General features: G+C 72.9%; 55 protein-coding genes, 1 pseudogene and 1 riboswitch (2 of these 57 running past the window's edge). Of the genes and pseudogenes, 25 read left to right on the plus strand and 31 right to left on the minus strand.

Translation table 11 applies throughout. The annotated features are described in order from the left end of the window. The 4 genes in view from ACM9LD_RS18895 to ACM9LD_RS18910 are tightly spaced (at most 41 nt apart) and all read right to left on the minus strand, a layout consistent with a single transcriptional unit that may run on beyond the window. A protein-coding gene (locus ACM9LD_RS18895; protein ID WP_415678097.1) for a malate synthase G crosses the window boundary here: on the minus strand, positions 1 to 75 show its 5' portion. Its footprint begins 2,127 nt before the window's first position; 75 of the gene's 2,202 nt are visible here — the first part of the coding sequence; the start codon lies at positions 73 to 75; its stop codon lies off the left edge, out of view. A 41-nt stretch (positions 76 to 116) separates the two neighbouring features. After that, the gene (locus ACM9LD_RS18900; protein ID WP_415678098.1) at positions 117 to 1,856 is read right to left on the minus strand and encodes an ATP-binding cassette domain-containing protein; all 1,740 of its coding nucleotides are present in this window, start codon (positions 1,854 to 1,856) and stop codon (positions 117 to 119) included. A gap of 7 nt (positions 1,857 to 1,863) precedes the next feature. Next, positions 1,864 to 3,105 carry a type III polyketide synthase gene (locus tag ACM9LD_RS18905; protein ID WP_415678099.1) on the minus strand — a complete coding sequence of 414 codons (1,242 nt, stop codon included), beginning with the start codon at positions 3,103 to 3,105 and terminating at the stop codon, positions 1,864 to 1,866. Positions 3,106 to 3,115: 10 nt separating this feature from the next. Then, entirely contained in the window at positions 3,116 to 4,546 is a 1,431-nt protein-coding gene (locus tag ACM9LD_RS18910; RefSeq protein ID WP_415678157.1) for a fatty acid desaturase, read from the minus strand. Between the two features lie 453 nt (positions 4,547 to 4,999). Here ACM9LD_RS18910 and ACM9LD_RS18915 point away from each other — a divergent pair, with 453 nt between their 5' ends. Further along, positions 5,000 to 5,821 (plus strand): LppX_LprAFG lipoprotein, encoded by an 822-nt coding sequence (locus ACM9LD_RS18915; RefSeq protein ID WP_415678100.1) that lies wholly within the window; start codon positions 5,000 to 5,002, stop codon positions 5,819 to 5,821. 51 nt (positions 5,822 to 5,872) lie between these two features. Here ACM9LD_RS18915 and ACM9LD_RS18920 read toward each other — a convergent pair whose 3' ends face one another. From ACM9LD_RS18920 to ACM9LD_RS18970, 11 genes are all read right to left on the minus strand, one after another. Then, positions 5,873 to 6,874, minus strand: a complete 1,002-nt coding sequence (locus ACM9LD_RS18920) for an ABC transporter substrate-binding protein (RefSeq protein ID WP_415678101.1) — start codon at positions 6,872 to 6,874, stop codon at positions 5,873 to 5,875. A 1-nt stretch (position 6,875) separates the two neighbouring features. Continuing rightward, a complete protein-coding gene (locus ACM9LD_RS18925) occupies positions 6,876 to 7,640 on the minus strand; it encodes an ABC transporter ATP-binding protein (RefSeq protein WP_415678102.1) in 765 nt (254 codons plus the stop codon). Next, a complete protein-coding gene (locus tag ACM9LD_RS18930) occupies positions 7,640 to 8,656 on the minus strand; it encodes a FecCD family ABC transporter permease (protein ID WP_462933954.1) in 1,017 nt (338 codons plus the stop codon). Before ACM9LD_RS18930 ends, ACM9LD_RS18925 begins: the two co-directional genes overlap by 1 nt. A 60-nt stretch (positions 8,657 to 8,716) precedes the next feature. Continuing rightward, positions 8,717 to 8,853: riboswitch (cobalamin riboswitch) on the minus strand. Then, a complete protein-coding gene (locus tag ACM9LD_RS18935) occupies positions 8,853 to 9,758 on the minus strand; it encodes a 3-methyladenine DNA glycosylase (RefSeq protein WP_415678103.1) in 906 nt (301 codons plus the stop codon). Its footprint overlaps the riboswitch before it by 1 nt. Continuing rightward, positions 9,755 to 10,828 (minus strand): hemolysin family protein, encoded by a 1,074-nt coding sequence (locus ACM9LD_RS18940; RefSeq protein ID WP_415678104.1) that lies wholly within the window; start codon positions 10,826 to 10,828, stop codon positions 9,755 to 9,757. Before ACM9LD_RS18940 ends, ACM9LD_RS18935 begins: the two co-directional genes overlap by 4 nt. Next, positions 10,821 to 12,164 (minus strand): hemolysin family protein, encoded by a 1,344-nt coding sequence (locus ACM9LD_RS18945; protein WP_415678105.1) that lies wholly within the window; start codon positions 12,162 to 12,164, stop codon positions 10,821 to 10,823. The genes ACM9LD_RS18940 and ACM9LD_RS18945 overlap by 8 nt, the downstream gene beginning before the upstream one ends. A 137-nt stretch (positions 12,165 to 12,301) precedes the next feature. Next, a complete protein-coding gene (gene guaB1 / locus ACM9LD_RS18950; RefSeq protein ID WP_415678106.1) occupies positions 12,302 to 13,741 on the minus strand; it encodes a GMP reductase in 1,440 nt (479 codons plus the stop codon). A 75-nt stretch (positions 13,742 to 13,816) separates the two neighbouring features. Next, positions 13,817 to 14,311, minus strand: a complete 495-nt coding sequence (locus tag ACM9LD_RS18955; protein ID WP_415678107.1) for a TM2 domain-containing protein — start codon at positions 14,309 to 14,311, stop codon at positions 13,817 to 13,819. A gap of 47 nt (positions 14,312 to 14,358) precedes the next feature. Then, complete coding sequence (locus ACM9LD_RS18960) at positions 14,359 to 15,300, minus strand: M56 family metallopeptidase (RefSeq protein ID WP_415678108.1); 942 nt, start codon at positions 15,298 to 15,300, stop codon at positions 14,359 to 14,361. 21 nt (positions 15,301 to 15,321) lie between these two features. Next, positions 15,322 to 15,708, minus strand: a complete 387-nt coding sequence (locus ACM9LD_RS18965) for a BlaI/MecI/CopY family transcriptional regulator (protein WP_415678109.1) — start codon at positions 15,706 to 15,708, stop codon at positions 15,322 to 15,324. Between the two features lie 257 nt (positions 15,709 to 15,965). Beyond that, positions 15,966 to 16,199 carry a PspC domain-containing protein gene (locus ACM9LD_RS18970; protein WP_415678110.1) on the minus strand — a complete coding sequence of 78 codons (234 nt, stop codon included), beginning with the start codon at positions 16,197 to 16,199 and terminating at the stop codon, positions 15,966 to 15,968. A gap of 112 nt (positions 16,200 to 16,311) precedes the next feature. On the opposite strand from ACM9LD_RS18970, the gene ACM9LD_RS18975 reads away from it, so the two are divergent. Then, a complete protein-coding gene (locus tag ACM9LD_RS18975; protein WP_415678111.1) occupies positions 16,312 to 16,737 on the plus strand; it encodes a PaaI family thioesterase in 426 nt (141 codons plus the stop codon). A 78-nt stretch (positions 16,738 to 16,815) separates the two neighbouring features. On the opposite strand, the gene ACM9LD_RS18980 is transcribed toward ACM9LD_RS18975, so the two are convergent. Both ACM9LD_RS18980 and ACM9LD_RS18985 read right to left on the minus strand, forming a co-directional pair. Further along, positions 16,816 to 18,276: an NAD(P)/FAD-dependent oxidoreductase gene (locus ACM9LD_RS18980; RefSeq protein WP_415678112.1), complete on the minus strand. Its 1,461-nt coding sequence runs from the start codon at positions 18,274 to 18,276 to the stop codon at positions 16,816 to 16,818. A gap of 71 nt (positions 18,277 to 18,347) precedes the next feature. Then, positions 18,348 to 18,917, minus strand: coding sequence for a CGNR zinc finger domain-containing protein (locus ACM9LD_RS18985; RefSeq protein WP_415678113.1), 570 nt, complete (start codon positions 18,915 to 18,917; stop codon positions 18,348 to 18,350). 84 nt (positions 18,918 to 19,001) lie between these two features. On the opposite strand from ACM9LD_RS18985, the gene ACM9LD_RS18990 reads away from it, so the two are divergent. Continuing rightward, positions 19,002 to 20,021, plus strand: coding sequence for an EamA family transporter (locus ACM9LD_RS18990; protein WP_415678114.1), 1,020 nt, complete (start codon positions 19,002 to 19,004; stop codon positions 20,019 to 20,021). Here ACM9LD_RS18990 and ACM9LD_RS18995 read toward each other — a convergent pair. Beyond that, complete coding sequence (locus ACM9LD_RS18995; RefSeq protein ID WP_415678115.1) at positions 19,921 to 20,439, minus strand: GNAT family N-acetyltransferase; 519 nt, start codon at positions 20,437 to 20,439, stop codon at positions 19,921 to 19,923. The genes ACM9LD_RS18990 and ACM9LD_RS18995 overlap by 101 nt on opposite strands. 92 nt (positions 20,440 to 20,531) lie before the next feature. Between ACM9LD_RS18995 and ACM9LD_RS19000 the strand changes: the two genes are divergently transcribed. Both ACM9LD_RS19000 and ACM9LD_RS19005 read left to right on the plus strand, forming a co-directional pair. Beyond that, on the plus strand, positions 20,532 to 21,404 hold the full coding sequence (locus ACM9LD_RS19000) for an ATP-grasp domain-containing protein (RefSeq protein ID WP_415678116.1): 873 nt from the start codon (positions 20,532 to 20,534) through the stop codon (positions 21,402 to 21,404). A 147-nt stretch (positions 21,405 to 21,551) separates the two neighbouring features. Next, on the plus strand, positions 21,552 to 22,256 hold the full coding sequence (locus tag ACM9LD_RS19005) for a PadR family transcriptional regulator (RefSeq protein WP_415678117.1): 705 nt from the start codon (positions 21,552 to 21,554) through the stop codon (positions 22,254 to 22,256). Here the strand turns inward: ACM9LD_RS19005 and ACM9LD_RS19010 are convergent. From ACM9LD_RS19010 to modA, 3 genes are read right to left on the minus strand one after another with little or no spacing between them, the layout of a single operon-like run. Continuing rightward, positions 22,222 to 23,223, minus strand: coding sequence for a sulfate/molybdate ABC transporter ATP-binding protein (locus ACM9LD_RS19010; protein WP_415678159.1), 1,002 nt, complete (start codon positions 23,221 to 23,223; stop codon positions 22,222 to 22,224). The genes ACM9LD_RS19005 and ACM9LD_RS19010 overlap by 35 nt on opposite strands. Then, entirely contained in the window at positions 23,220 to 24,011 is a 792-nt protein-coding gene (locus ACM9LD_RS19015; RefSeq protein WP_415678160.1) for an ABC transporter permease, read from the minus strand. Before ACM9LD_RS19015 ends, ACM9LD_RS19010 begins: the two co-directional genes overlap by 4 nt. Beyond that, entirely contained in the window at positions 24,008 to 24,790 is a 783-nt protein-coding gene (gene modA / locus ACM9LD_RS19020; RefSeq protein WP_415678118.1) for a molybdate ABC transporter substrate-binding protein, read from the minus strand. The genes ACM9LD_RS19015 and modA overlap by 4 nt, the downstream gene beginning before the upstream one ends. Positions 24,791 to 24,839: 49 nt before the next feature. Between modA and ACM9LD_RS19025 the strand changes: the two genes are divergently transcribed. Beyond that, positions 24,840 to 25,274, plus strand: coding sequence for an acyl-CoA thioesterase (locus ACM9LD_RS19025; protein WP_415678119.1), 435 nt, complete (start codon positions 24,840 to 24,842; stop codon positions 25,272 to 25,274). On the opposite strand, the gene ACM9LD_RS19030 is transcribed toward ACM9LD_RS19025, so the two are convergent. Together ACM9LD_RS19030 and ACM9LD_RS19035 are read right to left on the minus strand one after the other, a co-directional pair. Continuing rightward, positions 25,271 to 25,783: a DUF1990 family protein gene (locus ACM9LD_RS19030; RefSeq protein ID WP_415678120.1), complete on the minus strand. Its 513-nt coding sequence runs from the start codon at positions 25,781 to 25,783 to the stop codon at positions 25,271 to 25,273. The genes ACM9LD_RS19025 and ACM9LD_RS19030 overlap by 4 nt on opposite strands. 19 nt (positions 25,784 to 25,802) lie before the next feature. After that, positions 25,803 to 26,651 carry a DMT family transporter gene (locus tag ACM9LD_RS19035; protein WP_415678121.1) on the minus strand — a complete coding sequence of 283 codons (849 nt, stop codon included), beginning with the start codon at positions 26,649 to 26,651 and terminating at the stop codon, positions 25,803 to 25,805. 79 nt (positions 26,652 to 26,730) lie between these two features. Here ACM9LD_RS19035 and ACM9LD_RS19040 point away from each other — a divergent pair, with 79 nt between their 5' ends. The 7 genes and pseudogenes from ACM9LD_RS19040 (at position 26,731) to ACM9LD_RS19070 (ending at position 37,379) form a co-directional block, all read left to right on the plus strand. Next, complete coding sequence (locus tag ACM9LD_RS19040; protein WP_415678122.1) at positions 26,731 to 27,162, plus strand: type II toxin-antitoxin system Rv0910 family toxin; 432 nt, start codon at positions 26,731 to 26,733, stop codon at positions 27,160 to 27,162. Between the two features lie 22 nt (positions 27,163 to 27,184). Further along, a complete protein-coding gene (locus ACM9LD_RS19045) occupies positions 27,185 to 27,991 on the plus strand; it encodes an HAD family hydrolase (protein ID WP_415678123.1) in 807 nt (268 codons plus the stop codon). A gap of 31 nt (positions 27,992 to 28,022) precedes the next feature. After that, positions 28,023 to 28,796, plus strand: a 774-nt coding sequence (locus ACM9LD_RS19050; RefSeq protein WP_415678124.1) for an exodeoxyribonuclease V subunit gamma, incomplete at its 3' end; no start/stop codon positions are given. Between the two features lies 1 nt (position 28,797). Further along, positions 28,798 to 31,337 (plus strand): annotated as a pseudogene (gene recC, locus ACM9LD_RS19055) (exodeoxyribonuclease V subunit gamma); the annotation flags it as partial. Then, positions 31,337 to 34,690, plus strand: coding sequence for a UvrD-helicase domain-containing protein (locus ACM9LD_RS19060; RefSeq protein ID WP_415678125.1), 3,354 nt, complete (start codon positions 31,337 to 31,339; stop codon positions 34,688 to 34,690). The pseudogene recC and the gene ACM9LD_RS19060, both read left to right, overlap by 1 nt. Further along, positions 34,687 to 36,504, plus strand: a complete 1,818-nt coding sequence (gene recD / locus ACM9LD_RS19065) for an exodeoxyribonuclease V subunit alpha (protein WP_415678126.1) — start codon at positions 34,687 to 34,689, stop codon at positions 36,502 to 36,504. Before ACM9LD_RS19060 ends, recD begins: the two co-directional genes overlap by 4 nt. Then, complete coding sequence (locus ACM9LD_RS19070; RefSeq protein ID WP_415678127.1) at positions 36,501 to 37,379, plus strand: hypothetical protein; 879 nt, start codon at positions 36,501 to 36,503, stop codon at positions 37,377 to 37,379. Before recD ends, ACM9LD_RS19070 begins: the two co-directional genes overlap by 4 nt. A gap of 19 nt (positions 37,380 to 37,398) precedes the next feature. Here the strand turns inward: ACM9LD_RS19070 and ACM9LD_RS19075 are convergent, their stop codons facing one another. Further along, a complete protein-coding gene (locus ACM9LD_RS19075; RefSeq protein WP_415678128.1) occupies positions 37,399 to 38,442 on the minus strand; it encodes a zinc-binding dehydrogenase in 1,044 nt (347 codons plus the stop codon). A 107-nt stretch (positions 38,443 to 38,549) separates the two neighbouring features. After that, entirely contained in the window at positions 38,550 to 38,837 is a 288-nt protein-coding gene (locus ACM9LD_RS19080; protein ID WP_415678129.1) for a YiaA/YiaB family inner membrane protein, read from the minus strand. A 169-nt stretch (positions 38,838 to 39,006) separates the two neighbouring features. On the opposite strand from ACM9LD_RS19080, the gene ACM9LD_RS19085 reads away from it, so the two are divergent. Then, positions 39,007 to 40,563, plus strand: coding sequence for a DUF4407 domain-containing protein (locus tag ACM9LD_RS19085; RefSeq protein ID WP_415678130.1), 1,557 nt, complete (start codon positions 39,007 to 39,009; stop codon positions 40,561 to 40,563). Here the strand turns inward: ACM9LD_RS19085 and ACM9LD_RS19090 are convergent. Together ACM9LD_RS19090 and ACM9LD_RS19095 are read right to left on the minus strand one after the other, a co-directional pair. Further along, positions 40,504 to 40,920 (minus strand): MarR family winged helix-turn-helix transcriptional regulator, encoded by a 417-nt coding sequence (locus ACM9LD_RS19090; protein WP_415678131.1) that lies wholly within the window; start codon positions 40,918 to 40,920, stop codon positions 40,504 to 40,506. The genes ACM9LD_RS19085 and ACM9LD_RS19090 overlap by 60 nt on opposite strands. Next, complete coding sequence (locus ACM9LD_RS19095; RefSeq protein ID WP_415678132.1) at positions 40,910 to 42,286, minus strand: MFS transporter; 1,377 nt, start codon at positions 42,284 to 42,286, stop codon at positions 40,910 to 40,912. The genes ACM9LD_RS19090 and ACM9LD_RS19095 overlap by 11 nt, the downstream gene beginning before the upstream one ends. A 114-nt stretch (positions 42,287 to 42,400) precedes the next feature. On the opposite strand from ACM9LD_RS19095, the gene ACM9LD_RS19100 reads away from it, so the two are divergent. From ACM9LD_RS19100 to ACM9LD_RS19115, 4 genes are read left to right on the plus strand one after another with little or no spacing between them, the layout of a single operon-like run. Then, positions 42,401 to 42,928, plus strand: coding sequence for a hypothetical protein (locus ACM9LD_RS19100; RefSeq protein WP_415678133.1), 528 nt, complete (start codon positions 42,401 to 42,403; stop codon positions 42,926 to 42,928). Positions 42,929 to 42,971: 43 nt separating this feature from the next. Further along, the gene (locus ACM9LD_RS19105) at positions 42,972 to 44,363 is read left to right on the plus strand and encodes a flotillin family protein (protein ID WP_415678134.1); all 1,392 of its coding nucleotides are present in this window, start codon (positions 42,972 to 42,974) and stop codon (positions 44,361 to 44,363) included. A gap of 6 nt (positions 44,364 to 44,369) precedes the next feature. After that, entirely contained in the window at positions 44,370 to 44,798 is a 429-nt protein-coding gene (locus ACM9LD_RS19110) for a MarR family winged helix-turn-helix transcriptional regulator (RefSeq protein WP_415678135.1), read from the plus strand. 57 nt (positions 44,799 to 44,855) lie between these two features. Further along, positions 44,856 to 45,353, plus strand: a complete 498-nt coding sequence (locus tag ACM9LD_RS19115) for a DUF4395 domain-containing protein (protein WP_415678136.1) — start codon at positions 44,856 to 44,858, stop codon at positions 45,351 to 45,353. Positions 45,354 to 45,434: 81 nt separating this feature from the next. Here ACM9LD_RS19115 and ACM9LD_RS19120 read toward each other — a convergent pair whose 3' ends face one another. After that, positions 45,435 to 45,878, minus strand: coding sequence for a flavodoxin domain-containing protein (locus tag ACM9LD_RS19120; RefSeq protein WP_415678137.1), 444 nt, complete (start codon positions 45,876 to 45,878; stop codon positions 45,435 to 45,437). Positions 45,879 to 45,954: 76 nt separating this feature from the next. Here ACM9LD_RS19120 and ACM9LD_RS19125 point away from each other — a divergent pair, with 76 nt between their 5' ends. From ACM9LD_RS19125 to ACM9LD_RS19140, 4 genes are read left to right on the plus strand one after another with little or no spacing between them, the layout of a single operon-like run. Then, positions 45,955 to 46,752, plus strand: coding sequence for an alpha/beta fold hydrolase (locus ACM9LD_RS19125; protein ID WP_415678138.1), 798 nt, complete (start codon positions 45,955 to 45,957; stop codon positions 46,750 to 46,752). 23 nt (positions 46,753 to 46,775) lie between these two features. Next, positions 46,776 to 47,915 carry an alpha-hydroxy-acid oxidizing protein gene (locus tag ACM9LD_RS19130; protein WP_415678139.1) on the plus strand — a complete coding sequence of 380 codons (1,140 nt, stop codon included), beginning with the start codon at positions 46,776 to 46,778 and terminating at the stop codon, positions 47,913 to 47,915. Next, complete coding sequence (locus tag ACM9LD_RS19135; RefSeq protein ID WP_415678140.1) at positions 47,912 to 48,418, plus strand: hypothetical protein; 507 nt, start codon at positions 47,912 to 47,914, stop codon at positions 48,416 to 48,418. Before ACM9LD_RS19130 ends, ACM9LD_RS19135 begins: the two co-directional genes overlap by 4 nt. A gap of 10 nt (positions 48,419 to 48,428) precedes the next feature. Continuing rightward, positions 48,429 to 49,607, plus strand: coding sequence for a cation:proton antiporter (locus ACM9LD_RS19140; protein ID WP_415678141.1), 1,179 nt, complete (start codon positions 48,429 to 48,431; stop codon positions 49,605 to 49,607). On the opposite strand, the gene ACM9LD_RS19145 is transcribed toward ACM9LD_RS19140, so the two are convergent. The 3 genes from ACM9LD_RS19145 to ACM9LD_RS19155 form a co-directional block, all read right to left on the minus strand. Further along, positions 49,540 to 50,409 (minus strand): MetQ/NlpA family ABC transporter substrate-binding protein, encoded by an 870-nt coding sequence (locus tag ACM9LD_RS19145; RefSeq protein WP_415678142.1) that lies wholly within the window; start codon positions 50,407 to 50,409, stop codon positions 49,540 to 49,542. The two genes, ACM9LD_RS19140 and ACM9LD_RS19145, sit on opposite strands and share 68 nt — an antisense overlap. Positions 50,410 to 50,476: 67 nt before the next feature. Then, positions 50,477 to 51,328, minus strand: a complete 852-nt coding sequence (locus ACM9LD_RS19150) for an exodeoxyribonuclease III (RefSeq protein ID WP_415678161.1) — start codon at positions 51,326 to 51,328, stop codon at positions 50,477 to 50,479. A 14-nt stretch (positions 51,329 to 51,342) separates the two neighbouring features. Next, a complete protein-coding gene (locus ACM9LD_RS19155) occupies positions 51,343 to 52,509 on the minus strand; it encodes a zinc-binding dehydrogenase (protein ID WP_415678143.1) in 1,167 nt (388 codons plus the stop codon). A 116-nt stretch (positions 52,510 to 52,625) separates the two neighbouring features. Here ACM9LD_RS19155 and ACM9LD_RS19160 point away from each other — a divergent pair, with 116 nt between their 5' ends. The 3 genes in view from ACM9LD_RS19160 to ACM9LD_RS19170 are tightly spaced (at most 46 nt apart) and all read left to right on the plus strand, a layout consistent with a single transcriptional unit that may run on beyond the window. Beyond that, complete coding sequence (locus ACM9LD_RS19160) at positions 52,626 to 53,363, plus strand: esterase/lipase family protein (RefSeq protein ID WP_415678144.1); 738 nt, start codon at positions 52,626 to 52,628, stop codon at positions 53,361 to 53,363. A gap of 46 nt (positions 53,364 to 53,409) precedes the next feature. Further along, positions 53,410 to 53,865, plus strand: coding sequence for an SRPBCC family protein (locus tag ACM9LD_RS19165; protein ID WP_415678145.1), 456 nt, complete (start codon positions 53,410 to 53,412; stop codon positions 53,863 to 53,865). Next, positions 53,862 to 54,933: the 5' portion of an APC family permease gene (locus tag ACM9LD_RS19170; protein ID WP_415678146.1), read on the plus strand. Its footprint extends 164 nt past the window's final position; only the first 1,072 of its 1,236 coding nucleotides appear in the window; it begins with the start codon at positions 53,862 to 53,864; the stop codon falls past the right edge of the window. The genes ACM9LD_RS19165 and ACM9LD_RS19170 overlap by 4 nt, the downstream gene beginning before the upstream one ends.

Genomic DNA, 54,933 nt, shown 5'->3' on the forward strand with positions numbered 1-54,933 from the left:
CTCGTTGTTGATGAAGTCGTAGAGGACCGTTGCGACCTCGAGGCCGGCGACGGATGTCCGGGCGGTGTCAACCATGGTTGTACTTCAACCCCTTCGTAGCTACTGATAGGTAGGGATCAGGTTACTCCGCGCGCGATCGCCGCCGACGCCGGGACCACCTGGCCGAAGTCCAGTTTCACGAGCTGGTCCGCGCGGTCGAAGTACCGGTCGTCGTGGGTGATCACGACCACCGTCTTCCCGCGCGACTTCAAGTCCGCCACGATCCGGTCGTAGAAGACGGCGCGGAACCGCGGGTCCTGATCGGCGGCCCACTCGTCGAACAGGTACACCGGCCGGTCCTCGAGCAGCGCGGTCAGCAGCGCGAGCCGCTTGCGCTGCCCCGTCGAGAGGGCGAGCGTCGAGAGCTTCCCGTCCTGCACCGTGACCGCGTGCGCCAGCTCCAGGTCGTGCAGCAAGCCCCGCACCCGGTCGTCCAGGTCGTCGGCCGCCAGGCCCAGGTAGTCGTCGAACAGGTGGAAGTCCGAGAACACCGCCGTGGTGTGCTGCCGGAACCACTCCAGGTTCTGCGGGCCGATCGGCTCGCCGCCGGCGCGGATCTCGCCGATCCGCGGCGCGTACAGCCCGCAGATCAGCTTCGCCAGCGTCGACTTGCCGCTGCCGTTGCCGCCGACCACGAAGGTCACCTCGCCGGGGCGCAGCGTCAGGTCGACGGGGCCCAGGCGGAAGCCGTGCGGGACCCCGGGCGGCGGTCCCTGGGGCGGGTGCGGCGGCGGACCCCCGGGGCCGCCCGGGCCACCGGGGCCGCCGTGCGGCGGGTGCTGGCCGGGGCCGTGCTGCGGCGGTTCGGGCAGGTACTCGTAGCCGACGCCCCGCAGTTCGACGGTGCCGTCGCCGACGGGCCGCCCGTCGTAGGGGAGCACCGACTCGTCGCGCGGGGTCTCCAGTGAGAGGTCGAGGCCGCGGATCTTCGCCAGCGCGACGTCGCCGCGCAGCAGGTCGGGGATGCGGTGCATCAGGCTCTGCATGGGCATCGACAGGAACGTCGTGACCAGCACGTAGCCGATCATCGTCTCGCGCGGCAGCTCCATCGCCCGGGCGAGGACGAACAGGATGAGCACCATCGTGCCCAGCTGCAGCACCTGGCCCAGGGCCTGGCCGCCGGCGAACCGGGTGCCCGCTGCGACGTGCTTGCGGCGCAGGTCCTCGGCGGTGCCCAGCAGCTTGCGGTCCAGGAAGTCGGTGCGCCGCGCGCGGTGCAGCTTGAGCTCCTTGACCCCGTGCGTGACCTCCTGGAACGAGCCGATCAGGGCGTCGTCGAGCTCGCGGGCCCGCCGGTAGGTCTCCCGGACCCGGCGTAGCACCGTCTCCACGCAGGCGATGCCGATGAGCGTGCCGGCCACGGAGACCGCGAACAGCGTGCCCGAGACCGTCGCGAGGTAGGTCAGCGCGCCGATGATCGTCGCCAGGTCGATGCACAGTCCGGGGATGCCGGAGACCGCCATCGACAGGGAGCGGACGTCCTCGGTAAGGGTCGCCAGCAACCGGTGATCGCCGAGCCGCTCGATGTGCTCGAGCGGCGCCGCCAGTACGCGCTGCGAGAGCCGCGCCCGCAGCCGGTAGACCGCGGCCTGCGCGAGGTGCAGCAGGATCAGCTGGGAGGCGACGCCCGCCACCACCACGACGACGGCGGTCAGCACGAACTGGGTGACCGTCACCGTCGGCATCGGGCCCGGCGCGACCAGACCGTTGATGAGGGTGAGCAGGTACGCGTTCGCGCCGCCGGCCACCAGGCCCGCGACCACCGCAGCGGCGATCGCGGCCGGCGAGATCGAGAGGAGGAACTTGAAGAGCTTCATGGTGCGCTCATTCGCCGGACGGTGCGGTCGGGTCGTCGCGCACGACGTCGAAGAGGAAGCCCTCCACTGTCACGCCGGGTGCGAAGGAGAAGGCCATGCCGGTCGACGGGGCTCCCGGGGTGGGGGCGGCACCGTCGGAGCCGACCTGTGCCAGGAGGCGCTCGAGGACGAACAGCAGCGAGACGCTGAGCATGTTGCCGTGCTCGGCGAGCACGTCCCAACTCGTGCGGGAGGCCTCGTCGGGCAGGCCGAGCGCCGCGGACGCGGACTCGATGATCTTCGGGCCGCCGGGGTGGATCGCCCAGTGCGCGATGGCCTCCCGGCCCAGGCCGTTGCGGTCCAGCACCTCGTCGATCACCGGCGCCACGCCGTTCACGATGTACTGCGGCAGGGATTCCGCGAGCTCGCACGTGATGCCGTTGGCGTTGACCCCCAGGACGATCCCGTCCTCGGCACCGTCGAGCAGGTGGGTGAAGGTGTCGCGCACGACGATCCGGCCGCCGGGCAGGGGGTGCCCGACCTCGCTGGCGCCGATGACGGCGGCGCCGCAGCCGTCGGCGAAGAGACTGGAGATCACCACGTCGTTGGGATCGCCGGAGAAGACGGCGTTCACCGAGCTCAGCTCCAGGCAGATCATGAGCGACTTGCGGTCCGGGTGGGCTCGCACGTAGTCGGTGGAGACGCGCAGCGCGTTCATCGCGGCGGCGCAGCCCATGAAGTTGATGACCACGCGGCTGGTCTGCGGGGCGAGGCCGAGCGCGCGGATCACCGCGACGTCGACGCCGGGCGCGAGGAAGCCGGTGCTGGTGACGAAGACCAGCTGGCCGACGTCCTCGGGGGCGACCGCGTGCTCGGTGCCGACGCCGAGGGCCCGGCGGGCGGTGTCGATGGCGAGCGGCGCGGCGTGCTCGTAGAACAGGTCCATGCGCTCGCGGACGGTGTCCGGGCGGGTGCTGAACTCCGCGAACTCCGGGGTGAGCGGGTCGATCACCAGGTGCCGCTCCGCGACTCTGGTCTTGGCGTAGACGCGGCGGATCCGCTCGGCCTGCTTCGGATCGTCGAACCGTGCGGCCACCCGGTCCGCGGACTCGGCCTGGCCGTAGGTCTGCGCGGGCGAGCCGGTCGCGAGCGACTCGATCACCGCGACCGAGGTCGGCGGCGCGGGCGGCGCGCCCAACCAGGTCCCGGGGGCGGGAAGGGCGGTTGCTGCGACGTCGAGGGCGGGGGCGCCCTGTGTGCCGGCGTTCATGGTCATCTCCTTAAACCGTGCCGATGCCGGTGAAACCCGCGACGACGTACGAACCCGACGTCTTGAGGGCCTCCGGCGAGAAGTGCTCGCGGAAGAAGCCGTGGCCCTGCTCCTGAGCGGGCCGGGCCTTGCTGCCGAGGAAGGTACGGACCTGGTCCGGCAGGCGGTCGAAGAAGAAGCTGCGCCGGGGCAGCCACTCGACGCCGAACTTCGCGGCCTCCTCGGCCATCAGCGCCTCGGTCGCGATGTTCGCGAAGCCGCTGCGCTGGTAGGGCAGGACGTGGTGCACGCGGTGGCTGGACAGGCCGGCCGAGAGGAAGCAGTCGACGTACCGGTTGCCCGAGATCCACAGGTCGTAGGCCTGGTTGAGCTGGTTCACCGCCCAGTCCTCGGTCTCGACCTCGGGGAGTTCGTCGACGTCCGTCTCGAAGTCGTGGCTCGCGACCACCAGGAAGGTGCTCACCCACAGCACGGCCACGAACTGCGCCACCCAGGCCCACACGTCGCCCAGGAACAGGAACAGGAAGAACTCGCCGATGAGCAGTGCGCGCATCGCGAAGGCGCCGAGGAAGTGGGGGAGCGCCCCGCGCAGCGAGCCGTACATGTCCGCCACACCCACCTGGCGGGTGAGCTTGACGATCTCGAACAGCCGCATCGTCATGCCCGTCGCGGTGTGCCCGAACTTGTGCAGCGTGTGGATCGGGATCCGGTACCAGCGCGGGATGTCCATCATCATGGTGAAGACGTTCTTCTTGATGTCCACCTCGCTCTGTGTGTGCGGGTGGTGCAGTAGCGCGTGCCCGTCGGCAGTCACGAACGACAGTGCGACGTAGTTGATGTCGAAGGCGTTCACCAGCACCTTCGTCGCGCCCTTCTGCGCGCGGTGGATCGCATAGTGGCCGAAACCCGCCAGTGAGCTGCGCAGGATCACCATGAGCAGCACGAACAGCCAGATCGGCATCCACGACGGGACGCCCAGGCGGGTCGCGATGACCACCACATAGGCCACTGCCAGCGCCGCGGCGACGACGTTGAACCACCGGTCCATGCGCTTCACACGCGCCTTCATCGCCGGCTCTCGAAGCCGCGCCTTCACCGCGTGCAGCAGATCCTTCGGATCGTCGAACCGATAGCGCGGGGTGTCGCGCCAACTGTCGAATCCGTCCTTGAAGAGGAATGCCGGCGCATTGTTCTTCGGGTGCACGTCCTCGACGCGGGCGTCGCGATCGAGGGCGAACCGTTCCAGCATCTTCTCGATCTTCTCGGGATTCGCGTGGTAGGAGCCGATGATCGACGTGATGTCACGATTCTTGGACCGCCCGATGAAGAATTCCCCGCCCGGATGCTTGTTGATCCATTCCGAGAGGTCGTAGGCGCGGCCCTTGTAAACCCACACGTTGGACAACTGCGGTCCGCCTCCGGGGCCGGGTTCCCGGCCCAGATCGCGGGGCCCGGGGTCGCCGTCGGTGTCGAAATCGCGGCCACGGGGGCCGGCGGGGCGCCGACCGGGATCGCGCTCGTCGGGGCCGGAAGCGCCGTCCTGACCTGCACCGCCTCCGCGTCCCGGGTCGGTGCCGCGCTCGAGATCGCGGGGGCCGGGGTCGGCCGCGCCGCGCCCGGCCGGCGCCGGTGGCGGGGTGGAATTGATCGACACTTCTCGTTCCTCCTGAACACTGCCGGTTTCGGCGGTTGTGTAGACCGTCTCCGGTCACGCTAATGGATCGCTGAAGGTGCGCTTGCCGCTACCTTCAAGTGTCCGATTTGCCCGGAAATCGCGCAGAAGAATGCTTCGATCGGCTCCGGAATTCATGCATACTTCATCGTGAGGGCGGGGCTTCCGCCCTTTCATTCGGCTCCGGGCGGTTCCGCCCGGATAGATTCCAGGGGGGAACCCATGAACCTCAAGGCATCGCGGGCGGCTGTTGCGCTGCTCGCCGCCGGCGCGCTGGTGCTCACCGGTTGTGCTGACAAGAAGTCCGATGACGCCGGTACCACGACCGCCACCGCGGCGGCCGCGAGCGGCGCTTCGGGCTCGCCCACGGCCGCACCGTCGGTCGACGCGAGCGGCCTGCCCACGATCGAGATCGTCAAGGACGCGGCGCTGGCCACCCGGGAGACCTACTCCGAGCACCTGACGCTCGCCGTCGACAAGGGGATCCAGGGACTGCCCGTCACCAGCGTGACCGGCGACATCATCTCCTTCAAGGACACCAAGCGCGTGGCCGCGCAGGGTGACGCCAACGTCCGCGTCCAGGACAACTACGTGCAGACGAAGTTCGTCGTCATCGACGGCGTGATGTACGCCAATCTCGGCGGCGCGAAGTACCAACCGATGGGCAAGACGGGTGAGAAGGGCGTCTACGACCCGGCGATCATCCTGGACCTGGAGAAGGGCCTCGCCAAGATCCTCGACTCGGTGCAGAACCCCAAGGTCGACGGTAAGGACACCGCCAACGGGCTCAAGACCGTCAAGGTGACCGGCACCGTCGCCACCCAGGTCCTGGACCCGCTGCTGCCGCAGATCACGGACATCGCGACCCGCGGCAACGCCGGCACGTCACTGCCCATCACGCTGTGGATCGTCTTCGACCCGTCGGCGAACCCGCAGCCCAAGCCGAACGTGACGCGGATGGAGGTCAAGCTGAAGGACCTGCCCATCACGCTGAACCTCACCGAGTTCGGCAAGGACGTGAAGATCACCAAGCCGGCCACGTAGCGAGTGCTCCAGGCAAGCCGGACCTTCGGGGGGAGGTCCGGCTTCCCGCTGTCAGAAGCCCTTCGAGCGCAGGTACGCGCCCAGCGTCTCGACGCTGCCCGGGGTACGCGGGCCCTCGACCCAGCCGGCGTACGGGATCACCACGACGTTGCCCTCGCGGACCGCGGTGGTGTTCGCCATGAGCGGCTGCGAGCGCAGCTGGGTGAGCTTGGCCTCCGGCGTGTTCTCGGGCCCGACGCCGTAGTCGACGATCGCGATCACCTCCGGATCCCGCTGCGCCGCAGCCTCCCAGGACGCGGTAGTCCACGAGTCGTCGAGGTCGGCGAAGACGTTCTCGCCGCCCGCATTCTCGATGATCGCCTGCGGAGTGCCGGTGCGACCCGAGGTGAACGGGTCGGGGGAGGCGCTGTCGAACAGGAAGACCCGCGCCTTCTTCGTCGCCGGCGCGGAGGAGGTCCGGACCTTGTCGATCCGGGCGCGGTATTCGGCGATCAGCTGCTCCGCGCGCTCCGGAACCCCGAACAGGGTGCCGAGGTTCGCCAGATCGGCGAACAGCGCGTCGAGCGGCGGCATGATGCCCCGCTTCGTGCTCCCGGCCTGCCGGCAGGCCTCGGTGAGCTGGTACGGCACGGCGCCGATCCCGCGGATCCAGTCCGGCGTCACGCCCGTGGTCTCCTTGAAGCCGTAGTTCCAGCCCGCGAAGACGAAATCGGGCCGGGCCGCCTGGATGGTCTCGCGGGTGAAGGCGGTGCCGAGGCTGGGGGCGCGGTCGAAGTCGGCCTTCCACGGCGAGGTGTTGTAGTCGACGTGCTTGCCGTCGTAGGTCGTGTATCCGACGACCCGGTCGGTCAGGCCCAGCGCGAACAGGATCTCAGCAGTCCCGGTGTCGTTCACCACCACCCGGCTCGGCGGGCCCGGCACCGTCAGCGGCGCACCGCAGTTGGTGACGGTGGCGGGCGGGCCGGAGGAGGCCGACGGTGCCGTGTCCTCGACCGTCGCGCCGCAGCCGGCGAGCAGGGCGCCGCCGAGCAGCAGCAGGGGCAGGCGTTTCATGTCATCGTCCTTCGTCGAAGATCACCTGGGGAACCCCCAGGCGGGGGTGGGGCACGACGTGCGCGCCGATGTCGAAGTACTGCCGGAGCGTCGCGGGCGTGAGGATCTCCTCCGGGGTGCCGGAGCAGGCGAGCGCCCCCTCGGACAGCACGTAGAGGCGGTCGCAGTACTGCGCCGCGAGATTGAGGTCGTGGAGCACCGCGATCACCGTCACCCCCAGGTCGCGGGCGGCGCTGAGCACCGCGAACTGGTGCCGCACGTCGAGGTGGTTGGTGGGCTCGTCGAGCACCAGCACCCGAGGCTCCTGCGCGAAGGCCCGGGCGATGAGCACCCGCTGCGCCTCGCCGCCCGAGAGCGTGCCGAAGTCCCGTCGGGCCAGCTCCGTGGCACCCGCGGCGGCGAGCGCACCGTCGACCGCGCGGCGGTGCGCGACGAGGGGCACGCCCCGGCGGCGGTGCGGCAGGCGACCGGTCTCGACGATGTCGCGCGCGGTGAAGCCGATGTCGAAGGGGGCGTGCTGCATCACGGCCGCGACCTGCCGCGCGTTCTCCCCGAGGCTGATCGCCGTGACGTCCCGCCCCTCGACGGTGACGCTGCCCGTCGCCGGCCGCAGCGCCCGGTAGGCGCACCGCAGCAGCGTCGACTTGCCGCTGCCGTTGGGGCCCACGACGCCGATGAACTCGCCGGATTCCGCCGTGAGGCTGAGGTTCTCGACGATGCGCCGCCCGCCCAGCTCGACGGAGACGTCGCTGTACTCGACCCGCATCACGCGCTCCCCACGGACCTGCGGCGCATGAGCGCGATGAACAGGGGCACGCCGACGGCGGCGGTGATCGCGCCGAGCGGCAGCTCCTGCGGCGGGGCGACGGTGCGGGCCGCGATGTCGGCGAGCACGAGGAAGACCGCCCCGAGCGCGGGCGCGATCACCAGGACGCGGCGGTGGTCGGCACCCACCAGCAGCCGGGCGACGTGCGGCACGACGAGCCCGACGAAGCCGATGGCGCCGCAGACGGAGACGATGATGCCGGTCATCGCGGCGGTGAGCACGAACAGCGCGGACCGGTATCCGGACGCCGAGAGCCCGACGGAGATCGCCACCTCGTCGCCGAGGGCGAGCGCGTTGAGCTTGCGCGCGCCGTACCGCAGCGTCACCAGACCGATCGCGACCGTCACCGCGAGCAGGGCCGTCGTGCGCCAGGTCGAGGGGGAGAGGCTGCCGAACAGCCAGAACATCACCGTGCGGGCCGCGTCGCCGCGCGGCGCGAGGAAGACGAGCACCGTCGTCACCGCCGAGAAGCCGTACGCGAGGGCGGTGCCGGTGAGGACGAGCCGCAGCGGCGTGAGCCCGCCGCCGCGGTACGCGATGAGGTAGACCAGCGCCGTCGCGCCGAGCGCGCCCAGGAAGGCGGCGGTCGGCAGCGCGTACAGGCCGAGCGTGCCGAGGACGCCGAACAGGGCCACCGTCGTCGCGCCGACCGACGCGCCGGAGGAGATGCCGAGGACGTACGGGTCCGCGAGGGCGTTGCGGACCATCGCCTGGACCGCGACGCCGATCGCGCTGAGCCCCGCGCCCACGATCGCGGCGCTGAGTACCCGGGGGATCCGCGAATCGGCGACGATCCGGTAGTGGGTGGCGTGCTCGGCGTCGATGACGCCGCCGGTGAGGAAGGCCCAGACGTAGCGGGTGGAGTCCTGCCAGGGGATGCGGACGGTGCCCAGCAGCACGCCCAGCCACATCGCGGCGATCAGCGCGATCAGCAAGCAGGCCAACAGCACTGCCACACGGCGCGACGAGACCACTCGCACTCCGCGACTCCCCTCGGGTCGGTGAGCACCGCCCGGCTCCGGGCGGTCGCGAGGGCAGGTATCGGGCTCGCACGCACTGCGCGTGTCACCGTTGCGGGGCAGCCCCGGTTTCGCACCGGGTTCCCTCTTGCGCCGCGGGCTCGCGCCCGCGGACCGTCGCTGGGAGGGAAGTCTAGGCGGGCGATGCGGGCATATCGGCGGCGGGCTGCTCACCGGGCCGTTCGGCGGGCCAGGCGCGGACCACGGCGAGCAGGCGCTCGCGGATCGGGGTGGCGCGCTCGGCGAGCGCTACCTGCTGCCGGACGTACTCGCGCCGGCCGTCGGGGGTCTCGATCGCGATCGGCGCGAAGCCGTAGCCGGCCAGGTCGTACGGGCTCGCCCGCATGTCCAGCTCCCGGGCGTCCCGGGCCAGGTCGAAGGCGTCCGCCACCAGGTCCGACGGTGCGCCCGGCGCCAGCTTGAAGGCCCACTTGTAGAGGTCCATCCCGGCGTGCAGGCAGCCGGGCTGCTCGGAGGCGACCTGCGACGCACGGGTCAGGCGGGTGACGTTGCGGGGCGCGGCGTCGGGGGTGAAGAACCGGAAGGCGTCGTAGTGGGTGCAGCGCAGGCTCCCGGCGCGGACCACCTCGTCGGTGCCCTCCGGCCCGAGGCGCAGCGGCACCGGGTGGCGCGCCTGATCCGCCTCGCGGTAGACCATGGCCCATTCGTGCAGGCCGAAGCAGCCGAACACCGGGGCCCGAGACGCGGTGGCCGCCAGGAGGTCCTCGACGTACGCCGCGGTGCCGGCGCGTTTGGCCAGCGTCGCCGGGTCCAGCCGGACCCGGGTCCCGTCGACGAGGTAGCCGCGAACGCCCTCGAAGTCGGCCGCCGCGCGCGGGCCGTCGAGCTCGGTGCCGAGCCCCGGGTGCCACCGCAGCAGGTGCGCCGGGCGGTGGCCGTAGTACGTGAACAGGAAGTCCCAGACGGGGTGCTTCTCGCCGCGGGCGGCCCGGCGGCGGTGCGCCTCGACGAAGGGCTCCAGCCGCGCGCGGTGGTCCGCCGCGCGAGCGGTCCACTCGGCGTCGCTGAGCACCGTCACACCCGGTGCGTCCCGTCCCGCACGGTGCCGACGAACTCCTCGACCACGTCCTCCAGCGCCACGATGCCGATCGTCCGGCCGTGGTCGTCGGCGACGGCGGCGAGGTGCCCGCCGAGGCGGCGCAGGTCGCCGGCAGCCTGGTCCAGCGACAGGCTCCCGTCGACCACGGGCAGCGGGCGGATGCGGCTCGCGCCGATCACCGACTCCGGGCCCACGGCGGCGTCCATGATGTCGGGCAGCACGTCCTTGACGTGCAGGTAGCCCGTGAACGCGCCGGAGCTGCTGCGCACCGGGTAGCGGGAGTAGCCGGTCTCGGCGACGGCGGACTCGATGTCGCCGAGGGTCGGACCCCAGACCCCGTTCACGCCCTGCACGGCCTGGAGCCCGCGGATCTCGGTGAGCGGGATCGCGACGTCGGCGACGGTGCGGCGCGAGGTCTGCAGCGCGCGGGTCAGGCGGACCCGCTCCTCGGCGTCGATGAGGCCCTCGTCGTGCGACTCGGCGATGAGCACGCTCAGTTCGCCGGCGGAGACGGTGCTGTCCAGCTCGTCGCGCGGCTCCACGCCGCCCGCGCGCAGCACCAGCGTCGCCAGCCAGTTGTAGACCGCGATCAGCGGCCGCACCAGGCGGACGAAGGCCACGTGCGGCGGTACGAGGAGCATGGCCGCGGCCTCGGGCCCGGCGAGCGCGATGTTCTTCGGCACCATCTCGCCGAGCAGGATGTGCAGCACCACGACCAGCCCCAGGGAGACGGTGAAGGAGATGGGGTGCAGCAGCGCCTCGGGCACGTGCGCCCAGCCCAGCGGCTTCTCCAGCAGGTGCGCGATGGCGGGCTCGCCGACCTTACCGAGCAGGATCGAGCAGATCGTGATGCCGAGCTGGCAGCCCGCCAGCATGAGCGAGAGGTTCTCCGACGCCTTGATCACGGCCTTCGCGCTCGACCGGCCCTGCTCCACGAGCGCCTCGAGCCGGTCGCGGCGGGCGGCGATGAGGGCGAACTCGGCCGCGACGAAGAAGGCGTTCGCGGCGAGCAGCAGCACGGTCAGGGCGACGCCCAGGAGGTCACTCATGGGTCACCTCCACGAGGTCGACGCGGCGGCCGTCCATCCGGGCGACGCGCGCCGACCACTGCGGCGCCTGGGACTCGTCGTCGTCGAGCGACGGGTGGTTCGGCAGCGGGACGCGGTCGCCGACCGCGGGGATGCGGCCGAGGAGGAACATCACCAGGCCGCCGAGGGTGTCGTAGTCGCCCTCGGGGGCGCGGTAGCCGGTGTCGCGCTCGAGCTCGTCGATGCGGAGCAGGCCGGAGCACAGGAAGCCGTCGTCCGTGCGCTGCACGTCGACCGGCTCGTTCGCGTCGTGCTCGTCGCGCACGTCGCCCACGATCTCCTCGATGAGGTCCTCGACGGTGACGATGCCGGCGGAGCCGCCGTACTCGTCGACGACGAGCGCCATCTGCAGGCCGTTGGCCCGCAGCTGCTCCATCAGGGCGTCGCCGTCGAGCGTCGCGGGCACGACGGGGGCGGTGGTCGCGATCTCGGCGACGGTCACCGTCGCGCGACGGTCCGCCGGCACCGTCAACGCCTGCTTCACGTGCACCAGCCCGACCGTGTCGTCCAGATCGCCCCGGACCACCGGGAACCGGGAGCGACCGGACTCGATCGACAGCGCCACCAGGTCGGCGACGGTGTCGTCGGCGTCCAGCGAGTGGATCCGCTGCCGCGGCGTCATGAGCTCCTCCGCGGTGAGCTCGCCGAACTCGAGGCTGCGGCCCACGAGCTCGGCCGTCATCTCGTCGATCGCGCCCTGCGCGGCCGAGTTGCGCACGAGCGCACTGAGTTCCTGCGCCGACCGCGCCGAGCTCAGCTCCTCCGCGGGCTCGATGCCCAGCCGGCGGACCAGCGCGTTCGCCGAGCGGTTGAGGAAGGAGATGGCGAACCGGAACGTCGAGGAGAACAGGGACTGCGCGCCCGCGGTGAGCCGCGCGGTCTGCAGCGGGCGGGCGATCGCGAGGTTCTTCGGCGCGAGCTCGCCCAGCACCATCGACAGCGAGGTCGCGATGACCAGGGCCAGGATCAACGTCAGCGCCCCGGACCAGACGCCGGGCATGCCCGTCCATTCCAGCGCGGGGCGCAGGAACTTCGAGAGCACCGGCTCGGCCAGGTAGCCCGTGACCAGGGTGGTGATCGTGATGCCCAGCTGGGCGCCGGACAGCTGGAAGGAGAGGGTGCGGTGCGCGTTCTGCACCTGCTTGGATCGGCGGTCCCCGCGATCGCGGACGTCCGCGTCGATCGTGGACCGCTCGAGCGCGGTCAGCGAGAACTCCGCGGCCACGAAGAGTGCCGTGCCGACGGTCAGCGCGAGGAATCCGACGACCGCGCCGATCGTGATCAGCGCGCTAGACATCGGCCCGCTTCCTCGACCTGGTCGATGTGGTCAGCACTCGTCGTCGGCGGCGTTTGCCGGGTCTTCGGGACTTCATGGTCCTTCCAAAGGATCGTCGGTGGGATTCACTGCATCCTACCGACGATCCGTCGGGATTCTCACCAACCGCCGGGGAGCGGCCGGCCCTCCGCGAAGCCCGCCGCGCTCTGCACGCCGACGGTGGCCTTCGCGTGGAACTCCGGCACGCTGCGGGCGCCGGCGTAGGTGAAGGAGCTGCGCACGCCCGAGGTGATCCGGTCGAGCAGGTCCTCGACGCTCGGCGCCTCGGGATCGACGCGGATCCGGGAGCTGGAGATGCCCTCCTCGAACAGCGACTTGCGGGCGCGGTCGAAGGCGCCCTCGCCGGCGGTGCGCGCCGCGACGGCGCGCTTGGACGCCATGCCGAAGCTCTCCTTGTACGCGGAGCCGTCGGTGGCGTACTTCATGTCGCCGGGCGACTCGTAGGTGCCGGCGAACCACGAGCCGACCATCACGTTGGAGGCGCCGGCGGCCAGTGCGAGCGCGACGTCGCGCGGGTGCCGCACGCCGCCGTCGGCCCAGACGTGCGCGCCCAGCTCGCGGGCGGCCGCGGCGCAGTCGAGCACGGCGCTGAACTGCGGCCGGCCGACGCCGGTCATCATGCGGGTAGTGCACATCGCGCCGGGGCCCACGCCCACCTTGACGATGGTGGCGCCGGCGTTGACCAGGTCGCGGGCGCCGGCCGCGGCCACCACGTTGCCGGCGGCCAGCGGCAGGCCCAGGTCGAGCGCGGCGACGGCCTCGAGCGCGTCGAACATCTTGGCCTGGTGGCCGTGCGCGGTGTCCACGACCAGCACGTCGGCGCCGGCCTCGGCGAGGGCGCGGGCCTTGGCGGCCACGTCGCCGTTGATGCCGACGGCGGCGGCGATCCGGAGTTTGCCGGCACCGTCGACGGCGGGGGTGTAGATGCCCGCGCGGACGGTGGCGGTGCGCGTCAGCACCCCGTGCAGGCGGTCGTCGCCGTCGACGAGGACCGCGAGGTCGGAGTGGTCCTTGTCGAGCATGTCGAAGACGGCCTCGGGAGCGGTGCCGGCGGAGGCGCAGACGAACGAGGTGGTCATGACGTCGCGGAGGCGCGCGAAGCGGTCGACGCCCTCGCAGGCGGCGGCGGTGACCAGGCCGACGGGGCGGTCGTCGGCGTCGACGATCACCACGGCGCCGTGCGCGCGCTTGGGCAGCAGTGCCACGGCGTCGCTGACCGAGTGCTCGGCGCTCAGCGTGACCGGGGTGTCGGCGACCAGGTCGCGGCTCTTGACGTAGGAGATCGTCTCGGCCGCCGCCTCCAGCGGCAGGTCCTGCGGGAGGACGACGATGCCGCCGCGGCGCGCGACGGTCTCCGCCATGCGGCGGCCGGCGACGGCCGTCATGTTGGCGACGACGAGGGGGATCGTGGTGCCGGTCCCGTCGACCGACGCCAGATCGACGTCGAATCGGGAGGTCACGTCCGACCGGTTCGGGACGAGGAAGACGTCGTCGTAGGTCAGGTCGTACTGCGGGCGGCTATCAGGAAGGAACTGCACGTGTGGGCAGTCTACCCGATTCCGCGGTGGTCCCCGTCACCGTCGCGCTGCCGTCCCACGGCCCGCAGCCGGCGGTCAGGGACGCAGGGGGCGGCCCTGCGCGTCGCGGACGCTGCCCGTGAGGATCATGATGCCGTCGACGAGCGCCCAGATGCCGACGCCGATCAGGATGACGAAGCCGATGAGGATGATCGAGGTCACGATGCCGATCACCGTCAGCACCAGCTGGGTCACCGCGATCGAGGTGGAGCCCAGGTAGAACCGGCCGATGCCCCACCCGCCGAGGAAGATCTGCAGGAGGCCCGCGGCGAGCTTCGACTTGTCCGAGTAGGGCTCGCCGGTCTGCGGGTCGCGGCCGTACGGTGCCGACGGATCCGCCCCGAAGGGCTGGCCGTACGGGAACCCGGGCTGCGGCTGACCGTATCCGGGCTGCTGCGCGTACGGCTGCTGGCCGTAGGCGGCGGGCTGCTGCTGGGCGTACGGGTCGTAGGACGGGTACGGCTGCGGGTCGTATCCCGGCTTGGCGTACGGGTCGTACTGCTGGCCGTACGGCTGCTGCGGATCGGTCATGGTGGTCTCCTCATCTCCCCTGAGGCGCCCAGCGTACCGGCGCGGAATCAGTGCAGCAGGAGGCGGGAGAGCTCGGTGAGCCAGGGCACCGCGACGGCCACCGTCGGCACCACCAGGATCAGGCCCGCGAGCAGGTAGACGGAGGCGCTGAACAGGTTGCTGGCGGGCGGCATCGACAGTCGCTCGACCCGCACGACGGTGCCGGTCGCGCCGACCGCGAGGGCACCGCGCGGGGCGGGGCTCTGCGCGCAGGTGACCAGGGCGTTGGCCAGGGGGACCGGGCCGGCGGCGGCCACGGCCTCGTCGTCCGCGAGGAGCTCGACCAGCAGTTTCACGGAGTCGAGCGCGGCCGACGAGCGGACGAACTTGGGGAAGGCGTGGTGCACGGCGGTGAAGGCCTCGAGCACCAGGTCGTGGCGCGACCGTAGGTGCGCCCGCTCGTGCGCGAGGACCGCGGTCAGCTCCTCGTGGCTGAGCTGATTGATCGTGCCGACGCTGAGCACCACGCGGTGCCGCAGGCCCGGGAGGCAGTAGGCCAGGGGCTGGTCGACGCCGAGGACGCGCAGGTCGGCGCTGGAGACGGGGTGGTCACCGTCGACCGCGTGGGACAGGATGTCGACGACGGTGCGGTGCCGGGCGCGGCGCCGTCGGGTACGGACCGCGAGCCGGACGGTGGACGTGATGAGCCGGGCGCCGATCAGCAGGGTGAGCGCGAACGCGACGACGGCCACGATCCACGGGACGAGGCCGAGCTGGCGGATCTCGTCGATGGGGTTGGTGGTGGGCCGCCCGTCCGGGCCGGGGACGAGCAGGCGGCTCGCGATGACCAGGCCCGCACTGAAGGCGGAGAGCACCGCGGCCAGGGCGATCGCCTGCCACAGCACGAGGGCGGCGCGGGGCGCGCGCAGCGGCCAGGCGGCCCGGGAGAGCCAGAGGGGCACCGGCCCGGCGAGTAGCAGGGCCAGCGCTCCGAAGATGAAGGCCGCCATGGGGACGAGCCTACTGGGTGATCAGGGCTCGGCGCGACGAGCTGCTTCGCCGGCCTCGAGCTTGGCGAGCGCGCGCCGCAGCGCCTGCGCCTCGTCGGCGCCCACGCGCTCCACGAAGTGCACGAGCGCGGCCTCACGTGAGCTCTCGGCCTGGTTCAGCGCGTCGAACATGAGGTCGGCGACCAGCTCGTCGCGACCGAAGCTCGCGGCGTAGCGATGCGCGCGGTCGGTGCGGATCTGGCTCACGAGCTTCTTCTTCGCGAGCCGCTGCAGCACCGTCATCACGGTGGTGTACGCGAGTTCGCGGTCAGCGGCGAGCGACTCGTGCACCTGTCGCACGGTCTGCGGTTCCGTGGACGCCCAAAGATGGTCCATGACCGCGCGTTCGAGATCTCCCAATGCCGCCATTCCTCAGATTCTACTCGGCATGGCCCGCATCGCTACGACGGCCTGTCGTAATCCACGCCACAGTGATGAGGGCTTGCTAAGTTAGGGGAGCCTGTCCTAGAGTAGGTCTCGTCGCCGAGAGCGACACCGAACCACATCGGACCGTGACGCGAACTGAGGGCTGCAGTAATCCGCCGGTCTGTGCCACGGCGGGTCCGGGGGATGGCTGAGCCCCCGGACCCGCCGACTACTTTCTCCGTGTCCCGGTCCGTCGCGGATCAGTCCTTGGGCATCACGAGCCAGAGCAGCAGGTACAGCAGGAACTGCGGGCCGGGCAGCAGGCAGGACACCACGAAGAGCACGCGGACGAGCGTCGCGTCGATGCCGAAGTAGCGGGCGATGCCTGCACACACGCCGCCGATCCAGTTGTTCTGGACGTCGCGGGCGAACCGCTTCTGCGGCGGCGCCGGGGGGGAGTAGGGATTGGGGGCGAAGGGATCGTTCTCGGTCATGACTCCACAGTGCCGGGCGGCGGCCCCGCCCGCATCGGGGTCTACCCGGACCCGAGCCCCGATCTTCCGGCCCGGGAGCGGCGTCGGCGATGCCCGGTTCTAGGGTGGATCCATGACGCAACCGACACCCGGACAGCAGCAGGTCATCGACGGGATCATCGCCGGCGGTACCGCCGGATTCGACAAGATCCTCGGCCTCGAGTACACCGCCGTCACCGCCGACGGCGTGCAGGCGACGCTCACCCTGCGGCCCGAGCTGCACCAGCCCTTCGGCATCACCCACGGCGGCGTGTACTGCGCCATCATCGAATCGGTCGCCAGCGTCTCGGGCGTGGTGTGGCTCGGCGGCGCCGGGCACGTGGTCGGCGTGAACAACAACACCGACTTCCTGCGCGCCCTCTCCAGCGGTGTGCTCTCGATCCGGTCGACCCCGATCCACCGCGGCCGCCGCCAGCAGCTGTGGCTCGTGGAGATCGACTCCGAGGACGGCAAGGCCGTCGCGCGCGGCCAGGTGCGGCTGCAGAACATCGACGCGTAGCCGTCGCCCGGAACGCGACGAGCGCGCCACCCGCAACGGGTGGCGCGCTCGTGTGCGTTCGTGCCGGCGGGCCGGGCGTCAGCCCGCCTTCTCGGCCTTGTCCGCCGCGGTCGACGGTGCGCCCGGGGCCTGGGCCTGAATCTCCGGCTTCGGCGCGGACGTCGGCAGCGCCTTGGTCGGCGAGCTGGTGTGCACCGGCGGGATGGCCGGCTTCGCGCCGGTCTGCAGCGCGTCGAGCGCCGTGCGCGCGTAGACCTGCTGCTCGGTGATGGTCATCTGGCCGCGCTTGTTCGTGAGGAAGGTGATCGCCCACGAGGTCAGCGTGATGACGCGGTTCTGGTACCCCACGATGTACCAGAGGTGCAGCGCGAGCCAGCCGAGCCAGGCGAGGAAGCCGCCGAACTCGAGCTTGCCGACCTTCGCCACGGCGCTGGCCCGCGAGACGGTGGCCATGGAGCCCTTGTCGAAGTACTTGAAGGGCTTGCGCTCGGCGGGGGACTGGCCCTCGAGGCCGGCCTTGATCGCCTTCGCCGCGTACGTCGCGCCCTGGATGGCGCCCTGCGCCATGCCCGGGACGCCGTCGACCAGCATCATGTCGCCGACGACGAAGACGTTCGGGTTGCCGGGAATGGTGAGGTCGGGCAGAACGCGGACGCGGCCCGCGCGGTCGGTCTCGGCGCCGGACTGGTCGGCGAGGATCTTGCCCAGCTTGCTGGCGGCGACGCCCGCGGACCACACCTTGCACTGGGCTTCGATGCGGCGCTGCGTGCCGTCCTTCTCCTTGACGACGAGGCCGTCGGCGTCGACGTCGACGACCATCGCGTTGAGCTGGATCTCGACGCCCATCTTCTCCAGCCGCTTCGCGGCCATGGTGCCCAGCTTCTCGCCCATCGGTGGGAGCACCGCCGGGGCGGCGTCGAGGAGGATCACGCGCGCCTCGGTGGGATCGATGTTGCGGAACGCGCCCTTGAGCGTGTTGTCCGACATCTCGGCGATCTGGCCGGCGAGCTCGACGCCGGTGGGGCCGGCGCCGATCACGACGAACGTGAGCAGCCGCATGCGCTCCTCGTGGTCGTGCGAGAGCTCGGCCTGCTCGAACGCGCCGAGGATGCGGCCGCGCAGCTCAAGGGCGTCGTCGATGGTCTTCATGCCGGGCGCGAACTCGGCGAACTGGTCGTTGCCGAAGTACGACTGGTCGGCGCCCGCGGCCACGATGAGGCTGTCGAAGGGCGTCACCGTCGTGCGCTCGAGCAGCTGGCTGGTCACCGTGCGGTTCTCGAGGTCGATGTCGGTGACCTCGCCCAGCAGCACCTCGGCGTTGCGCTGCTTGCGCAGGATCATGCGGGTCGCGGGCGCGATCTCGCCCTCGGAGAGGATGCCCGTCGCGACTTGATACAGCAGGGGCTGGAACAGGTGGTGGGTCGTCTTCGCGATCATCGTCACGTCGACGTCCGTGCGCTTGAGGGCGCGCGTGCCGAAGAGGCCGCCGAACCCCGATCCGATGACGACCACCTTGTGGCGGTGCGCTGCGTCGCTCATAACTCTCGTCGCTCCTGGTATACGTCGAAGCCGGGATCCCCGGCGTGTGCAGTCCTACCGTAGTCCGCCGCTCAACTCCCGTCGCGCTGCACGCCCGAACTCGTCGCGCGACGCTCCCGATAGGCGGCGACGTGCGTCCGATTGCCGCAGTTCCCCTCGGTGCAGAAGCGCCGCGAGCGGTTCTTCGACAGGTCCACGAGAACTCGGTCACAGTCGTCGGCCGCGCAGGTCTTGAGCCGGTCGACGTTGCCGCTGCGGACCAGGTCGACGAGCGCCATCGCGCACTCCACCCGGACGCGCACGGGGATCGGTGCGGCGTCGTCGATGAAGTGCAGGTGCCAGTCCCAGCTGCCGTGCCGGGTGAGCCGGGGCTGCTGCGGCGTCGCCGCGAGCATCTCGTTGACGATCCCGGCCACGGCGTCGGGGTGCTGCGCGGCGAAGACGCGGGCCAACTCGGCGCGCAGGTCGTGGATCGGGGCCACGTCCCGCGCTGCGGCGCTGCTCCAGCCGGTGAACTCGTGCCGGCGCAGGTACTCCTTGAGCGCCTCGACGGTGCCGAGCCGTTCCTCGTCGCCGTAGTCGGTGTTCACCAGGTCGGCCGCCATGAGCAGGGACGGCTCCGTGTCATGTGCGAATTTCATTTGACTCCTTACGGCGGTGGCCGCTACTGTCACTAGTGTACTTCACTTGACTCCTTACGAATCGCGCATACATGGAGGTGACGCATGGGTCGGGGAATCGCAATCGCACTACTGTCGGGTTTCGCCTTCGCGATGTCCGGCCCGTTCGGCAAACCGCTGCTCGCGGCCGGGTGGAGCCCGGCCGGCGTCGTGCTGGTGCGCATCTGGATCGCGGCGATCGTCACGCTGATCCCGATGTTGGTCGTCGGGCGTGCCAGGCTCGCGACGCTGCGGCACGCGCCGTTCACGGTGCTGGCGTACGGCCTGCTCGCCGTGATCGGCGTGCAGCTCGCGTACTTCAACGCCATCGCGCACATGTCGGTCACCGTCGCGCTGCTCATCGAGTTCTCCGCGCCGCTCCTGGTGCTGGTGTACCTGTGGGCCCGGTTCGGCCGGCGCCCGACGCTGCGCACCGTCCTCGGCGCCGCGCTCGCCGTCGCGGGCCTGGTCGCGGTCGTCGGCGCGGCCTCCGGCGGAGCGGTGGTCACGCCCATCGGCCTGGCCTGGGCCTTCGTCTCGCTGGTCGGCCTCGCGGCGTACTTCCTCCTCGCCGAGGACGGCACCCGGGCCGACGACATCGACGTCGCGAGCATCGAGGGCGCGAAGCCCGCGGTGGACCAGTTGGCGCTCGCCGTCGGCGGTCTCGTCGTGGGCGCGGTCGTGCTCTCGCTGACCTCGCTCGCGGGGCTCACGCCCGTGCGCATCTCCACCGCGCCGGTGGTCCTCGGCGGCCTGGGGACCACCCCGTGGTGGGTGCCCGCCGTCGTGATCGGCGCCGTCGCGACCGGCCTGGCGTACGTCGCGGGCATCCTCGCCATCAACATGATCGGCCCCACGCTGGCCTCGTTCCTGGGCTTCTCCGAGGTCATCGCCTCGGGCGTCGTGGCCTGGTTGATGCTGGGCGAGGCGCTCACCCCGGTGCAGATCGTCGGCGCGGTCGCGATCGTCGCGGGCGTGATCGCCGTCAAGCGGGGCGAGCAAAGCGGAACGGCGGACGCTCCGCGGCCAGGCGTGCCAGCCAATCCGCACGATGGAGCTCGTACTCCACCCGCGCGTACGGCGTGAGGTCGGCCTCGGCCTCGTCGCCGAGGTCCACCTCGCCCTGCAGCGACTCCCAGTCGAGCATGGCGATGTCGAGCTGCTGCATCCCGAGGCCCGCGAGCACCCGGCGTGAAGCCAGGTTCGACCAGGCGGTGGAGGCGTAGACGCGCCCGGTGAGGCCGTGCTCGAGGGCGTGGCCCACCAGCGCGTGCGCCGCCTCCGCGCAGAATCCCCGTCGACGGTACGCGTCCGCGACCGCGTAGCTCAGCTCCAGGCCGCGGGCGCGGCTGTGCCGCGAGGCACGCAGCGCGATGCGGCCCAGGGTGCGGCGACTGTGCCGGTCGACGATGTGGAACCGGCCGTCGGCGTCGCCGGTGGTGCCGCCGGCAGGGGAGAGGTGCAGGCGCGCCGTCTCGATGTGCACGTGCAAATCTCCCCTCACGAGGCCCAGCGTATCGTCTCGGCACCGCTGTGCGGCGCAGTTCGCGCGGGTGTCGCCACGGTGTCGCTCGGGTGGCTGCCATACTGTCCGGCGTGACGTACCGAATCGCTCTTGCCACCTCCGCGGCGCAGCCGGACACCGACGACCGCGGTCAGGACATCCTCGCCGCCCTGCGCGCCGCCGGCCACGAGGCCGAGGCCGCCGTGTGGTCCGATTCCGCCGTCGACTGGGAGCAGTTCGACGCGGTCGTGATCGCCGGCGCCTGGGACTACGCGCAGCGCTACGACGACTTCCTGGGCTGGGCATGGCGCGCCGCGGCCCAGACGCTCGTGCTCAACCCCGAGCCGCTGGTCCGCTGGTACGCCGACAAGCGGTACCTGCGCGACTACGAGTCCGAGGGCATCCCGATCGTGCCGACGCAGTTCATCACGGTGCACGACGCCACGCTGGACCATGACTACCTCGGCACCGATCACGTCGTGCGCCCGTCGATCAGCGGCGGCCTGGCGGAGTCCTTCCGCTTCGGCCCCGGTGACGACGACGCGAGCCGCGCCAAGCTCGAGGAGATCAAGGCCTCCGGCAGCAGCGTCATGGTCTTCCCGTACTCGGTCGAGGCGGGCGGCGTCTCGCTGGTGTACATCGGCGGCGAGTACAGCCACGCCTTCGGCCGCGACCTCGCCGCCGAGGTCAACGCCGAACCGGCCGAGGGGCGTCCCGCCGAGGTGCTCGTCGACGCCGAGCCGACCGACGCCGAGCGCGCCGTCGCGGAGGCCGCGCTGAAGCCGATCGACCCGGCGAACCCGCCGCTGTACGTGCGGATCGACATCGTCCGGACGCCCGAGGGCGCGCCGGTCATCCTCGAGGTCCAGGTCGTCCAGCCCGACCTGCACCTGGAGCGGCTCGACGGTGGTGCGGAGAAGTTCGCGCAGGCCGTCCTCGCGCGGGTCGCCGCCGAGAAGGCCTGACCAGCCCAGACAGCTCGATGAAGTCCCCGTCCGGAGATCCGGACGGGGACTTCGTCGTTCCCGGGGGTTGCCAAAGAATGCATCGCGATATATCGTGAACGCATCGGGTCGCGAAACATGCGGCCCCCTACCGAAAGGAGTGCCACCATGCGTAGGCACACTCACGATGATCAGCGTTTCGAGGGCCGCGGCGCCCGTAACTGCGACGACCGGTTCGAGGGCCGCTTCGACGGCCGGTTCCGGCAGGGCGGTTTCCCGGGCGGGCCCGGCTTCGGCCCCGGCGGGCCCGGCCCGTTCGGTCCCGGCGGTCCCGGCGGCCATGGCCGCGGCGGACACCGCGGTGGCCGCGGACGCCGCGGCGTCCAGCGCGGCGACGTCCGGATCGCGGTCCTCAAGCTGCTGGAGGCCGAGCCCATGCACGGCTACCAGCTCGTCTCCTCGATCGAGGAGCGCACGGCCGGGGCGTGGAAGCCCAGCCCCGGCGCCATCTACCCCACGCTCAGCCAACTCGAGGACGAGGGGCTGATCACCATCGAGCGGGAGAACGGCCGCAAGGTCGCGACGCTCACCGACGCGGGCCGCGAGTACATCGAGACCGCCCTCGCCGACGCTCCGGACCCCTTCGCCGGGTTCGACGGCGGCTCCGCCGAGCGCGGACACCTCCGCGAGACGCTGCGCGAGCTGCACGAGGTCACCCGCCGGGTGGCTCGCACCGGCAACGCCGAGCAGACCGCGGCGGTCGACACGATCCTCGGCGACGCGATCAAGCAGGTCTACCTGCTGCTCGCCGGCGTGGACCGCACGCCTCCCGCCGCGGCTACCGAGGACCCGGCGCAGCCGGACGAGCAGTAGCCGCCCGCCGGGCCCGCGCGGGATCGGGGAGAAGGCGCACCGCGTCGCCGGGGTGCAGATCCCGGTAGCGCTCCGCCGGGAGCTCCGCGACCAGCGCGGTCCCGTCCTCGACGGTGGCGGTCACGCGGCAGCGTCCGCCCGCCACCGTCACCTCGACCACGGTGCCGGCCCGCCCGGCCCCGTCGGGCCCGTCGACGCGCACCGCGTCCGGTGGGAAGACCCACACTCCTTCGCCGTCCGGCAGCAGGTTCATGCCCGCCAGCCGGGCGGCGAAGTGCGTCGCGGGGGAGAGCAGCAGCTCGGCCGCCGCGCGATGATCGGCGACCCGCCCGTCCTCCAGGACGGCGGCCTCGTCGGCGAGGGCCACCACGTCGGCGGCGTCGTGCGTGATCAGGACGCACGTCCGGTCCCGCAGCAGGGCGCGCAGGAGCGCCCGCACCTCCGCCCGCGCCGAGACGTCGAGCGCCGACAGCGGTTCGTCGAGCAGCAGCACTTCCGGCTCGGCGGCCAGCGCCCGGGCCAGCGCCACGCGCTGCGCCTGCCCGCCGCTCAGCTCGTCCGGCCGCCGGTCCGCGAGGTGGTCGGCGCCCACGGCCTCGAGCCAGTGGTCGGCCGCGGCCGCCGCGGTCCGACGGTCCGCCCCTGCGCTCCGAGGCGCGAAGGCGACGTTCGCGCGCACCCGCAGGTGCGGGAAGAGCCGTGCCGTCTGGCCGAGCAGCGCGACTCGCCGGCGGTGGGTCGGCACCCAGGTGCTGCCGTCCGCGACCGTCTGGCCGGCGACGACGATCCGTCCGGTATCGGGCCGGACCAGGCCGGCGACGGCGCCCGCCACCGTCGACTTGCCGGTGCCGTTGGGCCCGAGCAGCGCCAGCGTGCGCCCTGCGGGCACGGCGAACGCCGCGGCGACGCCGCGGTCGGCGACGGTGACGTCGACCTCCAGGCCCGGGGGCACCGGCGCTCCGGTCATCTCCGCCACGCCCGGACCCCGTAGACGCCCGAGACGATGACCGCGGCCGCGGCGAGCAGCACCAGCGAGAGCGCCACCGCCGCCTGCGGATCGGTCTCGTTGCGCAGGTAGATCTCCAGCGGGAGGGTGCGGGTGGTCCCGGCGAGCGAGCCCGCGAAGGTGAGCGTCGCGCCGAACTCGCCGAGCGCCCGCGCGAAAGTCAGCACCACGCCCGAGGCGATCGACGGCAGGACCAGCGGCAGCGTGATGCGCCGCAGCACGACCGACGGCGGCGCGCCGAGCGTGGCCGCCGTGTGCTCGAAATCCGTTCCCAGCGTGCGCAGGGCGCCCTCGACGGCCAGCACGAGGAAGGGCAGCGCGACGAAGGCCTGCGCGAGCACCACGGCCGTCGTCGTGAAGGCGATGTGCCCGCCGACCCCGCCGTACTGGCCCACCAGGCCGCGTCGGCCGAAGGCGTAGAGCAGCGCGATGCCGCCCACGACCGGCGGGAGCACCAGCGGCAGCAGCACGAGCGGGCGGAGCACGCCGACGAACCGGGACCGGCTGCGCGCCAGGATCACCCCGAGCGGCACCCCGAGCAGAACGCATACGACGGTCGCGGCGAGGGACGTCTCCAGCGACAGCACCAGCGCGGTGCGCGAGTCCTCGGAGGTGACCAGTTCGCCGAACCGGGGCCAATCGACCTTCGCCACGATCGCGACGAGCGGCACCAGAACGAAGGCGGCGCCGATCGCGGCGGGAACGACGATCCAGCGCGGGTACCCGGTGACGGGGGCGGGCCGGGTCAGTTCGGTGCCCCGAATCCGGCGTCCGCGAGGGCCGCGCGGCCCTCGGGTCCGCGCACGAAGTCGACGAAGCGCTTCGCCCCGTCGGGGTTCTTCGCGCCCGTCAGCGGGGCGATCGGGTAGACGTTGACCGCCCCGTCGGCCTCGGGGAAGTCGACGGACGCGACGGCGCCCTTCGTGCCCTTGACGTCCGTGCGGTACACGAGACCCGCGTCGGCCTGGCCGTGCCGGACCTTGGCGAGCACGCTCGAGACCGAATCCTCCTCGCTGACCGGCGTGAGGGTCACACCGGCGGCCTTGCCGACCTTGGCGGTCGCGGTGCCGCAGGGCACGGGCTGCGCGCACACGACGACGGAGACACCGGGCTTGTTCAGGTCGGCGAGTGAGCCGATGCCCTTCGGGTTGCCGGGCGCGGTGGCGATGGTCAGCACGTTGGTGGCGAAGGGCTGCGGGTCGGTGACGAGCGACGCGGCCCCGGCCTTGTCCATCGTGGGCGTGTCGGCGGCCGCGAAGACGTCGGCGGGGGCGCCCTGCTGCAGCTGGGTGAGCAGGCCCGAGGACCCGCCGAAGGAGAACTTCACCGTCGTGCCGGGGTTGGCGGCGGAGAACGAGGCGCCCAGCTTCTCGAAGGTCGCCTGCAGGCTCGCGGCGGCGTAGACGACGACGGTGCCGGAGCCCGCGGCCGCCGACGAGGACGTCGAGGTCTCGGGCGAGGTCGACGTCGAGCAGGCGGCGAGGCCCGCCGCGAGGACGGCGGCGGTCAGGGCACGTGCGGCGCGCATGGCAACTCCCGGTGGCGGTGGTCGGCTTCCGATGGTCGAGACTATCCCCATGGCAACTCATGAGGTGGCGGTCCCGATGCGGTGGGCCGACATGGACGCGCTCCAGCACATCAACAACGTCGCGATGATGCGGCTGCTGGAGGAGGCCCGCATCCGGTTCCTGACCGAGAACGTCCCGCAGCCGCGCGAGTCGACGGTGACGATGTTCGTCGCGCACCACGAGATCGACTACCTCGCGCCCCTGCTGTACTCGCCCGAGCCGGTGCGGATCGTCCTGCACGTCACGCGGATCGGCCGCTCGGGCTTCGACCTCGGCTACGAGGTCGTGGCCACCGACGGCGCCGTCGCCGCCATCGCCGAGACCTCCATGGTCGTCGTCGACGGTGCCGGCCGCCCCGCGCCGCTGCCCGCCGCCCTGCGCACAGAACTCGCCGGGCTGGTCGGTGATCCGGTGCCCTTCCGCCGGCGCCGCGTCTCGGTCTAGCGGACCATCGCGGCCAGGTAGCGCCGCGTCATCACCGCCTGCAGCGCGCGGGCGACCGGGCCACCCAGGCGGGAGTACCAGCGTCCCGGGCGGGAGAACGCGGCCACCACCGCCACGACGGCCCCGTCGGGACGGATCTCCACGGAAAAGAGCTCCTCGCCGCCCTCCGGGTGCCCCGGGAGGGTGCCGTAGGCGAAGCCGGCGCGGTCGGGTTCGTCGAGCACGTAGACCACGCGGCACGGGATCCGGATCGGGCCGAACAGCGGCGTCGACAGCACCATGACCGTGCCCACCTCGGCGGTCGGCGTGCTCGCGCGGACCCGCATCCCCGCCCCGCGCTGCATGCCGTACGCGAGGATCGCGTCCCGCACCGCCGAGAAGTCCGCGGGGCCCCGGCCCACGACCCGTTCGGCCCGGATCGCGTGCGCGTCCCCGGGCGGCGTGCCGCGCGTCGCGCCGACCTCCGGATAGGTGAAGGGCGCGTCCGCGAGCGCCGCGAGGTCCGTCATACCGCCCGACGGTACGCCGTCACCGTCGGGCGAGGCGGGCCGCCGCGGCGGCGCCGACCACGGCTGAGACGACGACGGCGACGCCGTGCCAGCCGGTCATCGTGACGGTCTCGCCGAGTACGACGGCGCCGAGCGCCGCCGCGCACACCGGCTCCGCGAGGGTGATCGCCGGCAGCGAGGCGGAGATCGGCGCGGGTTGGAACGCGCGCTGCTGCAGGTACATCGCGCCGAGCCCGCAGAGCACGAGGACGTACAGGCGCCAATCCGCGAGCAGTCGCAGGCTGTTCGCCAGGACGTCGGCGTGCTCGTACGAGGTGAGGACCGGTTTCGTCAGGACCGTCGCGACGCCGAACAGGACGCCCGAGGCGACGCCGAAGGAGAGGGCGCGCGCCGGACCGGGCAGCGACCGCATCAGGCCGATCCCGGTCGCGGCGGCCGCGACGACGCCGACGACGACGAGCGCGGGGAGCCAGGTGGCGCCCGGGGCGTCGGGGACGCCGTCGGTGGGGCGCCCCGCGATGAGGAAGACCGCCAGTGCGATCGCGAGCACGGCCGCGTAGGTCCACTCGCGCGCGGTGACCCGCGTGTGGTTGAGCAGCGCCGAGACCGGCAGCGCGAACAGCAGGGCCGCGACGATCAGCGGCTGCACGACGAGCACCGGGCCCAGCGCCAGCGCCCACGCCTGGAAGGCGTAGCCGCCGAGGTCGCCGAGCAGGCCGAGCCACCATCGCGGCCGGCGGACCAATTCCGCGATGAGCGAGCCGCCCTCATCGACGGTGGCGGCCTCGGCCTGCTGCGCGGCGGAACCGCAGGCGAACAGGAAGGCGGCGACAAGGGCGAGGACGACCGAGGCCGAGGTGGCGGACACGCGTGAAATCTACGCTCGCGCGGGCCGCCGCCGCAGCGCACGCTAAGTTCGACAGCAGCAACGCGCGAAGGAGTGGGACGTGGCGAAGGTCGAGAGCAAGCTCGAAGTGGCACTGCCTCCGGAGGAGGCGTGGGCGAAGGCGGCGGACCTGGAGACGTTGCCGCAGTGGGTCACCCTGCACGACGGCTGGCGCGGCCCCCTGCCCGAGCTGGCGAAGGGCGCGAAGATCGCGTGCGTTGTGAAGGTGAAGAACTTCCGCAATCGGGTCGACTGGACCATCACGTCGTACGACCCGCCGCGCACCCTCGTGCTCGACGGCAAGGGCGTCGCCGGCACGAAGTACAAGCTCACCGTCGCGATCGCGCCCACGGGCAGCGGCTCGACGATCTCGCTGCGCGCCGACCTGGGCGGAGCGCCGCTGTTCGGCCCCATCGGCGCGACGGTCGCGCGAGCGCTCAAGGGCGACATCGCGGAATCGCTCGCGACCTTCAAGCGGATGTACGAGCAGTAGCGGCACCGGGGAGGGCGGGCGCGTGGAACTCACGGATCTGGTCGGCGCCGCGGTCCGCGGCGGCCTGAGCTGGGGAGCGGACACCGTCGCCCGGCTGCGGCAGCGCGCCGGCATCGACGGGCCGCGGCCCTGTGACGGCCTGATCCTCGACATCGACGACACGCTCGTGGACACCGACGCCGCCCTCCGGACCGCGGCCCGGGCCGCCGCGCTCGAGGTGTGGCCGACGTCGAACGCCACGGTGCGCGAGGGCTTCGCGGAGCTCTTCCTCACCGACCCCGAGGGCGTCTTCGGCCGGTACACCGCGGGGGAGCTGCGCTTCCACGAGATGCGCAAGGCGCGGATCGCGGTCGCCGCGGAGCGGTCCGGGCTGCTGTGGGAGGCGCGGCGCTACCGCCGCTTCTGCAGCGGCTTCGACCCGGCCTTCGCCGCGGCGCAGCACCTCTTCTCGGATGCGATGCCCGCCGTCGAGGCCGCCGAGCGCTGGGGGATCGCCGTCGTGCTGCTGACGAACTCGTCGTCGCCGGCGACCCGGATGAAGCTCCAGGTGCTCGGCGTCTCGGACCGCTTCGAGCGGGTCGTCACCACCGACACCCTCGGCATCGGCAAGCCCGATCCCGCCGTCTTCCTCCACGCCTGCGATCTGGTGGGCGCCGCACCCGAGGCGTGCGTCGCGGTGGGCGACAACTACGCGAACGACGTGGTCGCCGCGCGCGACGCGGGGCTGCGGGCGCTGTGGCTCGACCGGTCCGGCCGGGGTGCCGGCGGGGAGCCACCGACCATCCGTTCCCTCGCCGAACTCCCGGCGGCCCTGACCCGGGCGGTCTGACCTGTCGGTGGCCCGTGTTAGAACTGCCCCCATGCTCACCGTGCACCGCTCCGAACGCGGCGACGTCCTGCTGGACGCGCTCGCCGAGGTGCTCGCGGTGCCCGGCGCCGATGCCTTCGTCCCGGACCTGATCGCGGTCCCGGCCCGCGGGGTCGAGCGGTGGATCATCCAGGGCCTCGCCTCCCGGCTGGGCATCGCGGCGAACATCGACTTCCCCACGCCCGCAGCGCTCGTCGCGGATGCGGTGGGAGCCGCGTCCGGCATCGCACCGGACCAGGACCCGTGGCGCGGCGAACGGCTCGTCTGGCTCGTGCTCGCCGCGATCGACGCGATGGCCTTCGAACCCGAGGGCGCCGTGCTGGCCCGGCACCTGGGCGTCTCCCGGTCCGGCGGATGGGCCGACCAACCCGGCCACCGGCCCCGGCGCCGGTATCCGACGGCCGAGCTGCTCGCCGGCCTGCTCCGGTCCTACGGCGCGAACCGCCCCGGCATGCTGGCCGAGTGGGCCGCGGGCCGCGACACCGACGGCCTCGGCGGCGAACTCCCCGAGGACCTGCGCTGGCAGGCCGAGCTGTTCCGTCGCGTCCGGGCGCTGGCGGGTGTGCCCAGCCCGGCGGAGCGGCTCGAGGAGGCGTGCGTGCGGCTGCGGAGCGAGCCCGGCCTCGTCGACCTGCCCGGCCGCTTGTCCGTGTACGGCCCCACCCGGCTCCCCTCGGATCAGGTCGCGATCTTCGGCGCGCTCGCCGCGGGGCGCGAGGTGCACCTGTGGCTCCCGCACCCCAGCCCGGCCCTCTGGTCCGCGCTGNCCGACGGTGCCGCCCTCGCCGCCCCGGTGCCCCCGCCCGTACCCCGGATCGCGGCGGCGCCGGCCGCGAACCCGCTCCTCGCCTCGCTCGGGCGCGAGGCCCGGGAGCTGCAGCAGCGCGTCGGCCCGCTCGCGGACGCCGATCTGCATCACCCCGCGCCCGCGCGCCCCGCGACGCTGCTGGGCGCCCTGCAGGCCTCCGTCGCCGACGGCGCGCCCCTGGACGGGCTGCACGCGCCCGACGGCTCGCTCGAGTTCCACGCCTGCCACGGCCCCGCCCGCATGATCGAGGTGCTGCGCGAGCGGCTGGTGCGGCTGTTCGAGGACGACCCCACGCTGCAGCCCCGGGACGTGCTCGTCACCTGCCCCGACATCGAGACCTACGCGCCGCTGATCCGCTCCGCGTTCGGCCAGGCCGTGACCGGGAACGAGGGCGAGTCGGCCGATCAGGTGCATCCGGCGCAGCGGCTGCGGGTGCGGCTCGCGGACCGGGCGCTGCGCTTCACGAATCCGCTGCTCGACGCGCTGGTCACCGTGCTGGAGATCGCCGACGGCCGCGCCACCGTGGCGCAGGTCCTCGACCTCGCCGCCACGGAGCCGGTGCGCCGGCGCTACCGCTTCGGCGACTCCGACATCGAGCGGCTCCGCGCCTGGGCGGGCCCGTCCGGCGCCCGCTGGGGCCTCGACGCGGCGGGCCGCGAACGCTACGGCCTCGGCGGCTTCCCGCAGAACACCCTCGCCACGGCCCTCGACCGGATCGTGCTGGGCGTCGTCGCGGACGAGTCGGAGGGCGCGTGGTTGGGCCTCGGGCTGCCGCTGGACGACGTGGACTCCACCGATATCGACCTCGTCGGGCGGTTCGCCGAGTTCCAGGGCGTGCTCACCCGCGCGAGCGCCGACAGCCGGGGCCGCCGGCCCGCGCGGGCCTGGGCCGAGTCGCTGCAGCGACTCCTCGGTGAGGTGGGTGCCGTGCCCGCCGCCGACTCCTGGCAGGTCACCCAGGCCGGCCGCGAGCTCACCGCCGCCCTCCGCGACGGCGCCGACCGCGACCTCACGCTCACCGAGGTCCGGGCGATGCTCGCCTCGCGGCTCTCGGCCAAGCCCACCCGCGCGAACTTCCGCACCGGCGAGCTCACGGTGTGCACCCTCGTTCCGATGCGGTCGGTGCCGCACCGCGTCGTCGTTCTGCTCGGCCTGGACGACGAGGTCTTCCCGCGCTCCACCCGCTACTCGGGTGACGATGTGCTCGGTCGCACGCCCTGTGTGGGGGAACGGGACCCCCGCGCCGAGGACCGCGAGCTGTTCCTCGACGCGGTGACCAGCGCGACGGACCGGCTGCTCGTCTTCTACACCGGCGCGGACCCGGTGAAGGGCACCCGCCGCCCGCCCGCGGTCCCCGCCTCGGAGCTGCGCGACGCGGCGCAGGCGCTGCTCGCGGATCCGGCGGCCGCGGGGCTGGAGTTCCGGCATCCGTTGCAGCCCTTCGACCCGGTCAACTTCGATCCCGCGGCGTTCGGGACGGGCGCACCGTTCTCCTTCGACCCCGCGGCGTACGCCGGAGCGGAGGCCGCGCTGCGCGAACCCGCCCCGGTGGCACCGTTCCTCGCGGCGCCGCTCGCCGCGTCCGCGGTCGAGGACGTCGACCTGGACGCGCTCGTCCGGTTCTGCGAACACCCCGTGAAGGCCTTCCTCCGGCAGCGGCTCGGGTTCACGGTCCCGGACGCCGACGACGAGCTCGCGGAGACGCTCACGATCGCCCCGGACGGCCTGCAGAAGTGGGACATCGGGGAGCGGATGCTGGCGTCCGCCCTGGCCGGCGTGCCGCCGGAGAAGTTCGCGGCCGCCGAGGTGCGCCGCGGCACCCTCCCGCCCTTCGCCCTCGGCTCGGCGGTGCTGGGCGACATCGGCGCCACCGTCGCCGAGCTGGCCCGCGTCGCGGGGCCGCTCATGACCGGCGCCGCGACCACCGTCGACGTGACGGTCGACGTCGGGGACGGGCGCAGGCTCGTCGGCTCGGTGCCGGCCGTCCGGCCCGACGGGGTGGTGCGCGCCTCGTTCTCCCGGCTCGCGCCGAAGCACCGGGTGGCGGCATGGATCGCGCTGCTCGCGCTGGCCGGAGCGGGTCACGACGGCGCCTCGGCCGTCGCGATCGGCCGGGCCAGGTTCCGCGGGGTGCTCACCTCGCGGCTGCAGGTGCCGCCGGACCCCGCGGCGGTGCTGCGCTCGCTGGTCGACCTGCGGGACCGAGGGCTGCGCGAGCCGCTGCCGCTGTTCCCCGCCGCGTCGGCGGTGTACGCGGAGCGGCGGCAGAACGGCGACGACCAGCCGGCCGCGACCGAGGCGGCGCTGCGCGCCTTCGACGACACCTTCGGCGATCAGGCGGACCGGTCGATCCGGTTCGCGCTGGGGGAGAACGCCTTCGCCGACGCGCAGGGCCCGCCGCACGACGGCGAGACCGGCTTCTCCTTCGAGCGCAGCCGGTTCGGCACTCTCGCCGCCCGGCTGTGGGTACCGATCCTCGCGTGTGAGGAGATGATCTGATGAGCGCGCGCGAGCCCGTGCTGGGCGCCGTCCCCTTCGAGCTGACCGGCCCCCTGCCCGCCGGGCCCACCACCACTGTGCTCGAGGCCAGCGCCGGCACCGGCAAGACCTACGCCATCGTCGGGCTGCTGGCGCGGTACGTCGCCGAGGGCGTCGCGGAGCTGGGGGAGATGCTGCTCATCACGTTCTCCCGGGCCGCCACCCAGGAGCTGCGCGAGCGCGCCCGCGCCCGGCTGCTGTCCGTCGAGCTGGCCCTGCGCGACCCCGACGCCGCGTCGGGGTCCGAGGACGAGCTGATCCGCCACCTCGCCACCGGCGACCCGGCCGAGATCACCGCCCGGCACCGCCGCCTGGTCACCGCACTCTCCGATTTCGACGCCGCCACCATCACCACCACCCACGGCTTCTGCCAGCGCATGCTCGACGCGCTGGGCCTCGCGGGCGACCTCGAGCCGGGCGCGGTCTTCGTCGAGGATGTCGACGATCTGGTGCAGGAGGTGGCGGAGGACGTCTACCTCGGCATGTTCGCGGGCCGCGAGCGCGCGCCCTTCTCCCTGGCGGACGCCCTGATCTACGCCCACACCGTCGTCGCCAATCCGCGCGCCGACATCACGCCGGCCGACGCCGAACCCGGGTCGGAGACGGGGTTGCGCGTCGACTACGCGCGGATCGTGCGCCGCGAGGTGGACCGCCGCAAGCGGATGGGCCGCCTGCGCGACTACGACGATCTGCAGGGCCTGCTGCGCGACGCCCTCACCGACCGCGAGCACGGGCACCGGGCCTGCGCCCGGCTGCAGGCGCTGTACTCGGTGGTCCTCGTGGACGAGTTCCAGGACACCGACCCCGTGCAGTGGGACATCCTGCACGCCGCCTTCCACCGCACGAGCACGCTGGTGCTGGTGGGCGACCCGAAGCAGGCGATCTACGCCTTCCGCGGCGCGGAGGTCTACAGCTACCTCAGCGCCGCCACCACTGCGGACCGGCACCAGGCGCTCACCGTCAACCACCGCTCCGACGCGCCCCTCGTCGACGCGCTGCAGCACCTGTACGGCGATGTCGCGCTGGGGGATCCGCTCATCGTGGCCGGCTCCGTCGAGGCGCACCGCCGCACCTCCCGGCTCGCCGGGGGCGCGCCGCTGCGGCTGCGCCACCTCGGCTCGAACGGCCTCGGCCCCAAGACCCAGTCCGGGACGCCGTACGTGCGGAACGTGCGGCCCGCCGTGCTCCGCGACGCCGCCGCCGACATCACCCGCACCCTCACGGCGGGCGAGCAGCTGGAGACGGCCCCCGGCGAGAGCCGCGCGCTGCGCCCCGGCGACGTCGCGGTGCTGGTGCGGAAGAACGCCCACGTCGCCGAGCTGCAGTCGCTGCTGCAGGACTACGGCGTGCCGGCCGTCGCCGCGGGCGGCGCCAGCGTCTTCACCACGGCCGCCGCCGTCGACTGGCTCCGCGTCCTGCAGGCGCTGGAGAACCCCGGTCGTAGCGACCGCGCCCGCCTCGCCGCGCTCACCCCGCTGTTCGAGTTCAGCGCCCGCGACCTCGACGAGCGCGGTGACGAGCTGGTCTCCGCGATCAGCGGCCGGCTGCGGACTCTCGCGGGCGTCTTCGCCCGCTCCGGCTTCGCGGCGATGTTCGATGCCCTCGCCACCCGCTCCCGCTTCGACGAGCGGCTCCTGGGCCGCGTCGGCGGCGAACGTACGCTCACCGACCTGCGCCACGTCGCCGAACTGGTCCAGCACGCCACCGTGACGCTGGGCCTCGGCCTCGGCGCCGCCACCCGGTGGCTCGCCGACCGCATCGCCGACCCGGGCCTGGGCGGCACCGCCGACCCCGCGCGCCGGCTGGCCACCGACACCGCCGCGGTCCAGCTGATGACCGTGCACGCGAGCAAGGGCCTGCAGTTCCCGGTGGTGTACCTGCCCTTCGGCTGGGATGACGGTTCCTTCGGCGGCAAGAAGACCTTCGTCTTCCACGACGAGAAGGGCGAGCGCCTCATCGACGTGGGCGGGGAGTACGCGCCCGGCTACGCCGAGCGGTACGCCGTCTCCCAGAAGGAGGCCGCGGGCGAGGAGCTGCGCCTGTTCTACGTCGGCGCCACGCGCGCGCAGTCCCGGCTGGTGCTGTGGTGGGCGCCCGGCACCACCACCCGCAGCTCGCCGCTGCACCGGCTGCTGTTCTCCGCCGACGTCGGTGGCGGCCGGATCCCCGTCGACCAGGCGCCGATCCCGCGCGACGCCGACGTGGGCCCGAGGCTGCGCGAGTGGGCCGCGCCCGTCGCCGCCGCGGTGTCCATCGAGGCGGTCGACCTCGCCGCGCCGAAGCCGGAGCCCTGGCGCCCCGAGGACCGCACCTACCCGGCCCTGGAACTGGGTGTCGCGAGCCGGCGGATCGACCCCACGTGGCGGCGCACCAGCTACTCGGCGCTCGTCGCCGACGCGGCCCACGGCCCGGCGGACGCCGCACCCGACACCGGCAGCGAGCCGGAGGAGCCGGTCACCGACGACGAGCCGACCGAGGACCCGATGGACGCTCCCGCCGAGGCGGGCGGCGCACCGCCGTCCCTGATGAACGGGCTGTCGGGCGGCGCGGTCTTCGGCACGCTGGTGCACGAGATCCTCGAGCACGTCGACACCGGAGCGCCGGATCTCGCGGCGGAGGTGCTGGCCCGCTGCCGCGAGGCGGCCGAGTTCGGCGCCACCCCGGACGATCCCGCCGAGGTGGCGGCGGCTCTCGTCGCTGTGCTGCACACGCCGCTCGGCACCGGCGACCTCGCGCACCTGACCCTCGCCGGGGTCGCGCCGGCGGATCACCTCGCCGAGCTGGACTTCGAGATCCCGCTGGGCGCGGACGACGGCGCCGCGGCCACCCTGTCGACGATCGCCGACCTGCTCGAACGGCATCTCCCCGCCGGGGATCCGCTCGCCCCGTACGCGGAGCGGCTGCGCGAGGTGCCCGGCGCGGCGCTGCGCGGCTACCTCACCGGCAGCATCGACTCGGTGCTGCGCGTCGCGACGCCGCAGGGCCCGCGGTTCACGGTGGTCGACTACAAGACCAACCGGCTCGCGCGCGGCGACCTGACGACGGCCGATTACACCGCCGAGGCGATGGCGCGCGAGATGATCTCGTCGCACTACGTGCTGCAGGCGCTGTTGTACTCGGTGGCGCTGCACCGCTTCCTGTCCTGGCGCGTGCCCGGCTATGCGCCTGCCACGCACCTCGGCGTCGTCCAGTACCACTTCGTGCGCGCCATGATCGGCCCCGACAGCCCCCCCGGCGCGGGCGTCTTCGAGTGGCACCCGCCGGCGGCTCTCGTCGTCGCGGTGTCGGATGCACTGGCAGGGGGCGGGCGATGACCACGACGGAGCCGACGCTGCTGGAGACTTTCGCCGAGGCGGGGGTCCTCGGCCCCGCCGACGTGCACGTCGCCGCCACCCTGGGCCGCCTCGGCGGCGAGTCCGACGCGGCCGTGCTGCTCGCCGCCGCGCTCGCCACCCGCGCGGTGCGGCTGGGCTCGGTCTGCCTCGAGCTGTCCCGCCTGCGGGACGTCGCGGTCGACGGCGAGCGCGAGGTCGACGTGGCCGCCCTGCCCTGGCCCGAGGACGCCGCCGTGCTCGACGGTCTGCGGCGCAGCCCGCTCGTGGTCGGCGCCGCTTCGGGGCCGCTGCGCCCGCTGCGGCTCGTCGGCGACGAGCTGCTCTACCTCGACCGGTACCACCGGCAGGAGGAGACGGTCCGCGCGATCCTCGACGCCCGTGCCGGCGCCGCCCCCGGCGTGGACGCCGCGCGCCTGCGCGAGGGACTGCGCGCCCGTTTCCCCGAGCCCGGCCCGGACCGGCAGCGGCTCGCGGCCGCGGCCTCGGTGCTCGGCCAGACGACGGTGCTCGCCGGCGGCCCGGGTACGGGCAAGACGTACACGGTGGCCCGGATCCTCGCGCTGCTCTTCGACCAGCACGGCCCGGACCTGCGGATCGGCCTGGCCGCGCCCACCGGCCGCGCGGCGGCGCAGCTCGCGGGCGAGGTCCGCGCGCAGGGGGCGACGCTCGGCCTGCCGCGGGAGATCCCGGCCCAGACGATCCACCGCATGCTCGGTTTCAAGCCGGGCAACGCGAGCCGGTTCCGGCACGACGCCACCAACCATCTGCCCTACGACGTGGTGGTGGTCGACGAAACCTCCATGGTCTCGCTGACCATCATGTGCCGCCTCCTCGAGGCGCTGCGGCCCGAGGCGCGGCTCATCCTGGTCGGCGACCCGGACCAGCTCGCGTCCGTCGACGCGGGCGCGGTCCTGGGCGACCTCGTCGCGCGCGGGGTGACGACGGCACCGTCGCCGGAGCTCGAGGCGCTCCTCGCCGACGAAACCGGGCGGCCCGGCGGCGACGAGGCGGGGATCGACGGCGCGGAGCTCGCCGACGCGCGCCGCGGCGTGGTGCGGCTGCGGCGCGGCCGCCGGTTCACCGGCGCGCTCGGCGAGCTGGCCGACGCGGTGCGGCGCGGCGACGCCGACCGCGTCGTGGAACTCGCCCGCGCCGGCGGCGACGGCGCCATCGAGTGGTGCGAGCCCGACGATCTCGCGGGCCTGCGCGCCGACGTGGAGCGGGCGAGCGGGGTCACCGTCGGCGCGGCACAGCGCGGGCTGGCCGCCGAGGCCGCCACCGGCGTCCAGCTGCACCGCGTGCTGTGCGCGCATTCGGAGGGGCCGTCGGGCGTCACCCGCTGGGCGCAGCTCGCCGAGGAGTGGGCGGGCGTCCGCGGCGGCGGATTCGGCTGGTACGCCGGGCAACCGCTGCTCGTGACCGCCAACGACTACGACACCAAGGTCTACAACGGCGACGTCGGCGTGGTCATCGCGCACGACGGCGACCCGGCGGACCTGCGGGCGGCGTTCGCCCGCGGTGGTGACGTCGCGCTGCTGTACCCGAACCAGCTGGTCGCGGTGCGCACCGTCTACGCCATGACGATCCACCGCAGCCAGGGCAGCCAGTACGAGGCGGTCTCCGTGGTGATCCCGCCCGCCGACTCCCGGCTGCTCACCCGCGAGCTCCTGTACACCGCGATCACCCGCGCCCGGCAGCGCGTCCGGCTGGTCGGCGGCGAGGAGGCGCTGCGGGCCGGCGTCGAGCGGCAGGTGTTGCGGGCGAGCGGCCTCCGGGGAGACGCTGGGGTATGACCGAGCGCAGGCGCGTCCTGATCCAGGGGGCCGGGGCGGTGTCGGCCGCGGCCGGCGCGCTCCTGGCGGGGACCGGCGCCGACGTGCGGGCCGCGTCCCGCCGCGACGACGTCGTCCTCACCGCCGTCGACCCGCGCGGTGTGGTGGCGCACGTGCCGGTGGTGCGGTACGCGGACGTCGAGCCCGGGACCGTCGACCTGCTGATCCTGACGTCCGCGCCGGGCGAGCTGGACGACGGTGTCGCAGCCGCGTTGGCCGCCGCCCTGCCCGCGACGGTCGGCGTGACCAGCCCCGTGATCGGCGACGCCGCGGTCGCGGAGCGGATGTTCCCCGACGCCGGGATCGCGACCCTCGCCCCGGGCCTGCTGTCCTTCGCGACCGCCCGCGGCACCGAGACCCGCGCCGAGTTCTGGGTGCCGCCGCTCGCGCCCGCGTTCGCGGCGGTCGCGGTGGAGGGCTCGCCGGGCTTGCCGCGCCGCCTCGCCGCGGACTACCCGAAGGTGATCGGGCGGGCGCCCGCGCGGGGCGTCGCCGCGGTGGGGGCGACGATGGTGCCGTACGCGGCCGAGCTGGCGATCGTCGGCGGCGATTGGCCCACGTTCCTGCGGCGCCTCACGCGGCCCGGCAGGGCGATGGCGGAGGCGATGCGCGTGGACGTCGGGCTGCCGGTGTTCGCGCCGCCCCCGATCGTCGTGCGCGCGGTGCTGCGGCAGCTGTGCCGGTCCGTGCCCTTCGACTTCCCCAAGTTCGCCGGCAACCACTTCGTCCGGCACGCCGGCCAGAGCCTGCGGATCCTCGACGCCTGGCGTGCCATGACCCCGCGCGCCACGCCCGCCCTGGACTCGCTCCGCGAGGACCTCGCCGCGGCGCTGTGACCGTCGGTGCCCGCCTCCGTCAGGGCTGGACGAGAAGCCGAATCGGATTGCCCTCGTGGCGCTCGAGCCGTTCGATGCCCGCCGCGACGTCCTCCAACGGCACGATCCCGCTGATCGACCGCGACAGGTCCAGCCGCCCGAGCGAGACGAGGGTCGCCAGGGTCTCGATGTCGACGTTCTTGTAGCCGAGGTGACCGAGCACCTGCTTCTTCGTCAGCCCGAACACGGTCGTCGGCCCGACGGTCGGCTCCTGATCGCTCATCCCGACGGAGATGAGGCGACCGCCGACCGTGAGATGGCTCAGTGCCTGCTCGAACGTCGCTTTCAGGCCGACGGCGTCGAAGGCGACGTCGAGGCCGCGGCCACCGGTGGCCGCAGCGATCTTCGCACCGAGCTGTTCGTCCCGGGAGTCGAAGGCATGGTCGGCGCCGACCTCCAGGGCGCGCTCGAGCACCTCGGGATTGATGTCGACCGCGATGATCGGCGCCGCGCCGACGAGCCGCGCCAGCTGCACGACGTGGGTACCGACTCCGCCGAGGCCCCAGACGCCGACGGATTCCCCGATGCAGACCTTCCCGGTCCGCACCACGGCGCCGTACGGGGTGGACACCGCGTCGGCGAGGATCGCCGCCTGCTCGAGCGGGACGTTGTCCGGGACGCGGGTCAGCCCGGCGGCCTGGGCCACGGTGTACTCCGCCCACGCGCCGTCGTAGGCGAACGCCATGATCTGGATCTGTGTGCAGTCGGCGGCGTTGCCGCGCCGGCAGTTCGGGCAGCTGGTGCACGGCCGGCCGGCGGCGACGATCACCCGGTCGCCCTCGGCCCACCCGGTGACGCCGGGGCCCACCTTCGCGATGGTCCCCGACGCCTCGTGCCCCTGCGTCACCTCCGGCAGCATCGCGGGGAACGTGCCGTTGATGAGGCTGAGGTCCGAGTGGCAGATCCCGCAGAAGGCGACCTTCACCAGCACCTCGCCGGGGCCGGGCTCGGGGATCGGCACGTCCTCGACGGTGATGGTCTTCGTCTCGGCGTGGAACCGCTGCGCGCGCATCGTCGGTGTCATGGGTCCATCATCGCGCGGATTCAGCCCGCGAACACCGGCGTGGCGAAGACGAACAGAGCATGGGTGCCCGGGGGTCCAGGTTGTCGGAATCCTCGCAGGTGGGAGGGCTAGGCGGCGCGCAACGGGTCGTGCTCGGCCATGAGCTTGTCGATCCGGGCCTCGTCGACGCGGACGCGGACGCTGTTCGCCTCCTGCTGGTCGCGGATGACCTTCGCGAGGTTGAAGGTGCTGGTGATGAGGAACAGGGCACCGACGAGCAGGAAGCCGCGCTGCCAGGTGTCGATGGGCAGGTAGAAGGCGCCGACGAGCAGGCTGCCCGACGAGACGGCGAAGGCGATCGCGGACTGGATGAAGAAGGCGGTGGTGGGCTTGGGCGAGGTGGCGATGGTGGTCATGCACACAGCGTGCCGCCCGCCGGCTCGCCGGGGATGAGTAGAACTACCCGTCCGCCGTGGGTACTTCGCGCTGTGAAAGCGGCCACACGATTGGGCGGGAACCGCGGCGGGCTGCGATTCTCATCTGAGAGAAGATCGACGGAGTTCTATCGCGGCGGAGGAGGCGACAATGGCGACCGTCCTGGTGCTCGCGGTGCTCGCGCTCCTGATCGGCGGCGCGATCTGCGTCGCCGTCGCCGCCCCCGGGCGTCGCGCCGCGCTCCCGAGTCGGTTCCTCGTCGCCGTGCTCGTGGGCCTGGTCGCGGGCGAGCTGGTCTCGATGCTCGCGCTCAACGGCGCGATCGAGGACCGGCTGCACGAGGACGCCGACCGCGCCGCGGCCTCGGCGCCCGCGGTGCGCGCCGCGCAGGCCGAGCTCGACGCCGCCCGCGCCGACCGCACCGCCCTGGACGCCGCGGTGGCGGAGGCCTCCGCCCGCCGCGACCAGGCGCTCGTCGTCGCGCGCTGCGAGTACCGGCCGAGCGCTGCCTGCCCGCAGACGTCGATCACCGGCGTCCCCGGCCGGGGCCCGGAGGCCCGCACCGCGAACGAGCGGCTCGCCGCGGCGCAGACCGACCTCGATCGCGCGACCGCCGCCCGGGCCAAGGATGCGCCCGCCCGCGACGCCCGCGTCGTGACCGCGCGGACCGAGGTCGCCGCCGCCCGGCAGGCCGCCACCGCGGGGGCCGACGACGGTGTCGGCGCGCGCTGGGTCGCGCTGAACGGCGTCACGGCGCATTCGCTCCCCGCCGCCGCGCTGCGGATCGCGATCGACCTCGTCTGCGCGGTGCTCGCCCTGCTCCCGCTGCTCCTGCGCCTGTGGCGCGGCGAGACCGTCCGCGACATCCGTCGCCGCCGGGACCTGGAGAGCGAGCGCCTGGCCTCCGCCGCGCAGTTGGCCATCGAGCGCCGCGACCACGAGCGCCGCGTCGCGCTCGCGATCGCCGACGACCGGCCCACCGAGGCGCTGCCCGTCCTCGGCGGCGCGGCGGCCGGCGCCGCCGCGCTGGAGGCCGCAGGATTCCAGCCGGTCGCGGTGACCGCGCGGCGCTACCGACAGGAGATCCCCGCCGTGGACGACGACTTCCTGCCCATCGCCGCCGCCGCGGAGGCGGCGAGCCTCGCCGCGGCGGGGCAGCCGCCCGCCGATGAGACGCCGACGGGCGAGATCCCGGTGCTCGCGACCGAACCCGAACCCGCCGAGGAGACCGCCGTGCCCGACGAGACGAACCTGCCCGCCCGCGTCGCGGAGTCGGCTCCCGCGGTCCACGCGTCGGCGGCTCCGGCGCGGGGCGCCGAGCACAAGCCCAACCCGTTCGTCCCGCCGGTGCTCGACGAGGCCGCTCGCACCCTCGCCGGCTTCGTCCGCCCGTTCGTGCCGCCACTCGTCGCGCGCGTCCTTCCCGGTGGAGGCGGCGGCGCGACCCGCGTGGTGCAGCAGTCCTACGAGGAGGTCGAGGAGGTCACTTTCGCGATGCGCCGCACCCGGAAGGTGGTCGTCGGCACCGTCGAGCAGAGCGTGCCGGCACCGTCGGCCGACGGTGCCCCGGGCCCCGTCGCGGCGCCGGTCCCGCCCTCGGCGCCCCGCGAGGAGCCGCTCGACGTGGCGCACGAGCCCGTCGCCGGACTACCCGGCGAGCGCGCGCGCGAGCTCGGCCAGGCGCGCGAGCTCCCCGGGAGGCAGTGACCGGATCGCGGGTGGCGCCGGGTCCTCCACGGACGCCATGGCGTCGATGACGGCGCGTCCCGAGTCGGTGATCGTCACGACCTTCGCCCGACGGTCCTCGGGGGAGACGGTGCGCTCGACGTGCCCGCGGGCCTGCAGGTCGTTGACGGCGACGGTGGCGGCGGGCGCGTCCATGTCCGCGAGGGCGGCCAGTTCCTTGAGCGTGAGCGAGCCGTAGCGGTCGAGGCGCTTGAGCGCCCGCAGCCGGCTGAAGGGCAGGCCGGTGCGCTCGACGACCGCGCGACGCCAGTCCGAGCGGCTGTCGATGACGGCGTGGACGAGCAGGCTCCACACCTCGTCCGGGTTGTCAGTGGGCACCGGCCACCTCCTTCGTCTCGAGCAGCGGCGCGATCCGCGCGCGCGAGCGCTCCGCCCGGGCGCCGGTCGACAGGACGGCGAGCGCCACGACGACCAGCGCGAAACCCGCGACGGCCCACCAGAGCGTCGCCCCGGCGATGAGGCCGGACAGGGCGACCCCCAGGCTGATGCCCAGCTGCCGGCTGGTACTGGCGACCGCGGCGGCGGCGCCCGCCCGGTCGAGCGGCATCCCGCTCACCGCAGAGGTGGTGATCGGCGCGTTGACCAGGCCGAAGCCGATGCCGAAGACCGCGAAGACCACCGCAAGCTCCGGCAGGGGCGTGCCCGCCTCGACCGTCGTCAACACCACGGCCGCCGCCGTCATCAGGAGGCCCGCGCCGAGCAGCGAGGGCCGGGGGCCGAACCGTGCCACGAGCCGACCGGACACGGGGGAGGCGACCAGCACCGAGAGCGCCATCGGCAGGAACATCAGGCCGGTCTGCACTGCGGAGAAGTGCCGCGTGTTCTGCAGGTACAGCGACATCGTGAACAGGAACGCGCCGAAGCCGGCGAAGGCGCAGACCGCGGTGAGCGTGGCGGCGGAGAAAGGGATGCTGCGGAAGAAGCGCAGGTCGACGAACGGCGAGGGGTGCCGGCGCTCGTGGGCGATGAACGCGGCGAGGGCGGCGGCCGCGAGCACGAACATCAGCGGTTCGCGCTCGATGAGGCCGAACACCGCGGTGAACATCACCGCGATCGCGAGCACCTGCCCGAGTGGGTCGATGCTGCGCGGCACGGCGGCCTTGGACTCCGGCACCACGGCGTACGTGAGCCCGAGCGCGATGGCGCAGATCGGCAGGTTCACCCAGAACACCGACTGCCAGCCCAGGGCGTCGATGAGGACGCCGCCCACGAGCGGCCCGACCGCCGTGGAGACCCCGACCACCGCGCCCCACAGGCCGATCGCGCGGGCGCGCTCGGAGGGTTCTGTGAAGACCGCCGTGACGATGGAGAGCGCGACGGGCGTGAGCATCGAGCCGCCGACGGCCTGGATCCCGCGGGCGGCGATCAGCACGTCGACGGTGGGCGCGAGGCTGCAGAGCAGGGAGCCCGCCGCGAAGACCGTGAGCCCGATCCGGAAGACGCGGCGCCGCCCGAAGCGGTCGGCGGTCGCGCCGGACAGGACCAGCAGGCTGGCGAGCGTGAGCGTGTAGATGTCGACCACCCATTGCAGGTGGGTGACCGACGCCGCCATCTGCCGCCCGATCCCGGGGAGCGCGACGTTGACGATGGTCACGTCCATCGAGGAGATCAGCAGACTCAGGCTGCACGCGACGAGGACGAGCGCGCGACGGCGCGGCCCCAGCCCCGAAACACTTGTAGGCATACAAGGATTATATGTCCATAACTAATAATGTGGGAACCATCTCCGTTCGTGTACGCCCTATACGCAATCTTTGCTATACTGCAAACAGGAGATCCGAGCGCAGAGGAGGCGCCCGTGGTTACCGTTTTCGCAGTCTGTGCCGTCGTCGGGGTCCTGGTCCTGATCGCGTCACTGGTCCTGGGGGACTTCGAGGTCGGGGGAGTCGAGGTCGGCAGTGCCGACGCCGGCCTGCCCTGGCTCAGCGCGCCCGCACTGGCCGCCGCCGTCGGCGTCTTCGGTGTGGTCGGCTGGCCCCTGTCCGCCGGGGCGTCGCTGTCGACGCCCGTCGTCGTGGGTGCAGCAGCCGCCTCCGGCGTCGCCGCGTACAGCCTGCTCATGCTGGTGCTCCGCGCGATGCGCCGGGCGCAGACCGGCACCGTCGCGGGGCTCCGCGCCGCGGTCGGCACCATCGGCGAGCTCAGCATGGAGATCCCGGCCGGCGGCTGGGGCCGGGTGAGCTACGTCGACTCGGAGTCGGCGCGCGCCACGACGACCGCCGTGCTGGTCGACGGGACCGCCTCGGCCCCCGACGGCCAGCAGGTGCTCATCGTGGACGTCGACGGGGACCGGCTGGTGGTGCAGCCGCTCGAGACTCAGGCCTGATCACAAGCGCCGGGCCGTCGCGCCCGGCAGAGGGAGGGAATCAATGACCGTATCGATCCTGATCGCGGCCGGTGCCGCGGTGATCGTGATCCTGCTCGCCCTGTGGATCTTCTTCCACAACTACATCAAGTCGCCGCCCGACCAGGTGGCCATCTTCACCGGCCGCGGCGAGATGAAGGTCGTCCGCGGCGGCGCCCGGTTCAAGGTGCCGGGCCTCGAGCGCGTCGACTACATGCCGCTGCGCCCCTTCGAGGTGCGCATCGCGCTCAACAACGCCCGCAGCATCGACGGTGTGCCCGTCGAACTGCAGGCCGTCGGCCTCGTGCGCATCGGCACCACCGACGAGATGACCCGCACCGCGGCGCAGCGCTTCCTCACCGCGAACATGGCGGAGCTGGAGAACCAGATCAACGAGATCCTGGCCGGCAGCCTTCGCGGCATCGCGGCCACGATGACCGTCGAGCACCTCAACAGCAACCGCGAGGCACTGGCCCGCGGCGTGGTCGAGGAGGCGGGTGGCGACCTCGCGCGCATCGGCATGGAGGTCGACATCCTCAAGATCGCCGGCATCGAGGACCGCAACGGCTACCTCGAGTCGCTCGGCCAGAAGCGCATCGCCGAGGTCAAGCGCGACGCCGACATCGGCAAGGCCGAGGCCGAGCGCGACTCGCTGATCCGCTCCGCCGACGCCCGGCGCGCCGGGGAGATCGCGCAGACCGAGGCCGAGACCGCGATCGCGGAGGCCCAGCAGGGTCGCGACGTCCGCATCGCCCAGCTCCGTGCCCAGACCGAGGCGCAGAACGCCGAGGCCGACCAGGCCGGCCCGCTCGCCAAGGCGAAGGCGGAGAAGGCCGTCGGCATCGCGCTCGAGGAGGCCGAGGCGGCCCGCGTCGAGGCCCGCACCGAGGTCGAGCGCAAGCGTCGCGCGCAGGCCGAGGCCTCGCTCGAGGCGGACGTCATCGCGCCCGCCGAGGCGGCCCGCCAGGCGGCGGTCGCGCGCGCCGAGGGTGAGCGGCAGGCGGCGATCCTGGCCGCCGAGGCGTCCGCGGAGTCGACCCGCCTCGACGGCGAGTCGAAGGCGCAGGCCCGCAAGTCCGCCGCGGCGGCGCTCGAGGCCGAGCTGCGCGCCGATGCGGCCGGTAAGCAGGCGCAGGCCGAGGCGTTCAACCAGTACAACGCCGAGGCGGTCCGGCTGCTGCTGGCGCCGCAGGTGCTCGCCACCGTCGAGGCGTCGGTCCGCGCGCAGTCCGAGGCGACCGCCGCGATCGACAGCATCAACATCATCGGCGGCAGCGGGAACGACGCCACCGGCGGCCTGCTCGGCCTCTCGGGCCAGTCCGTCGCGGCCGTGGTCGCGGCGCTCAAGTCCCAGGGCATCGACCTGGGTCAGCTGCTCGGCGCAGTTCCGGGCGAGACCGTCGTGGTCGACGAGTAGCCGACCGTGAAGCCCGGCGACGCCGAGGCGCTGCGCCTCGCGGTGGGCCTGCTGGAGCAGCGACTCCGGCAGCTGCCCGCCGCGGGGCTGCGCGGTTCCGAGCTGTTCGTGCTCGCCACCGTCGAGGCGCTCGGCGTGGACGCCTTCCCGACGGCGATCGGCGACCGGCTCGCGATGAAACGCTCGAACGTCTCGGTTGCCGTCGCCGACCTGCGGCGCCGCGGCTTCCTGCAGGGCGACGCCGACGGCTCCGACGGCCGGCGGCGGCCCGTCGCGCTGACGGACCGCGGGCGAGAGGTGCTGCATGCCCGGGACGCCGCACAGGACGCCTGGTTGGTCGCGACCGGCAGCGCGCAGCTCACCGCCGACGAGGCCGCCCGCTTGCGCGACGCGGTGCCCCTCCTCCTGCGCCTGGCCGCTGGCCCGGACGCGTGAGAATCACCGCGAGCGCAACCCTTATGGCGGCCGCCGGGCGGCGATAATCTCGGCCTCGTGAGTGGTCTCTTCTCCTTCCCGAACCCGGTCAACGAGTACGCGGCCCGCGCGACGGCGGCGCTGGTGGTCGTCCTCGCGGTGGTCACGATCGTCGCCGGTCAGTGGTGGCTCTACGCCGCCCTGGCGATCGGATTCGCGCTGCGCGTCGCCGGCGGGCCGCGCTATTCGCCCTTCGGCCGGCTGTCGGTGCACGTGATCGCGCCGAAGCTCGGACCCGCCAAGCTGGTGCCCGGCCCGCCCAAGCGGTTCGCGCAGACCATCGGCCTCGTCTTCTCGACCGTCGCGCTGGCGCTCTTCCTGACGGGGAACACCGTCGCGGCCCAGGTCGTGCTCGGCCTGCTCGTGGTCGCCGCGCTGCTGGAGTCGGCCGCGGGCGTGTGCCTCGGCTGCATCGTCTTCGGCTGGCTGCAGCGCCGCGGCGTCATCCCCGCCTCGGTGTGCGAGGCCTGCGCGGGCGTGAACACCACTCCGCCCACCCTCTCGGTGCCGCAGTAGCGGTACCCACCGACGAAAGAACGCCGCCGCGGATTCCTCCGCGGCGGCGTTCGTCTGTCAGGGGTGCGTCGCTGAAGGACGTCAGATCTGGCCGACGATCTCCTCGGCCCACTCGACGGCCTTCTCGTCCACGTCGTCGGTGCCGGAGTTGTCGTGCTCGAAGCGGTCGCCCACCTGGGTGGCGCCCAGCCCCGTGAGGTGCTTGACGATCGTCTTGCGGGCGGCGTTGTAGGTGTCGACGTAGATGGTGTCGCCGAGCCCGAAGACCGCGAAGCGCAGGCCCGACAGGTCGGGGGCCGCCTCGAGCAGGTCCTCGAAGAACTCGGTGGTGCCGGCGGGCAGCTCGCCCTCGCCGTACGTGGCGCACGAGAAGACGTGGAAGTCCGCGGGATCCAGCGCGTCGATCTCGCCGTCCATCATGTCGTGCAGCTCGACGGAGCCGGCCTTGGCGAACACGGTGTACATGGCGTTCGCTGCGCCCTCGGCGGTGCCGGTCGAGGAACCGTAGAAGATGTGAACAGACATGGGAGGAGATTCTAGCCAAGCCTCACCTCGTGGTGTGAGCTGCATCCTGTCGGTGTGACGTCCTAGGCTTGCCGCCATGCCTCACGCAACCCTGGCCGACGGTGCCCGGCTCGCCTACACGGTGCACCCCGCTGCGCCCGGTGCGAACGGTCCCGGAGTGCTGCTGTTCGCCGGTCAGGCACTCGCCGGATCGTCGTGGGCGCCGGTCGTTGACGACTTCCGCGCCGACGGTCCCGTCATCACGTTCGACCACCGCGGCATCGGCGCCAGCGACGACGTCTTCCCGCGCGGGTGGAGCACCCGGGACTGCGCCGCGGACGCCCTCGCGGTGCTCGACGCCGCCCGCGCGGACGGCGCGATCGGCGACGTAGTCGACGTCTACGGCTTCTCCATGGGCGGCCGCGCCGCCCAATGGCTGGCCGCCGACCAGCCCGGGCGGGTCCGCCGGCTGATCCTCGGCGCCACGACGGTCGGCGACGCCCACGGCGTCGCGCGCCCCAGCGAGGTGCTCCGCATCCTGGTCCGCTCGGACCGACGGGCCCTGCTGGAGCTGTTCTTCACGCCCGAGTGGCTCGCCGTCCACCCCGAGGCGGCCGAGGCGATCCTCGCGCAGCCGCGCTCGCTGCCCGCCCAGCGCGCGCACTTCGCCGCGAGCACCGACCACGACGCGGCCGCGGCCCTGCCGTGGATCGAGGCGCCCACGCTGATCCTGCACGGCGCCGACGACCGCATGTGCCCCGCCGAGAACGCCGAGATCCTCCGCGCCGGCATCGACGGTGCTCGGATGCGGGTGTACCGGGGCGTGCGGCACGGCTACCACCTGCAGGAGCCGGCCGCCACCGTCGACGCCCTGGACTTCCTCACCGCGCGCTGACCCGCCACTGCTACCGTCCATCCATGGCGGACTACGGCAGCTTCCAGGACGGCATCTACGCGGAGGGGCTGCTGGCGAAACACCGCCACTTCCCCTACACCTTCAGCGATCTCGAGGCCCGCGCGCAGCAGGTGCTCGACCACTCCCTCTTCGACTACGTGCGCGGCGGGGCCGGCGACGAGACCACCCAGGACGCGAACGTCACCGAGCTGCGGCGCTACGGCTTCGTCCCGCGGATGCTCCGCGACCGCAGCGTCCGCGACCTGTCGACCACGTTCCTCGGCGCCGAGCTCGACGCCCCGCTCATCCTGTGCCCCGTCGGGGTGAACGGCCTGGTTCACGAGAACGGCGACATCGAGGTGGCCCGCGCCGCCGCGGAGCTGAACGTGGCGGCGATGTACTCGACGCTGTCGGAGGCGCCGCTCGAGGAGATCGCCGACGCCCGGGGCGACTCCTTCGCCGCCTTCCAGCTGTACCCGACCAAAGACGATCAGCTCACCGACAACCTGGTGCGCCGTGCCGACAAGGCGGGCTTCGACGCGCTCACCATCACGCTCGACACCGGCAGCCTGGGCTGGCGGCCGCGGGACCTGCGCAACGGGTACATCCCGTTCCTGCGCGGCCGCTGTCTCGCCAACTACCTCACCGACCCGCGGTTCATCGAGCTGTGCGGGGTGGAGAACCCGCCGCCGCTGCACGCGGGGATCGTCTGGTCGTCGCTGTTCAGCAAGCCCACCTTCTCCTGGGACGACGTGGCCCGCATCCGGCGGATCACCGACCTGCCGATCATCCTCAAGGGCATCTGCCACGCCGAGGACGCGCGGAAGGCGGCCACCGAGGGCGTCGACGCGATCGCCTGCTCCAACCACGGCGGCCGCCAGGCGAACGGCGGACTGCCGGCCGTGAGCCACCTCGAGGGCGTCCTCGACGCGGGCCTGCCCGTGACCTTCGACAGCGGCGTCCGCGACGGGGTCGACGTCCTGCGCGTGGTGGGTCTCGGCGCGACGCTGGCCGGCATCGGCCGTCCCTACGTCTACGGCCTCACCCTCGGCGGGGCGGCGGGCGTCGAGCACGTGCTCCGGTCGGTGCTCGCCGAGGCCGACCTGACGATGGCCGCCGACTGCCTCACCACCCTCGCCGACCTGCACGTCGTCAAGCGGTGATCGGCGTCGACTTCGACTGGTTCGGCTTCGAGGACGCGGTCTGCGCCGAGTTGCGCACCGTCGCGCGGGCGCTCGTCTACCAGGCCGACGGCGAGCTGCCCTACGCGTACGCGCTGACCACCTTCTACGCCGAGCGGGGCGGCATTATCCTGCTGCCCCACCCGGCGCTGGGCACCGTCGAATCCGTGCCGCCGCACGCGCTCTGGGATCCGCCCGCGTGGCCCCGCCGCGACGGCGAGTGGGCGCGCCGCCCGCCGCTCGACGGCTGGCAGGACGCCCTCAACGACGCCGTCGAGGGCCTCGACGACGCGGCGTGGAGCGCGGCGCACGCCCGCTACGGGTACGCGCTGCTCGGGGCGATGCGCCGCGCGAAGGCGGAGTTGGTCGCGGAGGACGCCCTCCCGCGGGAGACCGTCTGCCTACTGGACGACGACGGCGAGCTGGCCGTGAAATCGGCGTCCGAGCAGGAACTTCGGGGGTACTGGGCGGCCCGCGCGGAGTAGCGTCCTTGCAATGACGTTCTCGACGCTGGCGCTGGTCACGGCGCTGGGGCTGCTGGGCCCGCTGCTCGCCGCGAAGCAGTCGTGGCACCTGCCCCTGATCCTGGGCCCGATGCTGGCGGGCGTGGTCTTCGGCGCGACGGGCTTCCGGGTCCTGGATGCGACCGAGCCGACCTTCGCCTTCCTCGCCGACATCGGCTTCGCCATCGTCATGTTCGTCGCCGGGACGCACGTCCCGGTGCGCGATCCGGCGGTGCGCGCGGCGCTGGGCGCGGGGGCGATCCGCGCCGCCGCGGTCGGCGTCATCGCCGCGATCCTCGGCACCGCGCTCTCGGCGGCCTTCGATACCGGCCACGCCGCGCTGTACGCGGTGCTCATGGCGTCGTCGTCGGCGGCCGTGGTGCTGCCGATCATCAACTCCAACCACCTCACCGGCAAGCCCGTCCTGGCGCTGACCGCGCAGGTCGCGATCGCCGACACCGTCTGCGTCGTCGCGCTGCCGCTGGTCATCGACCCGCCCACCGCCGGACGGGCGGCGCTCGGCGCGCTCGCCGTGGGCGGCGCGGCGTTCGTGCTCTACCTGATCCTGCGGTGGTCGGAGAACAGCGGACTGCGCGACCGGATCGAAGAGTTCTCGGAGGAGCGCGAGTTCGCGCTGCAACTGCGGATCAGCCTCGTCGCGCTGTTCCTGCTCGCCGCGATCGCCACCACGATGCACGTCTCGGTGATGCTCGCCGGCTTCGCGCTGGGACTCGCGGTCTCGTCGGTGGGCGAGCCGCGGCGGATGGCGGCGCAGCTCTTCGCGCTCGGGGAGGGCTTCCTGGCGCCGCTCTTCTTCGTCTGGCTGGGCGCGCGGGTGAATCTGCGCGACCTCGTCGAGCACCCGTCGTTCATCCTGCTGGGGCTCGCCCTCGGCTTCGGCGCGATCGGCGCGCACGTCGCGATGCGGTTCGCCGGGCTGCCGGTGCCGCTGGGGGTGCTCGCGGCCGCGCAGATCGGGGTGCCCGTCGCCGCGGTGACGGTCGGCGAGCAGATGCACCCCTTCGCCGCGGGCGAGGGCGCCGCCCTGATCCTCGGCGCCCTCGTCACCATCGGCGGCGTCGCCGTCGCGGCGGGACCTGCGGCTAGCTCCGCAGCGATTGCTCCACCCGGGCCAGCGTCGTCCGGAGCGCCTCCGGCGCGTCCGTCGTGAAGATCGCCGTCTCGCCGGAGTCCTTCACGACGGCGTCATGGACCCGCTGATCGTGGTACAGAGCGGCGAGCGCGGTGTAGTCGCTGGTGCGGGGATCGTTCTCGCGGGCGGCGAAGACGTTGATGTACTGCGCCAGGTCGGGGCGGCGCGGATCGTCGGTGTAGATCGAATCCTTGCTCGTGAGCCCCAGTTTCACCGCGAAGGTGTCGTCCACGAAGCCGGCGTCGACGCTGTCGAGCGCCGGGTCGATCTGGGTGGGGTCCAGCGTGACGAGCGTGACCTTGGACCGCGCTCGATCCACGTCGGCGAGTGAGGACTGCCAGGTGCCCGCGCCGTCGCGGAAGGTCACGAGACCGGCCGCCTTCAGGCTGAGCAGGGGACGGATCTGGTTCGCGGGGTTGTCCGACAGGGCGATCGTCGCGCCCTGCGGCAAGGCATCGATCGACCGGTGTCGCTTCGAGTACAGCTGCAGGGGGTAGATCTGGGTGGCGCCGACCGGGGCCAGGCGGACGGTGTTCTTGACGTTGTACGCGGCGAGGTAGCGCACGTGCTGGAACTGGTTGAGGTCGATGGATTCGTCGGCGAGGGCGGGGTTCGGGGCGTTGTAGTCGGAGAAGGAGACGAGCTTCACGGAGTAGCCGTGCTCCTTCGCGACGTCGGTGAACACCTTCCAGTGGGGTTTGCCGACGTCGACGACCCCGAGCTTGATCTCGTTCGACGGGGTGTCGCTCGCGCAGGCGGTGGTGCCGACCGCGGTGAGGGACAACAGGACTGCGAGGATGGCGGTAGCCGTTCGTTTCACGAGGGTCCACTGTCCAGCACCTTTCGCCGCGCGGAAAGGTTTGCGGTCAGGGTGATCCCGCGCCCCCTCAGCCGCGTGCGTAGTCCACGACCACGGGAGCGTGATCCGAGAGTCGCTCGTCGGGGGAGGGTTCCTTGTCGACGACCACCGACTGCGCCGTGCGGGCGAGGCGCGGGGACGCGAGCTGGTGGTCGATCCGCCAGCCGACGTCCTTGGCGAAGGATTCGCCCGCCCAGCTCCACCACGACAGCGGGCCGGGCCGGTCGCCGTGCAGCGTGCGGACCACGTCGACGAGCCGGCGCGGCCCCAGCTGCGCGCCGAGCCACTCCCGCTCCTCCGGGAGGAAGCCCTCCATCCTCTGTGCGGGCCGCCAGTTGGTGACGTCGTGCGGCACAAGCGCCAGGTTGAGGTCGCCGAGCAACAGGAACTCGCGCCCCGCGGCTAGCGCGGCCCGGCGGTTACGGTCGAGCTCGCGCGCGAAGGCGTCGAGGAACCGCATCTTCCGGGCGTGCTTCGCGCCGCCGTCCGGCACGTCCCGCATGTTCCCGGGCCGTTGCAGGTGCGCGGGCAGCCCGCCCTTGGGCAGGTACAGGCAGGCCACCGTCAGGCCGGGGAGGTCCACCTCGACGTACCGGCCCTCGTGCGCGTACTCGGCGAGTCCGCGGGCGCGGGGCGGACGGCTCGCCCAGGTCCGCACGTCCGACGGTGCCTCCCGGCTCAGGATCGCCACCCCGTTGCGGCCCGGGATCGAGCCGCAGTCGACCGCCGCGTGATAGCCGGGGAACACGCCCACCTCGGCGGGCGGGCAGCGCAGCTCCTGCAGCGCCAGCACGTCCAGCCCGCGCCCCTCGAACCAGGCGTCGAAGCCGCGACGGCGCGCCGCCCGGATCCCGTTGACGTTGAACGTGCCGATCCGCAGCGCGTTCGGCGCCGTCAGGGCGCGGTCGCCGTGCTCGACGGGTCGATCAGGATCTTGGCGTGCACCTCGGGGTCGCCGAGCGCATCGAAGGCGGTCTCCACCCCGCCGAGCCCGACGGTGCCCGTGACCAGCGGCTTCACGTCGACTTTGCCGTTCGCCATCATGTGCAGCGTGTCGTGGAACTCACCCGGGTCGTAGCCGAAGGCGAACCGCAGGTCGATCTCCTTGTTGCCGGCCAGCGCGGGCATGATCTGGTCGGGCTCCATGCACACGCCGACGACGATCACGCGGGTGCGCAGCGGTGCGGCCTCGATGATCGAGTTGATCATGCCGGGCACGCCCACGCACTCGAAGACGACGGGGCCGGACGGGGTCTCGCCGATCTTGTCCGCGAGGCGGAAGACGTGCCACCACGGCACGGGGCCGGGGACCAGGGTGAGCTTGTCCATCGTGCTCACGCCCAGCTTGAAGAGGTCGCTGGCCTTGCGGATCTCGTTGCGGGGCTGCTTGTAGGCGTCCCACGGCTGCTGCTCCCGCGGGTCGACCACCACGTGGGCGCCCATCTGCGTCGCGAGGGCGCGGCGCCCGGGGGAGAAGTCGCTGGCGATGATCTTCTTGACGCCCGAGGCGCGCAGCATGGAGATCACGGCGAGGCCGATGGGGCCGCAGCCGATCACGATGGCCGTCTGCCCGCGACCGACCTCGGCGCGGCGCACCGCGTGCCAGGCCACGGCCATCGGCTCGGTGAGAGCGGCCTCCTCGTCGGAGAGCTTGTCGGGCACCGGCATCGTCATCGACTCCTGGACGAGCACCTGCTCGGCGTACGAGCCGGGGGACCGCTCGGACAGTCCGACGAGCTGCGGCTCGCTGCCGACCATCAGCGTCGGCAGGGACACGACGCGGGTGCCCACCGGCCACCGCTTGCGACAGCCAGGCCCGTACTCGGCGACGGTGCCCACGAACTCGTGGCCCATGACGATGCGCTGGTCGGTGCGCATGCAGTCGGGGTAGCCGGCCTTCGCGGCGAGGTCCGCGACGAGGTCGGCGTGGTGGCGTGCGTGCAGGTCGGAGCCGCAGATCCCGGTGCGGGTGACGTCGAGCAGCACCTGCCCGCGGGCGGGACTCGGGGCGGGGAGTTCTTCGACGGTCAGGCGGCCTTCGGTGCACACGACAGCTTTCATACGTTCGAGAATAATCGCTGCCCCCGAGGAGTCGGTTTCCCGCACCCGGCGGGTGCTATGAGTCCCCTCACCTTCCTGTGTGTTGCGATCGCAACAATGCCTGCTATGTTGCGTTCATGCAGATCCTGAAGAAGACCTTCATCGCCGCCGCAGCAGGCCTCGGTGTCGTCGCCGCCGTCCCCTCGATCGCCCACGCCGCCGAGCGTGACCTGGTGATCGTGTACGCGGGCCTGATCGCCCCCGGCCAGATCTACGAGCCCCTGAACACCAACCTGCGCAATGCCGGTTTCGACGTCAAGAACCTGTGGCTGCCCGGTTTCGACCACCGCAAGGAGGCCGGAGAGCTCAAGGCCACGGTGGACCAGGCGAAGAAGGCCTCGCCGAACCGCACCGTCTCGATCGTCTCGCACAGCTCCGGCGCGATCAGCAGCCGCTACTACATCAAGGCGCTGGGCGGATCCAAGGACGTCGCCCGCTCGGTGGTGCTCGGCGGCGTCGAGTACGGCTCGCCGACCGGCTGTGTGCTGCCGGCACCCGCGAACGGCGCCTGCAACGGATCGGCGATCCTGAACCAGCTGAACGCCGGCGTCGACACCCCCGGCCCCACCGAGTTCTACTCGATCCGCAGCACGACCGATCCGCTGTCCGGCAACCTCGACGGCCGCCAGTGCCGCGCGACGGTCAAGGGCTACCTCCCGGCCGCCGCGTCGTTCGACCACGCGTACCTCGCCTGGGACCCGCGGGTCGTCCCGCTCGTCACCAGCTCGCTGCGGGGGAACTGCCCCGGCCAATGGGTGACCTCGCCCGAGGGCTCGGTCACGTACGAGAACAGCGTCGACATGAACCGCAAGTAGATTCCATCCCTGGGCACGATGCGGGTGCACCTGGTTCGATGAGTGCGTGAGCACATCGGATGACACCCGCATCGTTTCCGCCTCCCGCGACATCGCGGCCCCGGCGGACCTCGTCTTCGAACTGATCGCCGACCCGGCGCGCCAGCCCGAGTGGGACGGCAACGACAACCTCACCGCGGCGGCGCCGGGCCAGCGGGTGCGCGCCGTCGGGGATGTCTTCACGATGACGCTGACCAACAGCCAGGTCCGCGAGAACCACATCACCGAGTTCGACGAGGGCCGGCTCATCGCCTGGAAGCCATCGCCCGTCGGCGAGCCCGCCCCGGGTCACCTCTGGCGGTGGGAGCTGGCGCCGCTCGCCGACGGAGCCACCCGGGTCACGCACACCTACGACTGGACGCAGCTCCACGACGAGCAGCGTCTCCCGCGGGCCCGGGCGACCACCGCGGACCGTCTGGCCGCGTCCGTCGACCGGCTCGCGGCCCGCGCCGAGGATCGGTGAGCGGACCCGCACTGCGGCGGACGCTCGGCCTCGGGGACGCCGTCACCGTCGGCCTCTCGGCGATGATCGGTGCGGGCGTCTTCGTCGCCTTCGCCCCGGCCGCCGCGGCCGCGGGATCCGGGCTGTTCCTCGGCCTGGCGATCGCCGCGTTCCTCGCCTACTGCAACGCGAGCAGCTCCGCGCGGCTCGCCGTCCGGTATCCGCAGTCCGGCGGCACCTACGTGTACGGGCGCGAGCGCCTCGGCCCCTTCTGGGGCCACCTCGCCGGCTGGAGCTTCGTCGTCGGCAAGTCCGCGTCGTGCGCCGCGATGGCGCTCGCCGTCGGCCACTACGCCTGGCCCGCGCAGGCGCACGCCGTCGCCGCGGGCTCATTGGTCGCGCTGACCGCCTTGAACGTCGCGGGGGTGGAGCGCTCGGCCCGGGTCGCGCGCGTGATCGTGGCCGTCGTCCTCGCCGTGCTCGTCGCGGTCGGCGTCAGCGCGTTCGGCTCCGCCGCGGCGGAGCCGTCCCGGCTCCTCGACGGTGCGGCCGCCGGCCCGTTCGGCGTGCTGCAGGCCGCGGGCCTGCTGTTCTTCGCGTTCGCGGGGTACGCGCGCATCGCCACCCTCGGCGAGGAGGTGCGCGACCCCGCGCGGACGCTCCCGCGTGCGATCTTCGTGGCGCTGGCCGTCGCACTCGGGGTGTACGCGCTCGTCGGCGTCGCGCTGGTCGCGGTCCTCGGCACGGACGGCCTGGCGGCCTCGGCCGCGCCGGTGGCCGATGCGGCGCGGGTCGCTGGATTCCCGGTCGCGGTGGTCACGGTGACGGCCTGCGTCGCGGCACTGGGGTCGTTGCTGGCGCTGCTGCTCGGCGTCTCCCGGACGGCGCTCGCCATGGCCCGCGACGGCCACCTGCCGCGCGTCCTCGCCGCGGTCGACGGGCGGCGGGGGGTCCCCGTGCGTGCAGAACTCGCCGTCGGCGTGGTGGTCACGATCGTGGCCGCCACGGCGGAGGTGGGGGCCGCCATCGGCTTCTCGTCGTTCGCCGTCCTCGTCTACTACGCGGTGGCAAACGCGTCCGCGTGGACGC

It is taken from the genome of Tsukamurella hominis, from assembly GCF_965137015.1.
Taxonomy (GTDB): Bacteria; Actinomycetota; Actinomycetes; order Mycobacteriales; family Mycobacteriaceae; genus Tsukamurella; species Tsukamurella hominis.

Coding starts and splice junctions, on each gene's coding strand:
- ACM9LD_RS19080 (WP_415678129.1), bottom strand. CDS start 38,837: ATGACCACCATCGCCACCTCGCCCAAGCCCACCACCGCCTTCTTCATC.
- modA (WP_415678118.1), bottom strand. CDS start 24,790: ATGCGCGCCGCACGTGCCCTGACCGCCGCCGTCCTCGCGGCGGGCCTC.
- ACM9LD_RS18900 (WP_415678098.1), bottom strand. CDS start 1,856: ATGAAGCTCTTCAAGTTCCTCCTCTCGATCTCGCCGGCCGCGATCGCC.
- ACM9LD_RS18960 (WP_415678108.1), bottom strand. CDS start 15,300: ATGGCGGCCTTCATCTTCGGAGCGCTGGCCCTGCTACTCGCCGGGCCG.
- ACM9LD_RS19060 (WP_415678125.1), top strand. CDS start 31,337: ATGAGCGCGCGCGAGCCCGTGCTGGGCGCCGTCCCCTTCGAGCTGACC.
- ACM9LD_RS18965 (WP_415678109.1), bottom strand. CDS start 15,708: ATGGCGGCATTGGGAGATCTCGAACGCGCGGTCATGGACCATCTTTGG.
- ACM9LD_RS19030 (WP_415678120.1), bottom strand. CDS start 25,783: ATGACGGACCTCGCGGCGCTCGCGGACGCGCCCTTCACCTATCCGGAG.
- ACM9LD_RS19120 (WP_415678137.1), bottom strand. CDS start 45,878: ATGTCTGTTCACATCTTCTACGGTTCCTCGACCGGCACCGCCGAGGGC.
- ACM9LD_RS18945 (WP_415678105.1), bottom strand. CDS start 12,164: ATGTCTAGCGCGCTGATCACGATCGGCGCGGTCGTCGGATTCCTCGCG.
- ACM9LD_RS19105 (WP_415678134.1), top strand. CDS start 42,972: ATGACCGTATCGATCCTGATCGCGGCCGGTGCCGCGGTGATCGTGATC.
- ACM9LD_RS18970 (WP_415678110.1), bottom strand. CDS start 16,199: ATGACCGAGAACGATCCCTTCGCCCCCAATCCCTACTCCCCCCCGGCG.
- ACM9LD_RS18925 (WP_415678102.1), bottom strand. CDS start 7,640: ATGCGGGTCGAGTACAGCGACGTCTCCGTCGAGCTGGGCGGGCGGCGC.
- ACM9LD_RS18975 (WP_415678111.1), top strand. CDS start 16,312: ATGACGCAACCGACACCCGGACAGCAGCAGGTCATCGACGGGATCATC.
- ACM9LD_RS19010 (WP_415678159.1), bottom strand. CDS start 23,223: ATGACCGGAGCGCCGGTGCCCCCGGGCCTGGAGGTCGACGTCACCGTC.
- ACM9LD_RS19085 (WP_415678130.1), top strand. CDS start 39,007: ATGGCGACCGTCCTGGTGCTCGCGGTGCTCGCGCTCCTGATCGGCGGC.
- ACM9LD_RS19025 (WP_415678119.1), top strand. CDS start 24,840: ATGGCAACTCATGAGGTGGCGGTCCCGATGCGGTGGGCCGACATGGAC.
- recD (WP_415678126.1), top strand. CDS start 34,687: ATGACCACGACGGAGCCGACGCTGCTGGAGACTTTCGCCGAGGCGGGG.
- ACM9LD_RS19140 (WP_415678141.1), top strand. CDS start 48,429: ATGACGTTCTCGACGCTGGCGCTGGTCACGGCGCTGGGGCTGCTGGGC.
- ACM9LD_RS19075 (WP_415678128.1), bottom strand. CDS start 38,442: ATGACACCGACGATGCGCGCGCAGCGGTTCCACGCCGAGACGAAGACC.
- ACM9LD_RS19125 (WP_415678138.1), top strand. CDS start 45,955: ATGCCTCACGCAACCCTGGCCGACGGTGCCCGGCTCGCCTACACGGTG.
- ACM9LD_RS19095 (WP_415678132.1), bottom strand. CDS start 42,286: ATGCCTACAAGTGTTTCGGGGCTGGGGCCGCGCCGTCGCGCGCTCGTC.
- ACM9LD_RS18985 (WP_415678113.1), bottom strand. CDS start 18,917: ATGAAATTCGCACATGACACGGAGCCGTCCCTGCTCATGGCGGCCGAC.
- ACM9LD_RS18980 (WP_415678112.1), bottom strand. CDS start 18,276: ATGAGCGACGCAGCGCACCGCCACAAGGTGGTCGTCATCGGATCGGGG.
- ACM9LD_RS19155 (WP_415678143.1), bottom strand. CDS start 52,509: ATGAAAGCTGTCGTGTGCACCGAAGGCCGCCTGACCGTCGAAGAACTC.
- ACM9LD_RS19005 (WP_415678117.1), top strand. CDS start 21,552: ATGCGTAGGCACACTCACGATGATCAGCGTTTCGAGGGCCGCGGCGCC.
- ACM9LD_RS18940 (WP_415678104.1), bottom strand. CDS start 10,828: ATGAGTGACCTCCTGGGCGTCGCCCTGACCGTGCTGCTGCTCGCCGCG.
- ACM9LD_RS18990 (WP_415678114.1), top strand. CDS start 19,002: ATGGGTCGGGGAATCGCAATCGCACTACTGTCGGGTTTCGCCTTCGCG.
- ACM9LD_RS19070 (WP_415678127.1), top strand. CDS start 36,501: ATGACCGAGCGCAGGCGCGTCCTGATCCAGGGGGCCGGGGCGGTGTCG.
- ACM9LD_RS18905 (WP_415678099.1), bottom strand. CDS start 3,105: ATGAACGCCGGCACACAGGGCGCCCCCGCCCTCGACGTCGCAGCAACC.
- ACM9LD_RS19160 (WP_415678144.1), top strand. CDS start 52,626: ATGCAGATCCTGAAGAAGACCTTCATCGCCGCCGCAGCAGGCCTCGGT.
- ACM9LD_RS18915 (WP_415678100.1), top strand. CDS start 5,000: ATGAACCTCAAGGCATCGCGGGCGGCTGTTGCGCTGCTCGCCGCCGGC.
- ACM9LD_RS18920 (WP_415678101.1), bottom strand. CDS start 6,874: ATGAAACGCCTGCCCCTGCTGCTGCTCGGCGGCGCCCTGCTCGCCGGC.
- ACM9LD_RS18955 (WP_415678107.1), bottom strand. CDS start 14,311: ATGACCGATCCGCAGCAGCCGTACGGCCAGCAGTACGACCCGTACGCC.
- ACM9LD_RS19130 (WP_415678139.1), top strand. CDS start 46,776: ATGGCGGACTACGGCAGCTTCCAGGACGGCATCTACGCGGAGGGGCTG.